Source organism: Streptomyces sp. NPDC055243 (genome assembly GCF_044544025.1).
Lineage (GTDB): Bacteria > Actinomycetota > Actinomycetes > Streptomycetales > Streptomycetaceae > Streptomyces.
The window spans coordinates 1-57,421 of the sequence record NZ_JBITWR010000028.1 but is presented as its reverse complement, the minus strand read 5'-3'; the positions used below and the strand labels follow the sequence as shown (position 1 = coordinate 57,421).

At 71.1% G+C, this 57,421-nt stretch carries 50 protein-coding genes (1 of these 50 cut by a window edge); 12 read left to right on the top strand and 38 right to left on the bottom strand.

Annotation, left to right across the window (positions count from 1 at the left end; all coding sequences use genetic code 11):
- Positions 1-1,304: the 5' portion of a glutamine-hydrolyzing GMP synthase gene (gene guaA, locus ACIGXX_RS42825; protein ID WP_351172136.1), read on the bottom strand. Its footprint begins 283 nt before the window's first position; the window shows 1,304 of its 1,587 coding nt (coding positions 1-1,304); the start codon lies at positions 1,302-1,304; its stop codon lies beyond the left edge, outside the window.
- 255 nt (positions 1,305-1,559) lie between these two features.
- On the opposite strand from guaA, the gene ACIGXX_RS42820 reads away from it, so the two are divergent.
- Positions 1,560-2,054, top strand: coding sequence for a chorismate mutase (locus ACIGXX_RS42820; protein ID WP_361468433.1), 495 nt, complete (start codon positions 1,560-1,562; stop codon positions 2,052-2,054).
- A gap of 751 nt (positions 2,055-2,805) precedes the next feature.
- Here the strand turns inward: ACIGXX_RS42820 and ACIGXX_RS42815 are convergent.
- Both ACIGXX_RS42815 and ACIGXX_RS42810 read right to left on the bottom strand, forming a co-directional pair.
- Complete coding sequence (locus tag ACIGXX_RS42815) at positions 2,806-3,594, bottom strand: hypothetical protein (RefSeq protein WP_399984483.1); 789 nt, start codon at positions 3,592-3,594, stop codon at positions 2,806-2,808.
- A gap of 178 nt (positions 3,595-3,772) precedes the next feature.
- Positions 3,773-4,210, bottom strand: a complete 438-nt coding sequence (locus ACIGXX_RS42810; protein WP_361468427.1) for a hypothetical protein — start codon at positions 4,208-4,210, stop codon at positions 3,773-3,775.
- Between the two features lie 156 nt (positions 4,211-4,366).
- Between ACIGXX_RS42810 and ACIGXX_RS42805 the strand changes: the two genes are divergently transcribed.
- Positions 4,367-5,476 (top strand): LPXTG cell wall anchor domain-containing protein, encoded by a 1,110-nt coding sequence (locus tag ACIGXX_RS42805; protein ID WP_399984479.1) that lies wholly within the window; start codon positions 4,367-4,369, stop codon positions 5,474-5,476.
- A gap of 137 nt (positions 5,477-5,613) precedes the next feature.
- On the opposite strand, the gene ACIGXX_RS42800 is transcribed toward ACIGXX_RS42805, so the two are convergent.
- The 7 genes from ACIGXX_RS42800 to ACIGXX_RS42770 form a co-directional block, all read right to left on the bottom strand.
- Positions 5,614-7,449: a GMC oxidoreductase gene (locus ACIGXX_RS42800; RefSeq protein WP_399984476.1), complete on the bottom strand. Its 1,836-nt coding sequence runs from the start codon at positions 7,447-7,449 to the stop codon at positions 5,614-5,616.
- A gap of 65 nt (positions 7,450-7,514) precedes the next feature.
- The gene (locus ACIGXX_RS42795) at positions 7,515-9,131 is read right to left on the bottom strand and encodes a succinic semialdehyde dehydrogenase (RefSeq protein ID WP_366463638.1); all 1,617 of its coding nucleotides are present in this window, start codon (positions 9,129-9,131) and stop codon (positions 7,515-7,517) included.
- 173 nt (positions 9,132-9,304) lie between these two features.
- Complete coding sequence (locus ACIGXX_RS42790; RefSeq protein ID WP_351172118.1) at positions 9,305-11,098, bottom strand: serine/threonine-protein kinase; 1,794 nt, start codon at positions 11,096-11,098, stop codon at positions 9,305-9,307.
- A gap of 151 nt (positions 11,099-11,249) precedes the next feature.
- The gene (locus ACIGXX_RS42785; protein WP_351172115.1) at positions 11,250-12,890 is read right to left on the bottom strand and encodes a serine/threonine-protein kinase; all 1,641 of its coding nucleotides are present in this window, start codon (positions 12,888-12,890) and stop codon (positions 11,250-11,252) included.
- A 103-nt stretch (positions 12,891-12,993) separates the two neighbouring features.
- Positions 12,994-14,649: a serine/threonine-protein kinase gene (locus tag ACIGXX_RS42780; protein WP_399984537.1), complete on the bottom strand. Its 1,656-nt coding sequence runs from the start codon at positions 14,647-14,649 to the stop codon at positions 12,994-12,996.
- 218 nt (positions 14,650-14,867) lie between these two features.
- Positions 14,868-17,960 carry a protein kinase gene (locus ACIGXX_RS42775; protein WP_399984470.1) on the bottom strand — a complete coding sequence of 1,031 codons (3,093 nt, stop codon included), beginning with the start codon at positions 17,958-17,960 and terminating at the stop codon, positions 14,868-14,870.
- 214 nt (positions 17,961-18,174) lie between these two features.
- Positions 18,175-20,415 carry a serine/threonine-protein kinase gene (locus ACIGXX_RS42770; RefSeq protein ID WP_399984467.1) on the bottom strand — a complete coding sequence of 747 codons (2,241 nt, stop codon included), beginning with the start codon at positions 20,413-20,415 and terminating at the stop codon, positions 18,175-18,177.
- A 135-nt stretch (positions 20,416-20,550) separates the two neighbouring features.
- On the opposite strand from ACIGXX_RS42770, the gene ACIGXX_RS42765 reads away from it, so the two are divergent.
- Positions 20,551-21,831: a serine hydrolase domain-containing protein gene (locus ACIGXX_RS42765; RefSeq protein WP_399984464.1), complete on the top strand. Its 1,281-nt coding sequence runs from the start codon at positions 20,551-20,553 to the stop codon at positions 21,829-21,831.
- On the opposite strand, the gene ACIGXX_RS42760 is transcribed toward ACIGXX_RS42765, so the two are convergent.
- Entirely contained in the window at positions 21,828-23,534 is a 1,707-nt protein-coding gene (locus tag ACIGXX_RS42760; protein WP_351172104.1) for a glycerol-3-phosphate dehydrogenase/oxidase, read from the bottom strand. The two genes, ACIGXX_RS42765 and ACIGXX_RS42760, sit on opposite strands and share 4 nt — an antisense overlap.
- Positions 23,535-23,773: 239 nt before the next feature.
- Here ACIGXX_RS42760 and ACIGXX_RS42755 point away from each other — a divergent pair, with 239 nt between their 5' ends.
- Entirely contained in the window at positions 23,774-25,027 is a 1,254-nt protein-coding gene (locus ACIGXX_RS42755) for a nucleotide sugar dehydrogenase (protein WP_351172101.1), read from the top strand.
- A gap of 86 nt (positions 25,028-25,113) precedes the next feature.
- Here ACIGXX_RS42755 and ACIGXX_RS42750 read toward each other — a convergent pair whose 3' ends face one another.
- From ACIGXX_RS42750 to ACIGXX_RS42735, 4 genes are all read right to left on the bottom strand, one after another.
- Positions 25,114-26,238 carry a GuaB3 family IMP dehydrogenase-related protein gene (locus ACIGXX_RS42750; RefSeq protein ID WP_351172098.1) on the bottom strand — a complete coding sequence of 375 codons (1,125 nt, stop codon included), beginning with the start codon at positions 26,236-26,238 and terminating at the stop codon, positions 25,114-25,116.
- Between the two features lie 160 nt (positions 26,239-26,398).
- Positions 26,399-27,904 carry an IMP dehydrogenase gene (guaB, locus tag ACIGXX_RS42745; RefSeq protein WP_361468404.1) on the bottom strand — a complete coding sequence of 502 codons (1,506 nt, stop codon included), beginning with the start codon at positions 27,902-27,904 and terminating at the stop codon, positions 26,399-26,401.
- A 152-nt stretch (positions 27,905-28,056) separates the two neighbouring features.
- Positions 28,057-28,632: a sigma-70 family RNA polymerase sigma factor gene (locus ACIGXX_RS42740; RefSeq protein WP_055549856.1), complete on the bottom strand. Its 576-nt coding sequence runs from the start codon at positions 28,630-28,632 to the stop codon at positions 28,057-28,059.
- Positions 28,633-28,898: 266 nt separating this feature from the next.
- Positions 28,899-29,510: a response regulator transcription factor gene (locus tag ACIGXX_RS42735; RefSeq protein WP_003948568.1), complete on the bottom strand. Its 612-nt coding sequence runs from the start codon at positions 29,508-29,510 to the stop codon at positions 28,899-28,901.
- Positions 29,511-29,890: 380 nt separating this feature from the next.
- Between ACIGXX_RS42735 and ACIGXX_RS42730 the strand changes: the two genes are divergently transcribed.
- Positions 29,891-30,241, top strand: coding sequence for a WhiB family transcriptional regulator (locus ACIGXX_RS42730; RefSeq protein ID WP_351172091.1), 351 nt, complete (start codon positions 29,891-29,893; stop codon positions 30,239-30,241).
- A gap of 22 nt (positions 30,242-30,263) precedes the next feature.
- On the opposite strand, the gene ACIGXX_RS42725 is transcribed toward ACIGXX_RS42730, so the two are convergent.
- A complete protein-coding gene (locus ACIGXX_RS42725) occupies positions 30,264-31,160 on the bottom strand; it encodes a LysR family transcriptional regulator (RefSeq protein ID WP_351172088.1) in 897 nt (298 codons plus the stop codon).
- Between the two features lie 79 nt (positions 31,161-31,239).
- Here ACIGXX_RS42725 and ACIGXX_RS42720 point away from each other — a divergent pair, with 79 nt between their 5' ends.
- Both ACIGXX_RS42720 and ACIGXX_RS42715 read left to right on the top strand, forming a co-directional pair.
- Positions 31,240-31,950: an MOSC domain-containing protein gene (locus ACIGXX_RS42720; protein ID WP_399984456.1), complete on the top strand. Its 711-nt coding sequence runs from the start codon at positions 31,240-31,242 to the stop codon at positions 31,948-31,950.
- A 9-nt stretch (positions 31,951-31,959) separates the two neighbouring features.
- Positions 31,960-32,733: an SDR family oxidoreductase gene (locus ACIGXX_RS42715; protein ID WP_351172082.1), complete on the top strand. Its 774-nt coding sequence runs from the start codon at positions 31,960-31,962 to the stop codon at positions 32,731-32,733.
- A gap of 169 nt (positions 32,734-32,902) precedes the next feature.
- On the opposite strand, the gene groL is transcribed toward ACIGXX_RS42715, so the two are convergent.
- The 4 genes from groL to ACIGXX_RS42695 all read right to left on the bottom strand — a co-directional run bounded on the left by groL (position 32,903) and on the right by ACIGXX_RS42695 (position 36,422).
- Entirely contained in the window at positions 32,903-34,528 is a 1,626-nt protein-coding gene (groL, locus tag ACIGXX_RS42710) for a chaperonin GroEL (RefSeq protein WP_351172079.1), read from the bottom strand.
- 116 nt (positions 34,529-34,644) lie between these two features.
- Entirely contained in the window at positions 34,645-34,953 is a 309-nt protein-coding gene (groES, locus tag ACIGXX_RS42705) for a co-chaperone GroES (protein WP_006347174.1), read from the bottom strand.
- A 186-nt stretch (positions 34,954-35,139) separates the two neighbouring features.
- A complete protein-coding gene (locus ACIGXX_RS42700) occupies positions 35,140-35,442 on the bottom strand; it encodes a hypothetical protein (protein WP_351172075.1) in 303 nt (100 codons plus the stop codon).
- Positions 35,439-36,422, bottom strand: coding sequence for a polysaccharide deacetylase family protein (locus ACIGXX_RS42695; protein WP_399984449.1), 984 nt, complete (start codon positions 36,420-36,422; stop codon positions 35,439-35,441). The genes ACIGXX_RS42700 and ACIGXX_RS42695 overlap by 4 nt, the downstream gene beginning before the upstream one ends.
- Positions 36,423-36,504: 82 nt before the next feature.
- Between ACIGXX_RS42695 and ACIGXX_RS42690 the strand changes: the two genes are divergently transcribed.
- Entirely contained in the window at positions 36,505-37,737 is a 1,233-nt protein-coding gene (locus ACIGXX_RS42690) for a methyltransferase domain-containing protein (RefSeq protein ID WP_399984446.1), read from the top strand.
- Positions 37,738-37,741: 4 nt separating this feature from the next.
- On the opposite strand, the gene ACIGXX_RS42685 is transcribed toward ACIGXX_RS42690, so the two are convergent.
- The 6 genes from ACIGXX_RS42685 to tsaB all read right to left on the bottom strand — a co-directional run bounded on the left by ACIGXX_RS42685 (position 37,742) and on the right by tsaB (position 42,126).
- Positions 37,742-39,028, bottom strand: coding sequence for a sigma-70 family RNA polymerase sigma factor (locus ACIGXX_RS42685; RefSeq protein WP_366463631.1), 1,287 nt, complete (start codon positions 39,026-39,028; stop codon positions 37,742-37,744).
- 56 nt (positions 39,029-39,084) lie between these two features.
- A complete protein-coding gene (locus ACIGXX_RS42680; RefSeq protein ID WP_351172063.1) occupies positions 39,085-39,441 on the bottom strand; it encodes a YciI family protein in 357 nt (118 codons plus the stop codon).
- A 166-nt stretch (positions 39,442-39,607) separates the two neighbouring features.
- Positions 39,608-39,865, bottom strand: coding sequence for a hypothetical protein (locus ACIGXX_RS42675; protein WP_399984441.1), 258 nt, complete (start codon positions 39,863-39,865; stop codon positions 39,608-39,610).
- Positions 39,862-40,974, bottom strand: coding sequence for a tRNA (adenosine(37)-N6)-threonylcarbamoyltransferase complex transferase subunit TsaD (gene tsaD, locus ACIGXX_RS42670; RefSeq protein WP_351172057.1), 1,113 nt, complete (start codon positions 40,972-40,974; stop codon positions 39,862-39,864). The genes ACIGXX_RS42675 and tsaD overlap by 4 nt, the downstream gene beginning before the upstream one ends.
- Positions 40,967-41,440 (bottom strand): ribosomal protein S18-alanine N-acetyltransferase, encoded by a 474-nt coding sequence (gene rimI, locus ACIGXX_RS42665; protein ID WP_351172213.1) that lies wholly within the window; start codon positions 41,438-41,440, stop codon positions 40,967-40,969. Before rimI ends, tsaD begins: the two co-directional genes overlap by 8 nt.
- A gap of 29 nt (positions 41,441-41,469) precedes the next feature.
- Positions 41,470-42,126, bottom strand: a complete 657-nt coding sequence (gene tsaB / locus ACIGXX_RS42660) for a tRNA (adenosine(37)-N6)-threonylcarbamoyltransferase complex dimerization subunit type 1 TsaB (RefSeq protein ID WP_351172054.1) — start codon at positions 42,124-42,126, stop codon at positions 41,470-41,472.
- A 108-nt stretch (positions 42,127-42,234) separates the two neighbouring features.
- On the opposite strand from tsaB, the gene ACIGXX_RS42655 reads away from it, so the two are divergent.
- Positions 42,235-42,786, top strand: coding sequence for a hypothetical protein (locus tag ACIGXX_RS42655; protein WP_361468383.1), 552 nt, complete (start codon positions 42,235-42,237; stop codon positions 42,784-42,786).
- A 285-nt stretch (positions 42,787-43,071) separates the two neighbouring features.
- Here ACIGXX_RS42655 and tsaE read toward each other — a convergent pair whose 3' ends face one another.
- The 5 genes from tsaE to ACIGXX_RS42630 all read right to left on the bottom strand — a co-directional run bounded on the left by tsaE (position 43,072) and on the right by ACIGXX_RS42630 (position 48,664).
- Positions 43,072-43,584, bottom strand: coding sequence for a tRNA (adenosine(37)-N6)-threonylcarbamoyltransferase complex ATPase subunit type 1 TsaE (tsaE, locus tag ACIGXX_RS42650; protein ID WP_351172048.1), 513 nt, complete (start codon positions 43,582-43,584; stop codon positions 43,072-43,074).
- Positions 43,585-43,595: 11 nt separating this feature from the next.
- Complete coding sequence (locus tag ACIGXX_RS42645; protein ID WP_383820203.1) at positions 43,596-44,816, bottom strand: alpha/beta fold hydrolase; 1,221 nt, start codon at positions 44,814-44,816, stop codon at positions 43,596-43,598.
- Between the two features lie 52 nt (positions 44,817-44,868).
- Positions 44,869-46,008 (bottom strand): alanine racemase, encoded by a 1,140-nt coding sequence (alr, locus tag ACIGXX_RS42640; protein ID WP_399984434.1) that lies wholly within the window; start codon positions 46,006-46,008, stop codon positions 44,869-44,871.
- A 733-nt stretch (positions 46,009-46,741) separates the two neighbouring features.
- Positions 46,742-48,223, bottom strand: a complete 1,482-nt coding sequence (locus ACIGXX_RS42635; RefSeq protein ID WP_399984431.1) for an NAD(P)H-hydrate dehydratase — start codon at positions 48,221-48,223, stop codon at positions 46,742-46,744.
- A 72-nt stretch (positions 48,224-48,295) separates the two neighbouring features.
- Positions 48,296-48,664 (bottom strand): holo-ACP synthase, encoded by a 369-nt coding sequence (locus ACIGXX_RS42630; protein WP_351172039.1) that lies wholly within the window; start codon positions 48,662-48,664, stop codon positions 48,296-48,298.
- A 100-nt stretch (positions 48,665-48,764) separates the two neighbouring features.
- On the opposite strand from ACIGXX_RS42630, the gene coaA reads away from it, so the two are divergent.
- Both coaA and ACIGXX_RS42620 read left to right on the top strand, forming a co-directional pair.
- Positions 48,765-49,763 (top strand): type I pantothenate kinase, encoded by a 999-nt coding sequence (coaA, locus tag ACIGXX_RS42625; protein ID WP_351172036.1) that lies wholly within the window; start codon positions 48,765-48,767, stop codon positions 49,761-49,763.
- A gap of 36 nt (positions 49,764-49,799) precedes the next feature.
- Positions 49,800-50,747 (top strand): DUF389 domain-containing protein, encoded by a 948-nt coding sequence (locus ACIGXX_RS42620; protein ID WP_351172033.1) that lies wholly within the window; start codon positions 49,800-49,802, stop codon positions 50,745-50,747.
- On the opposite strand, the gene glmM is transcribed toward ACIGXX_RS42620, so the two are convergent.
- From glmM to ACIGXX_RS42600, 4 genes are all read right to left on the bottom strand, one after another.
- Positions 50,744-52,102, bottom strand: coding sequence for a phosphoglucosamine mutase (gene glmM / locus ACIGXX_RS42615; protein ID WP_351172030.1), 1,359 nt, complete (start codon positions 52,100-52,102; stop codon positions 50,744-50,746). The two genes, ACIGXX_RS42620 and glmM, sit on opposite strands and share 4 nt — an antisense overlap.
- A 141-nt stretch (positions 52,103-52,243) precedes the next feature.
- Entirely contained in the window at positions 52,244-52,765 is a 522-nt protein-coding gene (gene rpsI / locus ACIGXX_RS42610) for a 30S ribosomal protein S9 (RefSeq protein WP_249588321.1), read from the bottom strand.
- Positions 52,766-52,807: 42 nt separating this feature from the next.
- The gene (gene rplM / locus ACIGXX_RS42605; RefSeq protein ID WP_351172026.1) at positions 52,808-53,251 is read right to left on the bottom strand and encodes a 50S ribosomal protein L13; all 444 of its coding nucleotides are present in this window, start codon (positions 53,249-53,251) and stop codon (positions 52,808-52,810) included.
- A 219-nt stretch (positions 53,252-53,470) separates the two neighbouring features.
- Entirely contained in the window at positions 53,471-54,682 is a 1,212-nt protein-coding gene (locus tag ACIGXX_RS42600) for a glycosyltransferase family 87 protein (RefSeq protein WP_399984424.1), read from the bottom strand.
- A gap of 74 nt (positions 54,683-54,756) precedes the next feature.
- On the opposite strand from ACIGXX_RS42600, the gene ACIGXX_RS42595 reads away from it, so the two are divergent.
- Complete coding sequence (locus tag ACIGXX_RS42595) at positions 54,757-55,605, top strand: hypothetical protein (protein ID WP_351172023.1); 849 nt, start codon at positions 54,757-54,759, stop codon at positions 55,603-55,605.
- Positions 55,606-55,620: 15 nt separating this feature from the next.
- Here the strand turns inward: ACIGXX_RS42595 and truA are convergent, their stop codons facing one another.
- The 3 genes from truA to ACIGXX_RS42580 form a co-directional block, all read right to left on the bottom strand.
- Positions 55,621-56,475 carry a tRNA pseudouridine(38-40) synthase TruA gene (gene truA, locus ACIGXX_RS42590; RefSeq protein WP_399984420.1) on the bottom strand — a complete coding sequence of 285 codons (855 nt, stop codon included), beginning with the start codon at positions 56,473-56,475 and terminating at the stop codon, positions 55,621-55,623.
- Positions 56,476-56,556: 81 nt separating this feature from the next.
- On the bottom strand, positions 56,557-57,054 hold the full coding sequence (gene rplQ, locus ACIGXX_RS42585) for a 50S ribosomal protein L17 (RefSeq protein WP_351172017.1): 498 nt from the start codon (positions 57,052-57,054) through the stop codon (positions 56,557-56,559).
- Between the two features lie 137 nt (positions 57,055-57,191).
- Positions 57,192-57,421 (bottom strand): DNA-directed RNA polymerase subunit alpha C-terminal domain-containing protein (locus ACIGXX_RS42580; RefSeq protein ID WP_351172014.1); only part of this gene is annotated, 230 nt, incomplete at its 5' end.

Below are 57,421 nucleotides of genomic sequence, written 5' to 3'. Positions count from 1 at the left end.
TCGCGGGCGATCGCGTCGGCCTCGCGGAGCAGGTCGAGGCGCTCCTTGGTGACGTCGCCGACGATGCGGATGCCGAGGCCGGGGCCCGGGAAGGGCTGGCGCTGGACGATCTCGTCCGGCAGGCCGAGCTCCTGCCCGACCATCCGCACCTCGTCCTTGAAGAGCTGGCGCAGCGGCTCGATCAACTGGAACTCGAGGTCCTCGGGGAGGCCGCCCACGTTGTGGTGGGACTTGATGTTGGCGGTGCCGGAGCCGCCGCCGGACTCGACGACGTCCGGGTAGAGCGTGCCCTGGACGAGGAACTCGACGGGCTGGTCACCGGGCGCCTCGGCGACGATCTCCGCCTGGGCCTGCTCGAAGACGCGGATGAACTCGCGGCCGATGATCTTCCGCTTCTGCTCGGGGTCGGAGACCCCGGCAAGGGCGCTCAGGAAGCGCTCCTGGGCGTCGACGACCTTGAGCTGTACGCCCGTGGCCGCGACGAAGTCCTTCTCGACCTGCTCGGTCTCGCCCTTGCGCATCAGACCGTGGTCGACATACACACAGGTCAGCTGCGAACCGATGGCCTTCTGCACGAGAGCCGCGGCCACCGCGGAGTCGACGCCGCCCGACAGGCCACAGATCGCGCGCTTGTTGCCGACCTGCTCGCGGATCGCGGCGAGCTGCTCCTCGACGATGTTGCCGGTGGTCCAGTCGGGCTTCAGGCCCGCGCCCCGGTAGAGGAAGTGCTCGAGCACCTGCTGGCCGTGCGTGGAGTGCATGACCTCGGGGTGGTACTGCACGCCGTACAGCTTCTTCTCGTCGTTCTCGAAGGCCGCGACCGGTACGACGTCCGTGGACGCGGTGACGGTGAAGCCCTCGGGCGCCGCGCTGCACGCGTCGCCGTGCGACATCCACACGGGCTGCTCGGCCGGGGTGCCCTCGAAGAGGGTCGATCCGGACTTGGAGACGTGCAGGGGCGTGCGGCCGTACTCACGGGCGCCCGTGTTGTCGACGGTGCCGCCGAGGGTGGTCGCCATCAGCTGGAAGCCGTAGCACATGCCGAAGACGGGGACACCGGCCTCGAACAGCGCGCGGTCCAGGCGCGGGGCGCCCTCCGCGTACACCGACGAGGGGCCGCCGGAGAGGATGATCGCGGCGGGGTTCTTCGCGAGCATCTCGGAGACCGGCATGGTGCTCGGCACGATCTCGCTGTAGACCCGGGCCTCACGGACGCGGCGGGCGATGAGCTGGGCGTACTGCGCTCCGAAGTCGACGACCAGAACGGTGTCGGGAGCGGCGGCAGCGGGGGACGCTGATGGCACGGCGGCGGCCTTCCGGCGTTGAAGCGTGAGCTTGAGCGTGAGCTGGGGCTCGTGCGTGAGCAGGGGTCTGTTTTGTCGATTCTAACGGGCTCGCGGACACCCCCTTCGTCGCATCCGACGGAGCCCGGCACGAGCGGGCGGTCGCGGGAGGGGGCGTCTCAGTATCCGAGCCGCGGCGGAACCCGTGTTGACCAGGCACGCGCGCGTGGGGGCATACTGGCCCCGTGAACAAGCACCTCGGCTTCCTCTTTACCTATGGCACCCGGCCCGCCGGCTGCCATGGTCGAGCTGCTTGATCCACTGACAAGCGACTTCCCAGGCGCCCCGGGCCGACAAGGCCCGGGGCGTTCTGTCATTTCCGGGCCTTGTCGCTCCGGGGCGCTCCCACCGAGATCCGCCGGGATCACCGAGATCCACCGAGATCCGAGATCCCGAGATCCGCATCCGACAGAGGAGCCCCAGATGACCACCGCCACGACCGACAAGACCGGCGCCCGCACCCCCGAGGCCGCCGACGTGATCGAGGGCGCGCGTGACCGCATCGACGCACTCGACGACCGCATCATCGGTCTCGTACAGGAACGGATGGCCGTGTCGGCCGTCATCCAGGAGGCCCGGATCAATTCGGGCGGCCGCCGCGTCAACCTCTCGCGCGAGATGGAGGTCCTCGGCCACTACAGGGACGCGCTCGGCAAGCCCGGTACGTCGCTCGCGATGACGCTCCTGGAGCTGTGCCGGGGCCGGGTCTGAGCCCCCGCGCAGCTTCGCCCCGGGCCCCCGGACCTGAGTTCGGGTCCGCTCTCACCCGTACGGCGCGTGACCGGGTCCGGAGCGGCTTCGTTGGTCCCGATGTCCGTGCCAGCCAGGGGCGGGCACGGAAAAACCACGCGTGGCTCCGCTGGAGCGATGAGGCGCACACATCGTGTGCGCCGTGGGACCTCGCTCCAGAGACGTGACCGGACGGCAGGGGACAGCAGCCCGGTCACCCAGGGAACGGTCGGCTTCGGGGACGCCCGGAGCCGACCGGCCTCACTCCCTCGACATCCCTCGACGTCCCCCGACATCCCTCGACGTCCCCCGAAGTCCCTCGACATCCCCCGGCGTCCACCCGAAGTCCCGAACCGTCCGTCCCCCAATGCGCCCCCCAGCCGCCCCCAGCCTTCTCCCGGTCCCCCTGTCCCCGGTTTTCAGCTCTTCCGTCCCCGTGGAAAAGCCCCCAGCTGTCCCTGTTCGTCTGGATCACGTCGAACCGGTTGCGCGGGTCGCCGCGCATCGAGCACGATGCCTAGCAGGACAGGCCGCACGCCCAGCACTGCACAACTCCATTGCCATTGGTCGAGACCACTAGTGCGCCCCTCGTGCGCCGGGTCGGCCACCGGTGGTCGCAGACTCGCGGCGCACTCCCCCCGGCGCCGCTCCGTGGCACCGACGCTGCCCTGACGTCGGTGCTGAAGCCAAGGGCCCCGCGGATCCGTCCCGCGGGGCCCTTCGGTCTGTGCTCCTACTTCGCCTCGGCCAGCTTCGCGAGCTGCGCGTCGACGATCGCGTCGGCGACCTTCGGGTCGGCCTTCACCCCGTCCTGGAACTTCTCGGGCAGGCCGGCGGCCTCACCCTCCTTGTCGGCCTGGGCCGACTCCGGGTCGAAGACGTTCGAGGCACGGAAGGCGATCAGCGTCGAGCCGCTGCGTACGACGGTGACGCGGTCCCGGTCGAGGAACTCACCGGCACGGCTCGCGAGCTTGTACGAGACGGCCTCGTCGCCGCCGACCGGCGCGGGCTGCGGCCTGACGCCGATGTACCGGCGCCCGCCGTCCCCGAACGTGGCGCACTTCCTCGACTTCGTCGCCGTACGCAGCGTGTCCATGGTCTTCTCGGCGTCGGCCTGACCGTACGCGAGCAGCACGACCTCGGTCGTGGTGGTGTCCGCGACGTCGGTGCTGGTCAGCGTGCGGCTGACGTGCGCCTTCGACTTCGGCGGGGCGGCGGCCGTCAGCATCTCGGCCAGCGGGCGGCACTCCGCCGGGTTCGCACGGGCCGCGGAATCCGCAGGCCCCTTGGAACCCTCGGGCTCCTTCGCGACCTTGTACTTCTTCACGTCGCCCGAGGCGAGAGCCGCCTTCTCCAGCTTCGCCGTGGCGGAGGGGGCGCCCGACTGCGCGGACTTCGACGGCTTCCCGCCCCCGTCACCGTCACCCTTGCCGTCACTGCCGCTGCCGCTGCACGCCGCCGTAAGGCCCAGCACCGCCACGGTCGAAACAGCCACCACGCCACGCGCCACAGCTGACTTCACGTTCCCGCTCCCCCACTCTCGTCTCGCATCGTGCGGAGTCACCCGGTCGTGCAGAGTCACCCGCTCATGCGGAGTCACCCGCACCCCTTCTACGACGGAAGATCGTTACGGACGGTTCCCACCCCCGGAACCGGCCACCACCCGAGAGCCGCCACCCGAGAGCCACCGCCAGAGTGAGCTACCGCCAGATCCAGAACCGGAACGGGCTCAGGACCACGATCGCCAGCGCCATGCAGCCCACCACGATCACCACACTCCACACCCGGCGGCTGCGCTCCGAACGCCCGCCGCGCCGCGGCCCGGTCGGCGTGGACCGCCACTCGTCCGGCCGCCACGCCCCGGCCGCCCCCTCCCCCCGCGCCGCCTTGCGCTTCCTGCGCCTGCGGCCCAATACCCGCGAGTCCGCCGCCTGTTGGCGCGCCGCCTCCTCGTCGAGGCGCCGCAGCCGCTCGGCCACCATGCGCGCCCGCGCGGACGGCTCCTTCGGCGCCGAGGTGCGGATGTCGCGCAGACTGTCGCGCTCGAACCGCTCCCACACGTCGTCCGGCAGCTCCTCCGGCATCCCGCCCGGTATCTCGTCCGGTATCTCGTCCGGTATCTCGTCCGGCTTCGCCACGCCGCCCCCTCCTGCCGCCCCTTGCTCCCGGCGGATCGCCGTAGAGCGGAGGAATTTCTACGGCACCCGGCAACAACGGCACAAGCCGTGTGATCCAAGCCACATAAGAATTCTGTGAGTTCCAGGACAACCATTCACAGGGGACACGGGTCATGCATGCGTAACAACGGCCACACCCGCGTCCCCACCGCGGAGGCCTCCACCTCCGTATCGCTCACCAGGCGGTACGCCGGACTCACTGAGGTCTTCATGAAGCTTCGTCGTGTCATGGCCGCAGCGGCCGCGACCGCTGCCATAGCCCCGCTCGCGCTGCTTTCGGCCCCTGCCGCCTTCGCGACCGACGACCCCACGACTCCGCCTCCGAGCACGTCGGCCCCCGCGTCCGAGACGCCGCCGACCACGCCCGGCGAGACGCCGCCCACCACCCCTGGTGAGACGCCGCCGACCACGCCCGCGGAAACGCCGCCCACCACGCCGGCCGAGACCCCGCCGACCACTCCGGCCGAGACGACCCCGCCGGCCGAGACGGAGGAGCCGACCGACGAGCCCTCCGAAGAGCCCACCGAGTGCCCGGTCGACGAGGACGGCACCGACGCCGACTCGAAGCTGGAGCTCGGCCTCTCGGGTCTGCCCGGCAAGATCGTCGCGGGCAGCGGCTGGCACCAGTTCAAGCTGACCGCCTCGAACCCGAGCGACGAGGACCTCGGCGAGGTCCAGTGGCTCGCCGCCGTGGACAACTTCACGGAGAGCGAGGACGAGAAGGACTGGCTCGCCAACTACGCGCAGATCCAGTACTTCAACCCCGACTCCAAGGCCTGGGAGTCCATCTCGGACGAGGTCTCGGGCGGCCTCTACTTCGGCACCACCGAGCTGGGCGCCAAGGAGAAGGTCGACATCAAGCTGCGCCTCAACGTCAGCGCGAAGGCACCGGCCGGCGACGGATACGCGCTCGGCCTCGGCGGCTACCTGGACTCCGAGGCGAACTGCGTGCACAACGCGTTCTCCTTCTACGAGTTCACGGTCCTGAAGCCCGGCAGCGACAACGAGAACCCGGGCGAGGCCGACGAGAACAAGGGCGGCAAGACGCCCGACACCGGCAAGACGCCCCAGGGCGGCGCCAAGGTCATCCCGACCACCGGCAGCCTCGCCGAGACCGGCTCCAGCTCCGTGCTGCCGACCATCGGCCTCGTCGGCGGTGTCGCCGTCATCGCCGGTGCGGGCGCGGTCTTCGTCGTCCGCCGCAAGAAGGCCGACGCCACCGCGTAAGCACGCCGGTATCGGTCCGCCGGACAACGGCACGCCGCTCAGCGGCACCTGAACACGCGAAAGGACCTGCGCTCGGAGGGGGGCGCAGGTCCTTTCGCGTACGTACGTTCCCTGGGGCGCCCCAGGGAAGGGCGGGGCTACTTCTTGGCCGGCACCGCGGGCATTCCCAGGAAGGGAAGCTTCAGCGCGCCGAACGCGTCCGCCGGTACCGCCGGGGACTTCGGCTCGACGGCGGCGAGGCGTACGTACCGCGCGCCCTGTGCGGGACGGGTGTCCTCGGCGCCCTTGTTGGGCCAGAACGACATCGCGCGCTCGGCCTGCGCGGTGATCGTGAGGGACGGGTTCACGCCCAGGTTCGCGGAGACCGCGGCGCCGTCGACGACCGAGATGCCGGGGTGGCCGTAGAGGCGGTGGTAGGGGTCGATGACCCCGGTGTCCGCGGAGTCGCCGATCGGACAGCCGCCCAGGAAGTGCGCGGTGAGCGGGGTGCCCATCAGCTCACCGATGTTCGACCCCGCGAAGCCGTTGATCTCCTTGGCGAGCAGCGTCGCGGCCTCGGTGGCCTCGGGGATCTGCGTCGGGTTGGGCGCGCCGTGGCCCTGCCGTGCGGTCAGCAGGCCCTTGCCGATGCCCTTCTCCTTGCGGTACGTGGTCAGGGAGTTGTCGAGCGTCTGCATCACCAGGCCGATGATGGTCCGCTCCGACCAGCGCCGGTTGGAGAGCGAACGGGCCATCAGCCAGGGGTGCTTGACCGCGTTGCCGAGCCACCCCGCGACGCGCGCCTTGCCGCCCTTGATGCTGTACGGCACCTGGAGGATCGTCATGCCGCCCATCGCGTTGGACTTCTTGCCGTAGCGGACCGGCTCGATGTGCGTGGTGGCGTTCGGGTGGATCGACGAGGTGATCGCGACGCCCTTGGTGAAGTCCACCTTCTCGGCGCCGTGCAGCTTCCGGTAGCGGCGGTCGGTGGTCTGCGAGCCCACCAGCGCCTCGGAGTTCGTGCGGGTCAGCGCGCCGAGCCGCCCCGAGATGCGCGGCAGCATGCCGGTGTCCTTCATGCGGTGCAGCAGCGTCTGCGTGCCGTAGGTGCCCGCCGCGACGACGACCTCGCGCGCCGTGAACGTACGTCCCTTGCCCTTGCGCTTGTTGTCGGTGGGCAGGGTGGCGACGGCGTACCCGCCCCGCGAGTCCTCGGTGACGGTGACGACGGATGTCATCGGGTGGATGACGGCGCCCGCCTTCTCCGCCAGGTAGAGGTAGTTCTCGTTGAGGGTGTTCTTGGCGCCGTGCCGACAGCCCGTCATGCACTCGCCGCACTCGCTGCAGGCCTTGCGGGACGGGCCCGCGCCGCCGAAGTAGGGGTCGGGAACTTCCTCGCCCGGCTTGGCCGTTGAAGTACCCGAGGCGTCCTGCTCGTCGCCGAAGAAGACGCCGACCGGCGCCATGTGGAAGCTGTCGCCCACTCCCATGGCCTGGGCGGTCGCCTTCAGGTGGACGTCGGACGGAGTCGTGGTCGGGTTGAGCCGCACCCCGAGCATGCGCTTGGCCTGCTCGTAGTAGGGGCCGAGCTCGTCCTGCCAGTCCGTGATGTCCTTCCACTGCGCGTCGTTGAAGAACGGCGCGGGGGGCACGTAGAGCGTGTTCGCGTAGTTCAGCGAACCTCCGCCGACGCCCGCCCCGGCCAGCACCATCACGTTGCCCAGCAGGTGGATGCGCTGGATGCCGTAGAGGCCGAGCGCCGGTGCCCAGAGGTAGTTCTTGAGGTCCCAGGAGTTCTTCGGGAGCGACTCACGGGTGAAGCGGCGCCCCGCTTCGAGCACGCCGACGCGGTAGCCCTTCTCCGTCAGACGCAGGGCGGAGACGGAGCCGCCGAATCCGGACCCGACGACGACGACGTCGTAGTCGTACGACGCGTCGTCGTACCCACCCGCCTCACTGTCCGACTGTTTCTGGACAGAGCTCTCCTGTGACATTGACTCTCCTCGTTGAGAACTAACCCCTAGAGAACGGCTCTTGAGGACCCACGCTCGGCTCCCTGCTAGCGCAGCCGCAGGGACTTCATGACCTTCAGGCTCAGGCTCATGAACGCCGCGTACTTCTCGTCGTCCATGCCGAAGGACGGCGCGAGCGGCATCAGGCGCTGGTGCGCGACGGTCTGCGCCTCGGTGTACTTCAGGATGCCCTCGGAGCCGTGCCGGCGGCCGAGGCCCGAGTCCTTCATTCCGCCCATCGGCGACTGCACGCTGCCGTAGGCGGGCGCGAAGCCCTCGTTCACGTTGACCGTGCCGGTGCGCAGGCGGGCCGCGATCTTGCGACCGCGGCTGCCGTCCTTCGTCCAGACCGAGGAGTTCAGGCCGTACGACGTGGAGTTGGCGAGCTCGACCGCTTCGTTCTCGTCGGTGAAGCGGTAGATGGAGACGACCGGACCGAAGGTCTCCTCGCCGCACACCGCCATCGGGGACTCGACGCCGTCCAGGATCGTCGGCTCGAAGAAGAACGGGCCGATGTCGGGACGTGCGACGCCGCCCGCGAGCAGCGTTGCGCCCTTGGCGACCGCCTCGTCGACGTGACGCCTGGTGGTCTCCAGCTGCCGCTCGCCGACCAGCGAGCCCATCTCCGCGCCGTACGCGAGGGAGCGGCCGAGCCGCATCGCCTTCGTCCGCGCCACGAAGCGCTCCACGAACTCGTCCGCGATCGCCTCGTGGACGTACAGCCGCTCGATGGAGATGCAGAGCTGGCCCGCCGACGAGAAGCAGGCGCGCACCGCGCCCGCCGCCGCCTTGTCGATGTCGGCGTCGTGCAGGACCAGCATGGCGTTCTTGCCGCCGAGTTCGAGCGAGACGCCGACGAGCCGGCCCGCCGCGCCCTGGGCGACCTCGCGGCCGACGCGGGTGGAGCCGGTGAAGGAGACGTAGTCGGCGTGCTTGACGATCTCGGGCCCGACGACGGGTCCCTCGCCGAGGACGACCTGGAAGACCTCGGAGGGCAGACCGGCCTCGATGATCAGGTCGCGCGCCCACAGGGCGGTCAGGCAGGTCTCCGTGTCGGGCTTCATCACCAGCGCGTTGCCCGCGACGAGCGCGGGAAGGGCGTCGCCGATGGACAGTTCCAGGGGGTAGTTCCAGGGCGCGATCTGGCCGACCACACCGCGCGGCTGCCGGTTCTCGGTGACCTTCGTGAGGGTCGGTACGACTCCGGTGTGCCGCTTGGGGTTCAGATACGCGGGGGCCTTGCGGCCGTAGTGCCGGGCGGCGACGGCGACGGCCTGGAGCTCCTCGTGCGCGTGCAGCCGGGCCTTGCCGGTCTCCAGCTGGATGAGGTCGAGGACCTCGGCCTGGCGCTGGAGCACCAGGTCGTGGAAGCGGAGCAGGACCGCGGCGCGGCGGCGGACCGGGGTGCGCTCCCAGGCGACCTGGGCCACGCGGGCGCGCTCGAAGGCGGTCGCCACGTCCTCGGGGGTGGACTCGGGCAGGTCGGCCAGCTTCTCGCCGGTGAACGGCGTGTGGTTGGCGGTCCGGCCCGTACCGACCACGTCCCGGGTGAGCTGCGCGATGAGCTCGGGAGTCACCACGTCGGCGGCGGTGCGCGCGCCTTGGGGGGCGGTGGCTATCGGGTTCGTTCCGAGGGGCGCTGCGGTGGCCTGCGAGTCCGTCATGGAGGTGAGCGTAGGCCCAGGTCAGGGTTTTGGGTACCCGTCGGTAATCAGCTTTCACCGCACAGACACACGATGCCAGCGATCGCTGGCGGCAAAGCCCCTGATCAGGGGCTTAACCGGAGTTGATCAACAACGGGTCGGCAATTTCGACGGCGCGCGCGGAAGGGGCCGGGTCAGAGCTTGTCGATCTCCAGGTTCGCGATGGCGGTCTTGGCGACCTCGCGGCCACGGGCGGTGAAGTCGCCCTTGCCCGGGTAGCCGATCAGCAACTTGTACATGTCACCGGACGTGGTCTTGTAGTAGAAGGCCTTGAGCTCGCGGGGGCGCGGATTCTCGGAGTCCGTGGTGTTGTAGACGACCGTGTTCTGCGCGGCCTCTTTCTCCTTGTACTTGACCTCGTCCTCGGGGCTGCTCTTGGGAGCGGGATCGGAGGCCATGCCGAGTTCGTAGTTGCCGGACTCCTTGAACTCGCCGTTGTCGTCGTACATCTCGGAGCCGGCGGAATCGGAGATCTCGTCCGAGTCGTCCTCGGACTTCTTGTCGAGGCTCAGGGTGACCCACACGCTGCCGCTCGGGTCGGTGTACGTGACCCAGTGGTCCTTCGCGTCCGCGTCGGCCTCCGGCACCGACTTCACGTACCCCGCGGGCACGGCCACCGTCGCGCCGAGCTCCTTCGCCTGCTGCTCCTTCCAACCGTCGGGCAGCGGCCCCGCGAACGGGTCGGCGATCACCAGGTACGCCGCCACGGCCGCGGCCACGACGACCGCGCCGATGCCCAGCAGGGCCTTCCGGCCGAGGGTGACACCCTTGCTGCCGCCGATTCCGCCCCCGCCGACCTGGACGACCCGCGTAGGCGCCACCTCCGGCGGCTTCGACGCTTCCTCCAGGAGGGCGCGGACCTGCGCGGCGCGCGGGCGCTGGCCCGGCTCCTTGCTGAGGAGCCCGTTGATCGCCTGCGCCAGCGGGCCCGAGGCCGAAGCCGGCGCCGCGGGCGTCGCGTTCAGGACGGACTGCAGCGTCGCGGGAGTGTTGTTGCGGCGGAACGGAGAGACGCCCTCCGTCGCGGCGTAGAGCACCACGCCCAGCGACCAGAGGTCCGACGCCGGGCCGGGGCGCTGGCCCAGCACCCGCTCCGGGGCGATGAACTCGGGCGAGCCGACGAAGCCGCCGGTGTCCGTCAGGTTCGTCTCGCCCTCGATCTGGGCGATGCCGAAGTCCGTGAGGATGACGCGGTCGTGCTGGCCCAGCATCACGTTGTCCGGCTTCACGTCACGGTGCAGGATGCCCGCCTGGTGGGCCGCGTCCAGGGCGCCGAGCACCTCCAGGCCGATCCGGGCGGCGTCGCGGGCGCCCAGGGTGCCCTCCTGGAGCGCGGCGCCCAGCGAGCGGCCCTGGACCAGCTCCATGACGATCCACGGCTGGCCGTCCTCCACCGCCACGTCGTGGACGTTGACCACGGCCGGGTGGTCGAGGCGGGCCGCGGCGCGCGCCTCGCGGCGCATCCGCTCGAAGACGTTGGCGCGCTCGCGCTCGGGGAGGTGGTCGGGGATGCGGGGTTCCTTGACGGCGACCTCGCGGTCCACCGTCTCGTCCTTCGCGCGCCAGACCGTGCCCATGCCGCCGTGGCCGAGCTTGGAGAGGAGGCGGTAGCGGCCCGCGATCAGGCGGCCCGCTCCCGGGTCCGTCTCGGACGGCTGGTTCGGCACCACCTGGGTGGGCTGTGCGTACGGCGACGGGGGCGGCGTCGGCGCGGCGGGCTGCTGCGGCCCCGCGGAGTACTGCGCGGTCTGCTGCTGCGACTGCGGGGGCTGCGCCTGCGAGGGCTGCTGCGGGTGCTGCGCCTGCGGCTGGTGCGGCTCCTGCGCGTACGGATTGCCGTCCTGGCCGTACGGCTGCCGCTGGGGCGGCTGAAGGCCGAAACTGGTGGGCTCGTACGGGCCGTGGTTGGGTCCCCCGTCATTACTCATGCCCACATCAGTACCCTGCCGGAGGTGTCCGGTTCCACTCGGGTCACTGACTTGTGACAGGGGTGATGCGCCGGGCGAATCCCCGGCCGCGTACGACGCGAACCGCCGGCCTCGTACGAGGCGAACCCTCAGCCGCGTACGACGCGCATCCTCAGTTCCGTACGAACGAGTCCACCGCCGTGTCGAAGTACCGCCTGCCCTCCTCGGCCATGCCGACCGGCGCCGAGACCCACACGTCGTACATCCGGCCGCCCTCCTCCCAGCACAGGTCGTACGTCTGCCGCTCGCCCTCCGCCTCCGTGAAGCCGTCCCAGCTGAACTCCCAGAGGGCCGCGGGCCGTCCGTTGTGCGAGGTCTCGGTGACCTCGCCGTCCCGGTAACCGGGGTTGTTCTGCGGGCCCTTGGCGGCGGAGCGCCGCTGCACCGCGAGCGGGCCGCCCGGCTCCGGGGCCGACTCCTTGATGCCGATGCGGAACGTTTCACCGGGCGACATGTAGAAGGTGCGGGGCCCGTCCACCCGGCGAGTGAAGCCGTCCGGCACCGCGAGCGTGAAGCCCCTGGGGTCCTCCGCGACGCGGTAGCCCTCGGGGGCCTCGGGCGTGGAGGGCTTCGGCGTGCGGGAGCCGCGCGTGACCGTCACCGTCGGGGTCGGCGACGGCGTCGGGGTCACCGTCTGCGTCTGCGCGGTCTGCGAACTCCGCGAGGGTGTCGTGGGCGTACCGCCCCCGTCGCCGTCCCTGCCCATCAGGAGCGCGACGGCGGACACCGCGGCCCCGGCCACCGCGGCCACCAGCGCGGCGGCGATCAGCACGACCCGGCGCCGGCGCCGGGAGCCGCCCGCCGGGTGCTCGGGCGGACGCGTGGGCAGGTCACGGTAGGTGGGCGTGTAGCCGCCGAGCCGCCCGCCCGGCAGCGCCGACGGCTGACCGCCGGCCCGGCCCGCGGGCGTGGACGGCATCCGCCCCGTCTCGACGTACGTCCGCAGCAGCCGCTCCGCGTCGTCCAGACCGAGCCGTCGGTCCGGGTTGCGTTCGAGGAGGCCGAGGACGACCGGCAGCAGCGGTGCGGCGGCGGGCGGCGGACGGATCTCGTCGAAGACGACGGCATGCAGCACGCCGCTGATCGAGTCACGGCGGAAGGGCGACTCGCCGGTGAGCGCGGCCACGAGGAGCGCGCCGAGCGACCAGAGGTCGGACTCGGGCCCCGTCCGCTCGCCCGACATCCGCTCGGGCGCGGTGTATTCGGGCGAGCCCACGAACGACCCGATCTCCGTGAGCGTCGTCGCCCCGCTGACCTGCGCGATCCCGAAGTCGGTGAGGACGACGCGCCCGGTGGCCTCCTCCATGAGGACGTTCGCGGGCTTGATGTCGCGGTGCAGGACCCCGGCGGCGTGCGCGACGCGCAGCGCGCCGAGCAGGTCGATGCCCATCCGGGCCACCGCACGCGCGTTCATCGGACCCGACCGCGCGATCCGCCCGGCCAGCGAACCGCCCTCGATCAACTCCATGACGATGTACGGATGCTCGCCCTGCACGACGACGTCGTGGACGACGATGATGTGCGGATGCCTGAGCTGCGCGGCCGCCCGCGCCTCGCGCAGGGTGCGCTCGCTCTGCTGCATCGCGTCGGATTCGGAGAGCGTGTCGTCGAGCACGAGTTCCTTTACGGCGACCTTGCGGCCGAGGAACTGATCCGTGGCCTGCCAGACCACGCCCATGCCACCCCTGCCGAGCCGCACATCCAGGCGGTAACGGCCAGCTATGACCCGGGCGTTGTCCCCCACGCTCCCCATGCGGCCATCATGCCCCACACGTGTGCGGACGGACCCTGTGGGCCTGAGCGGCGGGCTGGTTCAGGCCGCCCGTCCCAGCCACCCCGGTTGCGGACGGCCGCATTCAGCCCTCCCGCCAGCCCCGGAGTATCGCGTCGAACTGCTGGCGTGCCTTGTTCCAGTCGTCGGCCGGGGACGACATGTAAATCGCGTACTCGACGCCGTCACGGCTGAGATAGGTCTGTGAGATGGCGCGACGCGGACCCGCGGTCGTGTCGTTCGCCCCCGCCGTCCAGCTGAACTCCCAGAGCGAGCCCGCCCGGTCGCGGTAGGTGTTCTGGTCCAGCTGGAGCCGCTTGTAGCCGGGCAGCTTGGGACTCAGGCCCTTCTCCAGCTCCAGCTGGTGCGTGTAAGGGCTCTCGAACGTCGAGTTGCGGTCGATGCCGATGCGTACGAAGTGCCGCCCATGGTCGGGGGTGTAGTCGATCTGGCTTCCGTCGACCTCACGCTCCCAGCCCTTGGGCAGCATGAGGCTGAAGCCCTCGGCGTCCTTCACCCGCTGCCAGTCGTCGGGGATGCCACCGACGGTCTTGCCCGGCTTTCCGCCACTGGACTGCTCCGTACGGCCGTCGTCGCCGTCCGCGTAGTACAGGTAGCCGGCGGTTCCGCCGCCGAGCAGCACGACCGCCGCGACGGCCGCGACGATCGCGGGCCACTTGCGGCGCTTCGGGGGGCGGCTCGCGGGGTGGTCGGAGGGCTGGTGGGTGTGGCCCGGGACGACGGTGGTGCCGGAGTTGTGGGGCACCGGGGCGTGGGCGCCGCTCCCGTTGACGAGGGTGCCGGACTCCGCGGGGTGGTAGGCCTGCGGCTGTGACTGAGCCTGTTGGTGCTGTGGCTGCTGGTGCTGTGGCTGCTGGGACGTGGCGTGGACCTGCGTCGGCACGTACGCCTGCGCCGCGCTCGGCTGCCGCCCCTCCGCCGCCTCGGCGAGCATCAACTCGGCCACTTCGGCGGTCGGCCGGGTGTTCGGGTCCTTGCGCAGGAGCGCGCTGATGACAGAGGTGAGCGCCCCCGCGTGCTCGGCAGGCGCGGGCTCCTCCGTGACCACGGCCTGCATGGTGCCCAGCGGGGACGTGCGCCGGAACGGGGAGTTCCCCTCGACCGCCGTGTACAGCGTGGCGCCGAGCGCCCACAGGTCGGACGCGGGCCCGGGGTTGGCGCCGCTGACGCGCTCGGGCGCCAGATAGTCGACGGAGCCGACGACCTCGCCGGTCCGCGTGATCGTCGAGTCCCCCTCGATCGCGGCGATCCCGAAGTCGGTGAGCAGGATGCGCCGGTCGTTCGCCAGGAGCACGTTGCCGGGCTTGACGTCACGGTGCAGCACCCCGGCGGCGTGCGCGGCGCGCAGGGCCTTCAGGGTCCACAGGCCGATGCGGGCGGCCTCGACGGGGTCGATGCGGCCCTGCTCCTTGACGGCGTCCGCGAGCGAACAGCCCTCGACCAGCTCCATCACGATCCAGGGCCGGTCGTCGTACTCCAGGACGTCGTGGACGGTGACGACCGCGGGGTGGTTGATCCGGGCCGCGGCCCGCGCCTCCGCGTGCGTACGCGCGAAGAGGACCGCCCGGTCGGCCTCCGCCACGAACTGGGCAGCCGTCAGCTCCTTTACGGCGACGGCCCGGTGCAGCACCTCGTCCCGGGCGCGCCACACCCGTCCCATGCCGCCGCGGCCGATGGACTCTCCGAGCCGGTAGCGGCCCGCGAGGAGCAGGCCCTGCATCTGATTCACGATCCCCCGCATTGGTTCTGACAAGGCCCAGATTAGGTAGCGGGTGGCGCACGGGGAACCTCCGGGGTACTCGGAGACCTCACTGTGATGCGTCACGCAGTGAAACCGATTCGCCCACTGTGGCCGAAGAACGGTCAAATCCCTTACTCAAAGGGACAGATGGTGACTGCCGAGCGGCGCCGGGATGGCATCAAGGCGATCGGACGGCATCAATCGGTGACCTGGTAGGTCGCCGATGCCTGCTCGTAGAACCGGTCCACCTCGTCCCGCTCGGACTCGGGCCCCCGGATCTGCACGACGTGGTACTTCCCGCCGACGATCATCGCCAGATTGCGTACGAAGACCTCGCCGCCGCCCGGCCCCTGCCAGGTGAACTGCCCCTCACCCATGACCCGTCCGCCCACATCGATCCTGCGCATCCCGGAGGACTCCGCCCAGGTCGAGTCGCGGAAGGGCTGAAGTTCACGCTCGTGCTCGCGCTGGTACTTCATCGGGTCGCTGCCGTACTCGTCCGTGCCGTCCCGCCCCGGCACGACGATCAGCTCGAAGTCGCCCTGCGTGTAGACGACCTGCCCCCGCCCGTTCTTGGGCTGCCGGTCCCAGCCGCTCGCGACGGCGACCCGGAAGCCCTCGGCGTCCTTGCGGAGCGTGAAGCCCTTGGGCAGTTCGGGCCCGCTGGTCTGCGGCTGCTGCGAGTCGGGGCTCTTCTCGGGCTTGTCGCTGGGCTTGTCATCGGGCTTGTCGGACGTGCCGTCCTCGCTGGGCCTGGCGCTTGAGCTGCTGCCGGGGTCGGGCGACTGGCTGGTGCCGGGGTCCCCTGCGGAGCCCGCGCGATCGCTGCCCTCGTTCTCCCCCGCCTTGGGCATGAAGGCCACGGCGTACGCGACCGCCGCGACGAGCCCGACCAGGATGAGGATGAGCAGCAGGCGCCCCAGGGAACGCGGCCGCCCCGTCCCGCCGCGCTTGGGCGCGGGTGCGCGCGGGGGTGCGGCCGCGCGTGCGGGTGCGGGTCCGGACGCGAAGGCGGAGGCGGATCCGAACGCGGCGGCGGAGGCGGCCGCGGGAGCCGGGGCGACCGGCCTGGTCTCCCGCCCCCGCTTGTGCTGCTTGTGCTTGCGGCGCCCGTTCTGCCGGGAGTTCGGCTTGGGCGTGGCGGCGGGCGCGGGGGCGCGCCGCTTCTTGCGGCGTACGAGATCACCGCGACGGCGTACGACAGGCAGCCGCCTGGCGTCGAACGGCGGCGCGGGCACGACGTTCACACCGGCTTCCGGCTCGGGCGCGGAGCGGACCAGCGACCGCAGCCAGCCGTTCAGCTCCTCGAAGTCGAGCCGCTCGGTGGGGTCCTGGCGCAGCAACGACTCGACGACGGGCCGGAGCGGACCGCACTCCTCCGCGAAGGCGGGCGGCTCGGCGCACACCAGCTGAACGAGCTCGAAGGTGCTCTCCTCCGGGTAGGGCGCGTGGCCCTGCACGGCCCGGAACAGCAGGGCGCCCAGCGCCCAGAGGTCGGTGGCGGGCCCGATGGGCGGGGCAAGCTGCCAGTTCTCGTGCACGGGCCCGGCCTGCTCGGGCGCCCACCGCTCGGTCACGCCACCGACCACGGTCATGCGCGCATGCCGGGCGCGTTCGGCGGCGAGGGCGGTGGCGGGCCCACGCCGGGCCCCACTCCGCTCGGCGACGAGGGCGTCCCAGTAGCTGTGGCCGGATGTGGAGGGGGTGGCGGAGGTGGCGGGAGCGGGGGTGGGTGTGGCTGGGGGCTGGGTGTGGCTGGGGGTGGATGCCGGGGCGTCGTGCCGGGACGCGGGGCTGAAGCCTTGTCCTCCGTAGCCGGAGCCCTGGCTGTAGTCAGAGCCGGAGCCCTGGCTGTAACCGATGCCGGAGCCGTGGCTGTAGTCAGAGCCGGTGCCGTGGCTGTAGCCGGTGCCGGAGCTGTAGCCGGTGCCGGAGTCGGAGTTGTGGCCGGAGCCGGCGTCGTGGCCGGAGCCGGACCTAGCGCCCCGCCTGTCACGGTCACCGGCGGGGCCCAGCTGACCCGGCTGGGTCAGCTCGTCCCGGCCGCCCCCAAGCCCCTGCCCATCAAATCCACGACCGGCCCGGCGGCCAGGCGCCCCGCCAACCCCTTCAACGCCCCCAGCACCCCCAACGCCCTTGCCCGCACCAGCACCAGCACCAGCACCAGAGTTCGACGCCCCCGCGCCCCGGCTCCTCGGCACGGCCCCGTGCCACTGCTTCGTCTCCCCGACGCCATACGGGTCCAGGATCCGTCCGGCAGCCTCCGCCTCGTCACGGCCCCCGCTGCGGCTGCCGCCCCCGCCCCCGCTCCCGCCCTCCGCGCCGTACCCGCGCGGCCCTTCATCGTCGTACCCCTCGTAGCCCTCGTAGCCCTGATGTCCCTGGTGTCCCTGGTATCCCTCGACCTGCGCCGATTCACCGCCCCTGGGCCCCGGCAACTCCCCACCCGGCGCGGCGGGGCCGCGTCGCCCCTCGTCCTCGCTCACCCGCGCCGCGGCCCGAGCCCCGGCGCGATACGCGGCTATGGCGCTGGGGCGTGCCTCTTCGACCTCATGGGCCTGGTCGGGCTGCCCGGCATCGGGCTCATCCGTATCGGACCCGCCACCGGAACCAGCACTGGCACCGGCACCAGCCCCGTCCTCGAACCCCGCGAGGAACTCCTCGGGGCGAGGGTCGTACCCGCACAGCGCCTCTTCCGCCGCGCCCGCCGCCAGGCCCGTGAGGACCACCCGGCCGTCGTCGCAGACCAGGACCGTGCGGGCGGTGATGTTCCGGTGGACCCAGCCGTGCGCGTGCAGCACCCGCAGCGCCGTCACCACGTCCGACGCGATCTCCGCCGCCCGGTACGGGCTCAGCGGCCGGTCCGCGAGCAGCGCTGCCAGCGGCCTCGCCGCCACCAACTCGCTGACTATCCACAGCGAACCGCCCTCGGCGAACACGTCGAAGACCTGGTCGAGCCGCGGATGGTCGGGAATCTGCGCGGCGGCCTGCGCCGCCTCTATCGCGCGCCGCACGGCCGGGTCCGACGGCCTCCGCGTCGTACGCGCCGACGGCCGCCGCACCGCCCCCGCGCTCACGAACCCCGCCGGAAGCTCTCCCTCCGGGAGGTCGCGCTCGTCGAGCTCGAGCACTTCCGCGTCGACGACCTCAGGCAAGGGGACCTGCCTGACCAGGACTTCCTGCCCGCTGTAGGTGTCGAAGGCCCGCGTCTCGGCGAGTTCGTACTCGTCCGCGGGAGGCAGCGGCAGGCGGTAGCGGTCGGCGAGTACCCGCCCCGCGTATTCGTCCACGACGCCTCCCCCGTCCGCCCGGTGGTCAATTCCGTTCGTCTTACGCCCTGTTGCGGCTGCGTACGGTCCGCAGGCACTCACGATACGTGCCGGAGGCAAACCACATTGAGGGGATTCGAGATCTCGCCGGGACCTGTTCCGCGGACTCCCCGTCAGGGCTGTTCCGCGGACTCCCCGTCAGGCCCCGTTCCGCGGACTCCCCGCCACGCCGCCGCTACTTCTTCGGCTCGAACGACTTCGTGAAGGTCTTCCACGTGTCCTTGCGCTCGGCGCTGTCCCACTTGTCAGCCTTGGCCGTGTACATCATTCCGTAGCCCAGACTGCCGTTGACGACGAAGCCGCGGTCTATCGAGCGGTACTTCGTGCCGCCGTCGACGTACGTGAACTCCCAGTCCGCCGTGTTCCAGCCGCGGTAGTCGACCTTCTCTATCCGGATCCGCTTGTACTGCGACCGGACCATGTACGACTCCTGCTTCTTCCAGTCGCCCACGGGGTCGGACTTGGGGGTGGGGGTCCAGCCGATCAGCAGCTTCTGCCCGTCAGGACCGGTGAAACGCGCGCCCGCGGCAGCCGTGGTCTGGTACTTCCAGCCCTTGGGCAGGCCCACCGAGAAACCTTGGGAGTGCTTGTACGTCGAGTCGGCGCCGGCGCCCGGCTCCTTGCCGGGGTCCTTGCCGCTGTCGTCGTCGCCCTCGCCCGGGTCCTTGCTCTCGTCCGTACCGGGGCTCGCACCCGAACCGGCGCTGGCTTCCGTCTTGTCCCGGTCCTTCTCGGCGTCGTCCTGCCCGGTGTTCTTGTCCTCCTCCTTGTCCTGCTTGCCGCTGCCCGCGGTCGCCCCGCTGGACGCGGCCTTGTCCCCGCCGCCCTTGCTGTCCTGCCCACCGCTCTCGTCCCCGCTGTTCAGGGCGAAGGCCAGCACAGTCCCGAGGACCGCGAGCACGAGGGCCACCGAGATGATCACCAGCGTGCGCCGGGGCACCACGTCGGTGAGCGAGGCCTTGGGCGGCGTCGCACGCGGCGGCGTGGCGGGAACCGGCGGAGCGGAAGCGGAGGAAGCAGGTACAGACCCAGAACCTGAACCAGAACCAGATGCGGGTGCAGACGCAGCCGCCCCTGCGGCTGCTCCGGCCGCCCCGGAACGCGACGGCTTCTCCGCCACCGCGCCAGAACCGGTACCGGCTCCTGAGCCGGCGCCGGAAGGCGAAGCAGAACCGGAAGCAGCCGCCCCGGCTCCAGCGCCCGCCCCCGCACCCCGCGTGGTGGCCGCGGCCGCAGCCTTCCGCACCGACCGGAGCGCGCCCTTGAGCCGCTCAGCGGCCTCCTCGCCCTTACGGCCACCGGAGTCCACGGAGGACTCAGTGGTCCCGGAGGCCCCGGCGGACTCGGGCGTGGCCGCCGCACCAGAAGCACCCGCGGCACCCGCAGCGCCAGCAGAACCCGCGGCACCAGCAGCTGCGCCACCGGCCGCCGCTCCCGCCCCGGCCGCACGGCCGACGCCGCTCTTGCTCCTGCCCTTGCCGAACCGCTTCCCCAAGGTCGGCGGCACCGGAGGCAACGGCACGACCTTCGTCGCGTCGACCGGCTCCGGCTCGTCCTTGACCTCGGGCGCGTGAATCACGTCGACCAGGAGCGCACGCGCCCCCGCGTCGTCGAGCCGCTGCTCGGGGTCCTTGGCGAGCAGGCCGTAGATGACCTTCTCCAAGGGGCCCGCGTTCGTCGGCTGTTCGACGTCCTCGGTCATCACCGCGGTGAGGGTCGCGATCGCCGACCCCTTGTCGTACGGAGGAACGCCTTCCACCGCCGCGTACAGCAGACCGCCCAGCGACCACATGTCGGCCGCCGGGCCCGGCTTGTGCCCACGCGCCCGCTCCGGCGAGATGTACGAAGGCGCTCCGACGAGCATGCCGGTGGACGTGATCGACGGGTCGCCCTCCACCTGCGCGATGCCGAAGTCCGTGAGGACGACCCGGCCGTCCTCGGCGATCAGCACGTTGGACGGCTTCACGTCACGGTGCAGAATCCCCTCGCGGTGCGCGGACCGCAGGACGTCGAGCACCGCGAGGCCGACCTCGGCCGCGCGCCTCGGCGTGAGCAGCCCGTCCTCGCGAATGGCCTCGGCGAGCGACTTGCCCTCGACGAGCTCCATCACGATCCACGGCCGGTCGTCCTCGTCGACCACGTCGTACACGGTGACCGCACTGGTGTTGCGGATCCGCGCGATGGCCTTGGCCTCACGCAACGTACGCGTGATGAGCCGGCGCTTCTCCTCCTCGTCGATGCTCGAGGGAAAGCGCAGTTCCTTCACCGCGACGGTCCGGCCGAGTGTCTCGTCCTTGGCGCGCCAGACGGTTCCCATTCCGCCGCGGCCGAGCACTTCTCCCAGCCGGTAGCGCCCGGAGAGGAGACGTTCGCTCTTGTCCTGGCGGGACTGACCCGCCTGCTCCGCGTCCGACATGCGTCCCCTCTGCTGCTACCGCTGCTACCCGCGCAACCCGCCCTGACAGAGCCTCCATTGTCCCTCACTTCGGGACCGGTCTACGCCCAGGGTCCAACGTCCCTCATGATGGGCTCCGCACAGGGAGGGACCGCCATGCCCAATCAACGGACACTGCTGGCCATACCCCTTGTGGTGGCCCTCATCGGCCTGGCTTCCGCCAGTGCGCCGCCGGCCTCGAAACCGGCCACGGACGCCACTCTTCCGTTGCTCGTCACCCGAGGCAAGGCCCCCGCCGCGGCTCTGTTGGCCCGCGAAGCCTCCTGGTCAACGCCCGTGCCGGGCGCCCCGGACCCACAAACGGGACAGCAGAGGGCCCAACGGCCCCGCTGGCACTTCGCGCACGCCGACCAGCTCACCGCCGCCGACACCACCACAGGCACGGACAAAACCCCGACACCCAACACCGGTACGAGCAACGGCAAGGGCGGCAGCGACGTCAGTAGCGGCAGCGGGGCCGACACCGAGAGCGCCCGCCGACTCCCCGGCGCGCGCGGCACCGGTGACGCCGACCGCATCCGCATCCGCCGCACCGACCACTTCCGCGCCGGCAGCATCACCAAGACGTTCATCGCGACGGTCGCGCTCCAACTCGCCGCCGAACGGCGTCTGTCCCTGTCCGACCCCGTGGACCGCCATCTGCCCGGCCTCATCCGCGGCAGAGGGCTCGACGGCCGCACCCTCACGCTGCGTTCCCTGCTCACCCACACCAGCGGCCTCGCGGACTACACCACCGGCACCAAAGGCCTCGTCCCCCTCACTCCGACGGAGGCGGTCCGCACCGCCCTCGCCCTCCCCGCGACCACACCCGGCCGCTGGTCGTACTCCAACACCAACTACGTCGTCATCGGCATGGTGATCAGGCAGGTCACCGGCCGCTCGTACGCCACCGAGACCGAACGCCGCATCATCACCCCCCTCCGTCTGTCCGGCACTTCCTTCCCCGGCACCCGCACCACGCTGCCGTCCCCGCACGGCCGCGCGTACACGAGCGAGGGCCAGGACGTCACCGCCCTCGACCCGAGCGTCGCGGGCGCCGCGGGCGAGCTGATCTCCACGCTCACCGACCTGGACCGCTTCTACGCCGCCCTGCTCGCCGGCCGGCTGCTCCCCGCGCCCCAGCTCCGCCAGATGCTCAACACCCGCGCGGCGGAAGGCCGCTACGGCATGGGCCTCTACCCGCAGAAGCTGCCCTGCGGCACCACGGTCTGGGGCCACAACGGACGCATCCCCGGAAGCTACGTGCGCACCGCGGCCACCCGCGACGGCGACCGCGTCCTCACGTTCCGGGTCAACACGGACGCGATAGCCGACCCGGGCCTCGAACGGACACTCCTGACGGCTGAGTTCTGTCCCCGGCGCTCAACCCGGGGTTAGAGCGGCACGATGTCCGGTGCGCCCAGCCGCGCCGCGTCCGCCGTCAGGTCGTCCGGCTGCCGCTGCGACTCCCGCTCCGCCTCCACCCGCTTCTCGTAGTGCTGCACCTCCCGCTCCACCTGGTCCTTGTCCCAGCCGAGGACCGGCGCCATCAGCTCCGCGCACACCCGCGCGCTGCGCGTGCCCCGGTCGAACGTCTCGATCGAGATGCGCGTGCGCCGGGTCAGCACGTCGTCCAGGTGCCGTGCCCCCTCGTGCGAGGCGGCATAGACGATCTCGGCGCGCAGATAGTCGTCCGCGGCCTGGAGCGGCTCGCCCAGCGTGGGGTCGGCCGTGACGAGCTCGAGGACTTCCTCGGCCAGCGAGCCGTACCGGTTCAACAGGTGTTCCACGCGCACCACATGGAGCCCGGTGCGGGCGGCGATCCTGGCGCGCGCGTTCCACAGCGCCTTGTATCCCTCGGCGCCGACCAGCGGAATGTCCTCGGTGACGCAGTCGGCGACCCGCTGGTCGAGCGCGTGCACCGCCTCGTCCACGGCATCCTTCGCCATTACTCGGTACGTCGTGTACTTGCCGCCCGCGATGACCACGAGGCCGGGCGCCGGATGTGCCACCGTGTGCTCGCGCGACAGCTTGCTCGTGGCGTCCGACTCGCCCGCGAGCAGCGGTCGCAGGCCGGCGTACACCCCTTGGACGTCGTCGCGTGAAAGGGGCACCGCGAGCACCGAGTTCACATGCTCGAGCAGATAGTCGATGTCGGCGCTGGACGCCGCCGGATGCGCCTTGTCCAGGTCCCAGTCGGTGTCGGTGGTCCCCACGATCCAGTGCCGTCCCCACGGGATGACGAAGAGGACGCTCTTCTCCGTCCGCAGGATCAGCCCGGTCGTCGAGTTGATCCGGTCCTTGGGCACGACCAGGTGGATGCCCTTGGAGGCCCTGACGTGGAACTGTCCGCGCTCGCCGACCATCGCCTGGGTGTCGTCCGTCCACACGCCGGTGGCGTTCACCACCTGCTTGGCCCGGACCTCGTACTCCCCGCCGCCCTCGACGTCCTGCACCCGGGCGCCGACGACGCGCTCGCCCTCGCGCAGGAAGCCCGTGACCCGCGCGCGGTTGGCGACCTTCGCGCCGTACGCCGCCGCTGTGCGCACCAGGGTGGCCACATAGCGCGCGTCGTCCATCTGCGCGTCGTAGTACTGCATGGCCCCCGTCAGCGCGTCCTTCTTCAGGCACGGGGCGACGCGCAGGGCGTGACGCCGGGTCAGGTGGCGGTGCATGGGCAGGCCTCGGCCGTGCCCTCGCGACATCGACATGGCGTCGTACAACGCGACGCCCGATCCGGCGTAGATCCGCTCCCAGCCCTTGTGCTGCAAGGGGTACAGGAACGGCACCGGCTTCACGAGGTGCGGGGCGAGCCGCTCCAGGAGCAGGCCGCGCTCCTTCAGCGCCTCGCGCACCAGCGCGAAGTCGAGCATCTCCAGATAGCGCAGGCCGCCGTGGATCAGCTTGCTGGATCGGCTCGACGTGCCCGACGCCCAGTCCCGCGCCTCGACGAGGCCGGTGGACAGGCCGCGGGTCACGGCGTCCAGTGCGGTGCCCGCACCGACCACTCCCGCGCCCACGACCAGGACATCCAGCTCCCGCTCGGCCATTCCCGCAAGTGACTCGGCACGCTCCGCCGGCCCCAAGGTCGCTGTCCTCACCGCTGCCTCCCGTTAGCTGTCGGGTGTGGTCGCGCTCACATCATGCCCAGATTCTGGTCGGGTCCGCTTTGTTCGACCGCCGCCTGTGGACAACCCGGGGCCAACACTCCGACGCCCGGCGCAGCGCAATGCCGCATAACGGTCATATTTACTCCTAGTCTGACATTGCGCTGGTCCACCTTGTCCACAGGGCTTGCGCGCTCGTCCCGCTCCGGCTATTGGGAGGACGGCCCACCGCCATGCCCGCAGATCTCGCCGTCATCGGACTCGGCCACCTCGGCCTGCCCCTCGCCCAGGCCGCCGTCTCCGGCGGCATCGCCACCATCGGCTACGACCCCGTACGCGCCGTCGACCTGGCAAGCGGCCGCCTGCCCTGCGACGGCGCCGAGGGAACCCTCACCGCCGCCGATGTCCGCCGGATGCTCTCGGGGGGCTTCCGGCCCACCACCGACCCGGTCCAGCTCGGCCGGGTCCGCACCGCGGTCATCTGCGCTCCCACCCCTCCGGCGGCGGACCGCTCCCTCGACCTGAGCCAGGTGGCCGAAGCCGCCCGCGCACTCGCCGCACGGCTGCGCCCGCACACCACGGTCATCCTCGAGTCACCCGCGTACCCCGGAACCACGGAGGAATTCCTGCGCCCCATCCTCGAAGAGGGCTCAGGCCTGCGCGCCGGCCGCGACTTCCACCTCGCGCACTCGCCCGGCCGCCTCGACCCGGGCAACCGCACCCACGGCTACGCGGGCACCCCCAAGGTCATCGGCGGTCTCACCCCGGCCTGCACCGAATCGGCCGCCGCCTTCTACGGCCGCCTCACCGACAAGGTCGTACGCGCGCGTGGCCCGCGCGAGGCCGAGACCGTGCACCTCCTGGAGACCAACTACCGGCACGTGAACATGGCCCTGGTCAACGAGATGGCCGTGCTCTGCCACGACCTGAGCATCGACCTGTGGGACGTCATCCGCTGCGCCGAGACCAAGCCCTTCGGCTTCCAGGCCTTCCGCCCGGGACCCGGCGTCGGCGGGCACGGAGTCCCCCTGGACATCCCGGGCCCCGGCCGCGGCGCCCGCCCCCTGCGCATGGTCGAACTGGCCCAGCAGGTCAACGACCGCATGCCCCGGTACGTGATCCAGCGCTCGGCGACCCTGCTCAACGAACACGGCAAGTCCGCCCGCGGCGCCCGCGTCCTGCTCCTCGGCGTCACCTACAAGCCCGACCTCGCCGACCAGCAGGGCTCCCCCGCCCAGGAGGTCGCGACCCGCCTGATGGAGATGGGCGCCGCCGTCAGCTACCACGACCCCTACGTGCCCAGCTGGAGCGTCCTGGGCCACCCCGTCCCCCGCGCGGACTCCCTCTACGAAGCGGCGGCCGACGCCGACCTCACGATCCTGCTCCAGCACCACCGCACGTACGACCTGCAGGGTCTGGCCGTGAAGGCCCAGCTGCTCCTCGACACGAGGGGCGCGACCCCGGCCGGCGCCGCCCACCGGCTCTGACCCACGAAGCTCCGACACACGAAGCTCTGACACACGGAGAAGGGCCCCGGTACGAGTACCGGGGCCCTTCTTAAAGAAGAAGTCGATCAGCGCTTGTGCTGCGCGTCCGCGACCGTCACCTCGACGCGCTGGAACTCCTTGAGCTCGCTGTAGCCCGTCGTCGCCATCGCACGGCGCAGCGCCCCGAAGAAGTTCATCGAGCCGTCCGGGATGTGCGAGGGACCGCTGAGGATCTCCTCGGTCGTGCCGACCACACCGAGGTCGACGCGCTTGCCGCGCGGCACGTCCTCGTGCACGGCCTCCATGCCCCAGTGGTGGCCCTTGCCGGGCGCGTCCGTGGCGCGCGCCAGCGGGGAGCCGATCATCACCGAGTCGGCGCCGCAGGCGATGGCCTTGGGCAGGTCGCCGGACCAGCCCACGCCGCCGTCGGCGATGACGTGCACGTACCGGCCGCCGGACTCGTCCATGTAGTCGCGGCGGGCGGCCGCGACGTCCGCGACGGCCGTGGCCATCGGCACCTGGATGCCCAGGACGTTGCGCGTGGTGTGCGCGGCGCCGCCGCCGAAGCCGACGAGGACACCGGCCGCGCCCGTGCGCATCAGGTGCAGCGCCGCGGTGTACGTGGCGCAGCCGCCGACGATCACCGGGACGTCGAGCTCGTAGATGAACTGCTTGAGGTTGAGCGGCTCGGCGGCACCGGAGACGTGCTCGGCGGAGACGGTGGTCCCGCGGATGACGAAGATGTCCACGCCGGCGTCCACGACGGCCTTGGAGAACTCGGCGGTGCGCTGCGGGGAGAGCGCGGCGGCGGTGACCACGCCCGAGTCGCGCACCTCCTTGATGCGCTGCCCGATCAGGTCGGCCTTGATCGGCGCGGAGTAGATCTCCTGGAGGCGACGGGTCGCGTTGTCGGTGTCCAGCTCCGCGATCTCGTCGAGCAGCGGCTGCGGGTCCTCGTACCGCGTCCACAGGCCCTCGAGGTTCAGGACGCCCAGACCACCCAGCTCACCGATGCGGATCGCGGTCTGCGGCGAGACGACCGAGTCCATCGGCGCCGCCAGGAAGGGCAGCTCGAAGCGGTAGGCGTCGATCTGCCAGGCGATCGAGACCTCCTTCGGGTCGCGGGTACGACGGCTAGGCACGACGGCGATGTCGTCGAAGGCGTACGCCCGGCGGCCGCGCTTGCCGCGCCCGATCTCGATCTCAGTCACGTGGGTGGCCCTTCAGCTTTCTTCGGTACTTCGCACTTCTTCGGCACTTCGGCACTCGGTCTGCCGCTCCAGTATCCCCGACGCACGCAAAGGGGGCGGACCCGGGAATCCGGACCGCCCCCACGCGCGCGTGGAGCGCTGTCAGCGCTCCACGGAAGGGTCAGCGCTTGTTCGTGTAGTTCGGCGCCTCGACCGTCATCTGGATGTCGTGCGGGTGGCTCTCCTTGAGGCCCGCCGACGTGATGCGCACGAAGCGGCCCTTGGACTCCATCTCGTCGATGGAGGCGGCGCCCACGTAGCCCATCGTCTGGCGCAGGCCGCCGACGAGCTGGTGCAGCACGTTGGCCAGCGGGCCGCGGTAGGCCACCTGGCCCTCGATGCCCTCGGGGACGAGCTTGTCGTCCGAGGAGACCTCCGCCTGGAAGTAGCGGTCCTTCGAGTACGAACGACCCTGGCCACGGGACTGCATGGCACCGAGCGAACCCATGCCGCGGTAGGACTTGAACTGCTTGCCGTTGATGAACATCAGCTCACCCGGCGACTCCTCGCAGCCCGCGAGCAGCGAACCGAGCATCACGGTGTCGGCGCCGGCGGCCAGCGCCTTGCCGATGTCACCGGAGTACTGGAGGCCGCCGTCGCCGATGACCGGGACGCCGGCCGCACGCGCCGCGACCGCCGCCTCGTAGATGGCGGTGACCTGCGGGACGCCGATTCCGGCGACCACGCGCGTGGTGCAGATGGAACCCGGGCCGACACCGACCTTGACGCCGTCGACACCGGCGTCGATCAGTGCCTGCGCGCCGTCACGCGTCGCGACGTTGCCGCCGATGACGTCGACGCCCACGCCCGACTTGATCTTCGACATCCAGCTCAGGGCGTTGCTGTTGTGCCCGTGCGAGGTGTCGACGATGAGGAAGTCCACGCCCGCGCCGGCCAGGGCCTGCGCGCGCTCCAGCGCCTCGGGGCTCGCGCCGACGGCGGCACCGACGAGGAGACGGCCCTCGGCGTCCTTGGCCGCGTTCGGGTACTGCTCGGCCTTCTTGAAGTCCTTGACCGTGATGAGGCCCTTGAGGATGCCCGCGTCGTCGACGAGCGGCAGCTTCTCGATCTTGTGGCGGCGCAGCAGCTCCATGGCGTCGACGCCGGAGATGCCGACCTTGCCGGTCACGAGCGGCATGGGCGTCATGACCTCGCGCACCTGGCGGCTGCGGTCGTTCTCGAAGGCCATGTCGCGGTTGGTGACGATGCCGAGCAGCTTGCCCGCCGGGTCGGTCACCGGGACGCCGCTGATGCGGAACTTGGCGCACAGCGCGTCGGCCTCGCCCAGCGTGGCGTCCGGGTTCACGGTGATCGGGTCGGTGACCATGCCGGACTCGGAGCGCTTCACCAGGTCGACCTGGTTGACCTGGTCCTCGATCGACAGGTTGCGGTGCAGCACGCCGACACCACCCTGGCGCGCCATGGCGATCGCCATGCGGGCCTCGGTGACCTTGTCCATCGCCGCGGACAGCAGCGGAATGTTCACGCGCACGTTGCGGGAGATACGGGACGAGGTGTCGACCGCGTTCGGGAGGACTTCCGACGCGCCGGGCAGCAGCAGCACGTCGTCGTAGGTCAGCCCGAGCGTCGCGAACTTCTCGGGCACTCCGTCGACGTTTGCAGTCATGACACCTTCCCCAAATGGCCTTGATCGGTGCGGATGTCCATGCTAACGGGAACGGAGGGTGTCTCATTCCACGATCAAGATCATCGACCATGTTTGTACGTTCATACGTCATGAACGGACAGGGAAGGCGACGATCGGGCGACCGGTGATCGTTACTGCTCGGCCAGTGCCCGCAGCCGGCTCAGCGCGCGATGCTGCGCGACCCGCACGGCCCCCGGCGACATGCCCAGCATCTGCCCGGTCTCCTCGGCGGTGAGCCCGACGGCGATCCTCAGGAGCAGCAGCTCGCGCTGGTTCTCCGGAAGGTTGGCCATGAGCTTCTTGGCCCATTCGGCGTCGCTGCTGAGCAGCGCGCGCTCCTCGGGACCGAGGGAGTCGTCGGGCCGCTCCGGCATCTCGTCCGACGGCACCGCCGTGGAACCGGGATGGCGCATCGCCGCGCGCTGCAGGTCGGCGACCTTGTGCGCGGCGATCGCGAAGACGAAGGCCTCGAAGGGGCGCCCCGTGTCCTTGTAACGCGGCAGGGCGAGGAGGACCGCGACGCACACTTCCTGCGCCAGGTCCTCCACGAAGTGCCGTGCGTCACCCGGCAGTCGGGAGAGCCGCGTGCGGCAGTACCGCAGCGCCAGGGGGTGCACATGAGCCAGCAGATCGTGCGTGGCCTGCTCATCACCCTCGACCGCGCGAAGGACGAGGGCACCGATCACCGTCGTCTTGTCATCGCGCATCGGTCCATGGTGCCTTGGCGCCGATTGATCCGTGGCACCACGTCCGTAGTTGTGCACCGAAGCGTTATGAGCAGGTGCGCCGGAACTCATCTCGTGCGCCCTCCCCTCCCGCTCGACCGACCTGTCCCCGAGGAACTCCACACCTCAAGGATGCGGCATCGGCGGCGAAGCAACGGCAACCGCTCCCGCGAGAGGGAGCGACGGGCGTCCGTCACCCCGCCCACCACACGGCGGGCGGGGGTCGCCGTGCCCGCACGGCGGCACACCTATCGGACCAGGCCCCAGCGGAAACCGAGCGCCACGGCGTGCGCGCGGTCCGAGGCGCCGAGCTTCTTGAACAACCGCCGGGCGTGGGTCTTGACCGTGTCCTCGGAGAGAAAAAGCTCACGTCCGATCTCGGCGTTCGACCGGCCGTGGCTCATGCCCTCGAGCACTTGGATCTCACGCGCGGTGAGTGTGGGCGCCGCGCCCATCTCGGCCGAGCGCAGTCTGCGCGGAGCGAGCCGCCACGTCGGGTCGGCGAGCGCCTGGGTCACGGTCGCCCGTAGTTCGGCGCGCGAGGCGTCCTTGTGCAGATAGCCGCGGGCACCGGCGGCGACCGCGAGCGCGACACCGTCCAGATCCTCGGCCACGGTGAGCATGATGATGCGCGCACCGGGGTCGGCGGACAGCAGCCGCCGGACCGTCTCGACGCCGCCCAGTCCGGGCATGCGTACGTCCATCAGAATCAGGTCCGAGCGGTCGGCGCCCCAGCGGCGGAGGACTTCCTCGCCGTTGGCCGCTGTCGTCACGCGCTCGACGCCGGGCACGGTCGCGACCGCGCGGCGGAGCGCCTCTCGGGCAAGCGGGGAGTCGTCGCAGACGAGGACGGATGTCATGGCCGCCCTCCGCAGCTGATGCGCGTCACCTTGAGCCTCCAGGCTGGTACATATTCGTCACCTGTGCGGTTGACGCTCTCGGACATCTGCCCGAGCGCTTGTTCTTTCAACCGCCTCGCACTCTCAACGACGGTCACCCGAAAGAGTTACGGGGCGGTGGGCCACGTTCGGCACTCTACGTGAGGGCGCGGACACAGAGCAGGCAGCGCAAGAGACCCTCAACCTTTCATCACAACCCATGCCCCATTTAGCCGCCTTCCTTCCCTTTTGCTGGTGTCTGTGGCTAGATTTTCCAATGAGTCATATTTTCATCTCCTTAGACAGTAGATGTACGGTCATGGGCACCGTATCCGCGCAGAACGGCTACCAGGAGACAAGCAATGGCAGATTTCTCCCGCCTTCCCGGACCGAACGCAGATCTCTGGGACTGGCAGCTCCTCGCCGCCTGCCGGGGGGTCGACAGCTCGCTCTTCTTCCACCCCGAGGGCGAGCGGGGCGCGGCACGCAGCGCACGTGAGAACTCCGCCAAGGAGGTCTGCATGAGGTGCCCCGTACGCGCGGAGTGCGCCGCTCACGCCCTCGCGGTACGGGAGCCGTACGGCGTCTGGGGCGGTCTTACCGAGGACGAGCGCGAGGAGCTCATGGGCCGCGCCCGCAACCGCCTCGTCACGACGTCCGCGCCGTCGGCGTCGGCTTCCTCGTCGAGCGGCGGCATGGTCACGCGCACTTGAAGGAACGTTTCTTCGCGGGCGCTCAGCGCTCCGCGGCCCGCGCCAGGTGGTCCAGGGTGGCCGCCACGGCGGGCACCTGCGCCAGATCCGGCAGGGTGAGCGCGACGATCTCGCGCTGGACGGCAGGCTCCACCGTCACTGTGCGTGCACCTTTGGGGCGTACGGACTCGATGGCGAGCTCGGGGAGCACCGCCACTCCCAGGCCGGCGCCGACCAGGCCGATCACCGCCGGATAGTCGTCCGTCGCGAAGTCGATGCGGGGCACGAATCCCGCCCCCTCGCAGACCTCGACCAGCTGCCTGCGGCAGCGCGGACAGCCCGCGATCCACGGCTCGTCGGCCAGCTCCCCGATGGCGACCGAATCCGCCCTGGCGAGCCGATGCCCCTCGGGCACGAGGCCGACGAGCCGGTCGGCGAGCAGCGGGCGCACGACCAGGTCGTCCCACTCCTCGGCGGCGGACGCGCCGTCGTACCGGAAGGCGAGCGCCACGTCGCAGTCGCCCTCGCGCAGCATCTCCACCGAGCGCGGCGGTTCGGCCTCCACCAGCGAGACCCGGGTGCCGGGGTGCGCGGCACGCAGGGCGGCGAGCGCGCTCGGCACCAGCGTCGAGCTGCCGCTGGGGAAGGAGACCAGGCGGACCCGGCCCGCCCGCAGGCCCGCGATCGCGGCGACCTCCTCCTCGGCGGCGGTCAGCCCCGCCAGAATCCCGGCGGCGTGCCGCACCAGGGCCTCGCCCGCCTGGGTCAGGCGCATCTCGCGCCCGGTGCGGATCAGCAGCGTCGTACCCGCGGAGGCTTCGAGCGCCTTCATCTGCTGGCTGACGGCGGGCTGGGTGCAGCCGAGCTCGCGCGCGGCGGCCGAGAAGGAGCCGGTGGCGGCGACGGCACGCAGGACGCGGAGATGACGGGCCTCGATCATGAATGAAGCATAAGTGACGCTTGGGGCAAACGCCCAATAATGCGTCGCCACTTTGAGCGAGCTCGCCTAGCCTTCCGCCATGAAGCTTCTCTCCGTGAATCTGGGCCGGTTCAAAGCCGTGGAGTACACCGACGCTCCCTCGGGCGGCACCGGCATCGACAAGCAGCCCGCCGATGGGGCCGTTCGGGTGGCGGCTCCCGGCGCGAAGGGGACCGCCGGGAGCGGGGTGGCCGGGGACGAGGTCTGCGACCGGCGGCACCACGGCGGCGACGACCAGGCGGTGTACGCCTACGCGCGCGAGGACCTCGACGAGTGGGAGCGCCTGCTCGGCCGTCCGCTGGCCAACGGCTCCTTCGGCGAGAACCTCACGACGTCCGGGCTCGACGTGAACGGCGCGAAGATCGGCGAGCGTTGGCGCGTCGGCCCCGATCTGCTCCTCGAGGTGACGTCGGGCCGCATTCCCTGCCAGACGTTCCAGGGCCATCTCGGCGAGACGAAATGGGTCAAGCGCTTCACCCGACAGGGCGCTCCCGGCGCCTATCTGCGGGTGATCGAACCGGGTGAGATCCGGGGCGGGGACACGATCGAGGTCGTGCACCGGCCGGCGCACGACATCACCGTCGCCCTCCAGTTCAGGGCCGTGATGACGGAGAAGCACCTGCTGCCGAGCCTGCTCGCCGCCGGGGACGCGCTGCATCCCGAGCTGATCGAGACGGCTCGGAAGTACGCGCAGAAGCACGGCGGTCCCGACGGCCATCCGGGTAACACGGCGGTCACCGGATCTCACTAGCCTTGGGCCATGACTACGGCTCTGATTACGGGATCGACCGCCGGTATCGGCGCGGCCTTCGCCCGGCGGCTCGCCGGTGACGGCCACAACCTGGTCCTGGTGGCACGGAACACCGAGCGACTGCGGGAACAGGCGACCGAACTGCACGACCGGCACGGCATCGAGGCCGAGGTCCTCACCGCGGACCTCGCGACGGACGACGGCATCGCCGCCGTCGAGAAGCGGCTCGCGGACCGCAGGAGCCCCGTCGACCTGCTGGTGAACAACGCCGGGTTCGGCAACAAGGGCCGGTACCTGGAGGTGTCCATCGAGGACGAGTTGACGATGCTGAAGGTGCACTGCGAGGCGGTGCTGCGCCTGACGTCGGCGGCGACGGAGTCGATGCGCGAGCGCGGCCGCGGCGGCGTCGTCAACGTCGCGTCGGTGGCGGCGTTCGTGCCGCGCGGGACGTACGGCGCGTCGAAGGCGTGGGTCGTGCAGTTCACGCAGGGCGCGGCGAAGGACCTGGCCGGCTCCGGGGTGCGGCTGATGGCCCTGTGCCCCGGGTTCGTACGGACCGAGTTCCACGAGCGGGCCGGGATGGGGACGTCCAACATCCCCAAGTGGATGTGGCTCGACGCGGACAAGCTGGTCGCGGCGGCGCTTTCCGACTTGGCGCGGGGCAAGACCCTGTCCATCCCGGACCCCCGCTACAAGGCGCTGATGGGCGTGGTGAAGGTGACGCCGAGGGCGCTGCTGGGCGGAGTGACCTCCCGTACCGGCCGCAAGTACGGCCCGCAGTAGGAGCTCCCAAAGGAGCGCCCCGTCAGGGGCGCGGGGAACTGCGCGAGGACGGACCGCGACTCGCGGTCGGCACCGGCGCGGAACCCGGCAGACGAGAATCCGAAAAACACCGAGGCCCGGCGCCCCCGAGGGGGCACCGGGCCTCGGCTCAGCTCAGCGGAGCGACGGGTCAGTGAGAGTGACCGTGCCCGTGGCCCGCGGCGTCGCCCTCGTCCTCGGCCGGCTTCTCGACGACCAGGGTCTCGGTCGTGAGGAGCAGCGACGCGATGGACGCGGCGTTCTCCAGGGCGGAGCGGGTGACCTTGACCGGGTCGATGACGCCGGCCTTGACCAGGTCGCCGTACTCACCGGTCGCGGCGTTGAAGCCGAAGCCCTTGTCGAGCTCGGCGACCTTCGAGGTGATGACGTAGCCCTCGAGGCCGGCGTTCTCGGCGATCCAGCGCAGCGGCTCGACGGCGGCGCGGCGGACGACCGCGACACCCGTGGCCTCGTCGCCGGTCTTGCCGAGGTTGCCCTCGAGGACCTTGACGGCGTGCACCAGAGCGGAGCCACCACCGGAGACGATGCCCTCCTCGACCGCGGCGCGGGTCGCGGAGATGGCGTCCTCCAGACGGTGCTTCTTCTCCTTGAGCTCGACCTCGGTCGCGGCGCCGACCTTGATCACGCAGACGCCACCAGCGAGCTTCGCCAGGCGCTCCTGCAGCTTCTCGCGGTCCCAGTCCGAGTCCGTGGACTCGATCTCGGCCTTGATCTGGTTGACGCGGCCCGCGACCTCGGAGGCGTCGCCGCCGCCGTCGACGACGGTGGTGTCGTCCTTGGTGATGGTCACGCGGCGGGCGGTGCCGAGCACGTCCAGGCCGACCTGGTCGAGCTTGAGGCCGACCTCTTCGGCGATGACGGTGCCGCCGGTGAGGGTGGCGAGGTCACCGAGCATGGCCTTGCGGCGGTCGCCGAAGCCCGGGGCCTTCACCGCGACGGCGTTGAAGGTGCCGCGGATCTTGTTCACGACCAGGGTCGACAGGGCCTCGCCCTCGACGTCCTCGGCGATGATCAGCAGCGGCTTCGAGGCGTTGGTCTGGATGACCTTCTCGAGCAGCGGGAGCAGGTCCTGGATGGACGAGATCTTGCCCTGGTGGATCAGGATGTACGGGTCGTCGAGGACGGCCTCCATACGCTCCTGGTCGGACACCATGTACGGGGACAGGTAGCCCTTGTCGAAGGCCATGCCCTCGGTGAAGTCCAGCTCCAGGCCGAAGGTGTTGGACTCCTCGACGGTGATGACACCGTCCTTGCCGACCTTGTCCATCGCCTCGGCGATGAGCTCGCCGACCTGCGGGTCCTGGGCGGACAGACCGGCGACGGCCGCGATGTCGGCCTTGTCGTCGATCGGGCGCGCGGTCGCGAGAAGCTCCTCGGACACAGCCTTGACGGCGGCGTCGATGCCCTTCTTCAGGGCGGCCGGGGAGGCGCCGGCGGCTACGTTGCGCAGGCCTTCCTTGACCAGGGCCTGGGCGAGCACGGTCGCGGTGGTGGTGCCGTCACCCGCGATGTCGTTGGTCTTGGTCGCCACCTCCTTGACGAGCTGCGCGCCGAGGTTCTCGTACGGGTCCTCGACCTCGACCTCACGGGCGATCGTGACGCCGTCGTTGGTGATCGTGGGGGCGCCGAACTTCTTGTCGATGACGACGTTGCGGCCACGGGGGCCGATCGTCACCTTGACCGTGTCGGCAAGCTTGTTGACGCCGCGCTCGAGGGCGCGACGGGCGTCCTCGTCGAACTTCAGGATCTTCGCCATGGGAGCGGTTCAGCCCTCTCGAAACTCGGGTTTAACGAACTGCGCCCCTCGCCGCCCGGCAATCAGCGGGGTGACCAGGGGCGCAGCTCAAAATCAAAACTGGTGAAGCAGGTGAATTACTTCTCGACGATCGCGAGCACGTCGCGGGCCGAGAGGACGAGGTACTCGTCGCCGTTGTACTTCACCTCGGTGCCGCCGTACTTGCTGTACAGAACGACGTCGCCGACCTTGACGTCGAGCGGCAGGCGCTCGCCGTTCTCGAAGCGGCCCGGGCCCACAGCGAGGACAGCACCCTCCTGGGGCTTCTCCTTCGCGGTGTCCGGAATGACCAGGCCGGAGGCCGTGGTCTGCTCGGCGTCGAGCGGCTGGACCACAATGCGGTCCTCGAGCGGCTTAATGGCAACCTTGGAGCTGGCGGTCGTCACGATCCGGTCTCCCCCTTCGGAGATCTACGGGGTTAACAGTCTGGGGTGGCGACCAGGTGGATCCGTCGTCGCGGGTGCCGGACCTGCCCGTCGCTGTTGGCACTCTCCAGTGGTGAGTGCCAACGCCGAGACTAGGACGCCGATTAGCACTCGGTCAAGCGGACTGCTAATTCGCTGACGCGGGTCTTATCCGGACGGGGTGCGTTTCAGGGGTACGGGGGTGGCCCCACGCCCCTCGGGGCAACGCTCCGGGGCAGCGGGCGGTTCCGTCTCCGTGGCCAGGCGCCGCCCGGATTTCTGCGGTCCCGCGGGCGGCGCACAGGCGGACGGTGACGCCTGCTTCGGCCTGGGAACCTTCTCCGCCGCCTTCCTGCCGAGCCGCTCGATCGGGTCCACCGACTGCGCGCACCCCGTGAGCAGCGCGGGCGCGAGCACGGCCGCCGCGAGGGCCGCGGCGACGTGGTGGTGCGCCCGCGCCCGCCCGGTCACAGGTAGTCCTCCAGCCTGGCCACCGCGTACCCCTTGTCGGTGACCGTCTTCATGACCTTGCGGACCATGTCGGGCATCGTGCCCTTCCAGTCCTCGCGCCCCCGGAAGTGCGTGAGGATGATGTCGCCGGGGTGCAGGTCCCGGTCCCACTCGCGCCAGTCCATGCGGTTGGGGAAGGCCTCGGACGCCCACAGCGGGACCGCCTTGATGCCGCAGGACTTGGCGGCGCGCAGCGTGTCGACGTTGTAGTTGCCGTACGGCGGGCGGAAGAGCTCGGGCCGCTTGCCGTAGCGCTTCTGGATGGTGTCCTGCATGCCGCAGATCTCGCGGCGCTGGCCCGCGTACGAAAGCCCCGGCATGTAGCGGTGGTTGAGGGTGTGGTTGTTCAGCGAGACACCGCGGGACTGCATCTTCTTGAAGTAGCCGTAGTCCTCCTTGACCAGGTAGTCGCTGAGGAACGCGGTGTACGGGATCTGCAGTTCGCTCATCATCTTCAGCAGCGCCGGGTCCTTCTCGGCGCCGTCGTCGATAGTCAGGAAGACGATCTTCTTCTTGGTCGGGATGGTCGTGAAGACGGGCGGCAGGCCCGCCTGCCCCTTGACCTCGAACCCCTTGCGGGTGGTGATCAACGGCTTCTTCGCCGGGGCGGCCGGTGCGGCCAGCGGGGTCTTCGCCAGGCCCCAGCGCTTCGCGGCGGCGGCGCGGGCGACCTGGGCGACGCGGAGCTTCTGGGCGTAGGAGTCGAGGGCGCGGGCGGGCGGCGCGTCCAGGCGCTGCTGGCCGGGGGCGGGGTTGGCGCCGCCGTCGGCGCCCGACGCACAGCCGGAGGCGATCGCGGCGGCGGTCAGCACGGCGGCCCCGACCCGCACCCGGCCCCGTACACGACCCGGCACGCGGCTCCTCGCCCGGACCCGCTCCGGACCCCACCCCCGACCCTTCCGTCTTGCACTGAATTTGTCGTTTTGTCGTACTAGTTGCATGGCGCCGGATCTTTGCAGCTCACAGGCGTGCCACAGGGGCGACACCGCCGCCGGGCGCGCACCATCCACCGACTGGCCCACAATGGGCCGGGTGAACGACCTCGACGCCGCCCTGACCTCCTTCTCCGCGCTGCTCACCGCCGAGGGCCGGTCCCTGCTCGATCTCGACGAGGTGCGGGAGGCCGATCCGGCCCGGGAGCTGGCCGTCGCCACCCGCCTGCGCCGCGAGCACCCGGCGGAGCTGGTCACGGCCGTGCTCGCACAGGCGCGGCTGCGCCGGCGGGCGGTGGCGAAGTTCGGGGCCGAGGACGCGGGGCGGATGTTCTTCACGCCCAACGGCGTCGAGCAGGCGACGCGTACGAGCGTGGCCGTGCACCGCGCCGAGAGCTTCAAGGCCCTCGGCGTCCGGAGCGTGGCCGATCTCTGCTGCGGCATCGGCGGCGACGCGATCGCCCTCGCGCGGGCCGGGATCGCCGTCCTCGCCGTCGACCGCGACCCGCTGACCTGCGCGGTGGCGCGCGCGAACGCGGACGCGCTGGGACTCGCCGAGTTGATCGAAGTCCGCGAGGCCGATGTCACCGAGGTCGACACGACCTCGTACGACGCGGTCTTCGTGGACCCGGCGCGGCGCGGCGGACGGGGCCGCATCTTCGACCCCGAGGCCTACTCCCCGCCCCTCTCCTGGGCCGTCCAGGCCGCCCGCAAGGCCCCGCACGCGGCCCTGAAGATCGCTCCCGGCATTCCGCACGAGGCGGTGCCCGCCGAGGCCGCCGCGGAGTGGATCTCGGACGGCGGGGACGTGAAGGAGGCCGTGCTGTGGTTCGGCACGGACGCCCCCTCATCGCACCGCGCGACGCTGCTGCCCTCGGGCGCCTCCCTGTGGTCACCGCTCGACGCGATGCTGCCGGACCCGCAGGTGCGGGCGGTGGGGCGCTATCTGTACGAGCCGGACGGCGCCGTCATCCGTGCGCATCTGGTGGCGGAGGTGGCCGCGCGGGTGGAGGGCGGCCTGATCGACGAGACCATCGCGTACGTCACCTCCGACTCGCTACACGCGACGCCGTACGCGGTGGCGTACGAGATCACCGATCAACTGCCCTTCGGCGTAAAGAAGTTGAAGGCACTCCTCCGGGAGCGCGAGGTCGGAATCCTGACGGTGAAGAAGCGGGGCTCCGCGGTGGAACCGGAGGAGCTGCGCCGGAAGGTGAAGCCGCAGGGCAAGAACTCGGCGACGGTCTTTCTGACGCGGGTGGCGGGGGCGCCGACCATGCTGATCGGGCACCCGGTCACGGAGAGCGGCCCCTCCGGCGCTTGAGGAACTACCCGCACTCTCCGGCCCGCCCCAGCAGAAGCTCCCGCTCCCGCTCGTTGCGCGTGAGCCCCGCCGCACGCTCGAACTCCTCCCGCGCCTCCGCCGCCCGCCCCAGCCTCACCAGCAGGTCGCCCCGCACGCTCGGCAGCAAGTGGTAGTCCTTCAGGGCGGGTTCGTCCGCGAGCGCGTCCACCAGGCGCAGCGCATCCGCCGGGCCCGATGCCATCGACACCGCCACCGCGCGGTTCAGTTCGATCACGGGTGAGGGAGTGCGGGCCGCGAGGAGTTCGTACAGCACGGCGATCTGGGACCAGTCCGTGTCCTCGTACGAGGAGGCGTTCGCGTGGCAGGCGGCGATCGCGGCCTGCAGGGCGTACGGGCCCGCCGCGCCCGGCGCCGCCGAGTGCGCGCGGGCGAGCGCCGCGAAGCCACGCCGGATCAGCGGCAGGTTCCAGTGGCGGCGGTCCTGGTCCGCCAGGAGCACCGGCTCGCCCTTCGGTCCGGTGCGCGCCGCCGCGCGGGACGCCTGGAGCTCCAACAGCGCCGCCAGGCCGTGCACTTCGGGCTCGCGCGGCATCAGACCGGCAAGGACACGGGCGAGGCGGAGCGCGTCCTCGCACAGCGAAGGCCGCAGCCAGTCGTCGCCCGCCGTGGCCGCGTACCCCTCGTTGAAGATGAGGTAGATGACGTCGAGCACCGACCCGAGCCGGCCCTCGCGCTCGGCTCCGTACGGCACTTCGAAGGCCACGCCCTTGGCGGCGAGGGTGCGCTTCGCGCGCACGATGCGCTGGGCCACCGTCGTCTCGGGGACCAGCATCGCGCGGGCGATCTCCGGCGTCGTCAGGCCGCCGAGCAGCCGCAGCGTGAGCGCGATGCGGGCCTCGGCGGAGAGCACCGGGTGACAGGCGGTGAAGACCAGGCGCAGGAGATCGTCGTCGATGTCGTCGGGGTCGGCGGGTTCGGCGGGTTCGTCGACGTGCGGCGGGGCCGCCGCCAGGTCTCGGCCCATCTCCTGGAGCTTGCGCGCGTAGCGCTCCCTGCGGCGTACGAGGTCGATGGCGCGGCGCTTGGCGGTGGTCATCAGCCAGGCGCCCGGATTGTCGGGGACACCGGCCTGCGGCCACTGCTCAAGCGCGGCGACCAGCGCGTCCTGGGCCAGCTCCTCCGCTATGCCCACGTCGCGCACGATCCGCGCGACACCGGCGACGAGGCGCGGGGACTCGATCCGGAAGACGGTCTCGATGGCGCTGCGCGGAGCGTCCTGGCGGGGGTGCTCTGAAGAGTGGGCCGTCACGGCCACCCATCAGAGCACCCTGCGCGGGGCACCGCCAAGGTCCGGTACCGGCCGCGTCAGCCCTCGATGATCTCCCGGACCTCCGCCGTCACGGTCCAGTGCTCGTCGTGGGTCTTCAGGAAGCGGCTCGCCCACTCGACGGCCTCGGCCTTGTCCTTGCACTGCGTGATCGAGTAGCCGCCGACGACCTCCTTGGCCTCGGTGAACGGACCGTCCGTGACGGACACCTGCCCGCCCTTCCAGTGCACCTGGGTGGTCTGGGCGCTCGGCGTGAGGCCCGCGGTGTCGAGCATCACCCCGGCCTTGGTGATCTCTTCGAGCAGCGCGCCCATGCGCTCGCCCATCTCGGGGCTGGGTCCGCCCTCGGGAGAGTTCTTCTCGTCGACCCGGATCATCGTCAGGAAGCGCGGCATGATCATGTCTCCGTTCGGCTGTCGCGCGCCCTGCGGGTCACGCGACGGGCGGGGCTTTTCCCCGCCTCTCACCTCTGCGTCGAACGGCAGGCGTCCCGATCGACACCGTCTTGGAAATTTCCGGGACTTTCTTCCGGGGGCGGATTCGCGGGCGTGCGTCGCCGCGTCAGTCCAGGCCCGCCGACTCGAAGCGCCACCGGTGCACCGCCCGCGTCACCAGCTCCGGCGCGGGCTCAGGCAGCTCGGGCAGGTCGGCGTCGTACGCGGCGTCCCACCAGGTCAGGACGAGGACGCGGTCCTGAGGGGCGCGGAAGCTCTCGCGGCGGACCGGGGTGCCCTCCAGGGGCTGGGCACGGGCCCACGCGAGCAGTTCCTCGCCCCGGCCCTCGACGGCGCGGGCCTCCCACATCAGCGCGACGGTCACGAGTACAGGTTCTCCTTGCTGACCTCGTGCACGTGGTCGTGGTCATGGCCGTGGGAGTGGCCCGGCACGTGCGGCTCCGTCACCGGCAGCGAGGAGTCGGCCGACAGGTCCCAGTCGGACGCCGAGCGATTGCGTGCCACCATCTCCGCGCCGAGCGCGGCCACCATCGCGCCGTTGTCCGTGCACAGCTTCGGCCGCGGCACCCGCAGCCGGATGCCGGCCGCCTCGCACCGCTCCTGCGCCAGCGCGCGCAGCCGCGTGTTGGCGGCCACGCCGCCGCCGATCATCAGATGGTCCACGCCCTCGTCCTTGCAGGCCCGCACGGCCTTGCGGGTCAGCACGTCGACGACCGCCTCCTGGAAGGACGCCGCCACGTCACGGACGGGAACCTCCTCGCCCGCGGCCCGCTTGGCCTCGATCCAGCGCGCGACGGAGGTCTTCAGGCCGGAGAAGGAGAAGTCGTACGCGGCGTCGCGCGGCCCGGTGAGACCGCGCGGGAAGGCGATCGCCTTCGGGTCGCCCTCCTTCGCGTACCGGTCGATGACGGGACCGCCGGGGAAGCCCAGGTCGAGCACCCGCGCGATCTTGTCGAAGGCCTCGCCCGCCGCGTCGTCGATGGTCGCGCCCAGCGGGCGTACGTCCGAGGTGATGTCGGTCGAGAGGAGCAGCGAGGAGTGGCCTCCGGAGACGAGCAGCGCCATCGTCGGCTCGGGCAGCGTGCCGTGCTCCAGCTGGTCGACGCAGATGTGCGAGGCCAGGTGGTTCACGCCGTAGAGCGGCTTGCCGAGCGCGTACGCGTACGCCTTGGCCGCCGAGACGCCCACGAGCAGCGCGCCCGCGAGACCGGGCCCCGCGGTCACCGCGATGCCGTCCAGGTCCTTCGCCGACACGCCCGCTTCCTTCAGGGCGCGGTCGATGGTCGGCACCATCGCCTCCAGGTGCGCCCGCGACGCGACCTCGGGCACGACACCGCCGAAGCGGGCGTGCTCGTCGACGCTGGAGGCGATGGCATCGGCGAGCAGCGTGGTGCCGCGGACGATGCCGACGCCGGTCTCGTCACAGGAGGTCTCGATGCCGAGAACGAGAGGTTGGTCGCGCGAGTCAGCCATGGGTGTCGGTTCCTTGTACGGATGTCGATGGATCGGTCAGACGCATCACCAGGGCGTCCACGTTGCCCGGCTGGTAGTAGCCGCGCCTGAAGCCGATGGGCTCGAAGCCGAAGCGCTCGTACAGCTTCTGCGCCCGGGTGTTGTCGACCCGCACCTCGAGCATGACCTCGCCGCACTCGAAGGCGGTGGCCGCGCACAGCAGATCGGTCAGGAGCCGGGAGCCGAGCCCCGTGCCCCAGTGGCTCGGGGCCACCGCGATGGTCTGCACGTCGGCCTGGTCACCGGCCGACGCGAGCCCCGCGTACCCCACGAGCCGGTCCCCGTCCGTCGCCACCACATAGCGGCGGGTGGCCAGCGGCCCGCGCGCGTGGGCGAGCTCGGACCAGAACATGCCGCGCGACCAGGCGTCGTCCGGGAAGAGCTCCTTCTCCAGGACGAAGACGGGTTCGATGTCCCACCAGCGCATCTCGCGCAGGACGACTGTCGTCACGGATGTCACTTGGGGGTGACCACCTTGTAGTTCTTGGGGACCTGCGCGTCGGGGCGGCGCAGGTACAGCGGCCTGGGGGCCAGCAGCTCCTCGCCGGCGGCGAGCCTCTCCGCCGCGAGGGACGCGAGCGAGGCCGCCGACACGTGCTCGGGGGCGCGGGCGTCCGGGAAGGTCTCGGGGTAGAGCACCGCGCCCGCGCCGACGGCGGGCAGGCCCGCCACCTCGTCCGCGATGTCGGCGGGGCGGTCCACGGCGGCCTCGGTGAGGCGGGTGCGCGGGTCCGCGTACCGGGCCCAGTAGACCTCCTTGCGGCGAGCGTCCGTGGCGACGACGAAGGGGCCGGTCTCGATGCCGGACTCGTACGCGAGGCCGTCGAGCGTGCACACCCCGTGCACCGGCACGCCGAGCGCGAGGCCGAAGGTGTCGGCGGTCATCAGGCCGACACGCAGACCGGTGTAGGGGCCGGGGCCCACGCCGACGACGATGCCGGTCACGGCGTCGAGTCTGAGCCCCGCGTCGGCGAGCACGCGGTCGACGGCGGGGAGCAGCAGCTCGCCGTGGCGGCGGGCGTCCACCTGGCTGGAGGCTGCGACGACGGACGAGCCGTCGTGCAGCGCGACGGTGACGGCGGGAGTGGCGGTATCCAGAGCGAGCAAGAGCACGCGAATAGCCTACGGCTCCGGCGCCCGGAGCACGGCCGACCGAGGATGCCGCACACCTGCTGCTAACGTCACCCCGTAGCCGTACGGAGTACGAAGAGGGTGGCGCAGTTGTCCAGGAGCAGCTCGGGATTCGTGGCCGGGCTCACCGCCGCCGCGCTCGCCGCGGTCGGCTTCCTCGCCTACCAGGCCTCGGCCAGCGCGCCGGACTCCCTGGGCAAGAAGCCGGACAAGTCCCCCACCGCCGCCGCCTCGCGCTCCCCCAAGGACAAGGCGAACCCGACGGCGGTCCCTGCGCAGTCCGGTGCGGGCGAGCGGGTCGTCTACTCGGTGGGCGACGACCGCGTGTGGCTGGTCGCGGGATCCGGCAAGGCACAGCGCACGTTCAAGGTCACGCCGAGCACGGTGGACCCGGTCCCCGGCACGTACGCCGTCACCTCGCGCTCGGGCACCGTCACCGGAACGGACGGCGTGGCGATCGAGCACGTCGTGCGCTTCGCGAACGTGGACGGCATCGCGATCGGCTTCAGCGCGGCGGTGGACGGCTCGACGCCGAAGCCGGACCCGTCGAAGAAGACCGGCGGCATCCGCGAGTCGCGCAAGGACGGCAACGCGATGTGGGAGTTCGCGACGATCAGCAAGAAGGTCGTCGTCGTTCCCTAGGGACGTCCCCCGCGGGCGCGGGATCGCGCGGCGGTGTCGAGACCGCGCTGGCGGCCGCGCAGGACGCCAGCAGATCGCGCATGGAAATCCCCGATGGCCCCGACAGCCCGTGCGGCCGGGGCTGTGCGTCACGTTCTGAAGCCGACATGGATGCCTCCTGGGCTCCGGGGGCAGACGTGGTTAGGTAGACCTAACCAGTACCGGTATCCATGTGACCACGCCCGGAGCGCGCCGCGCAACATCTTGCCGACGGCTTGTCGGATAGTTCGGGCGAAAAGACGAGGCTCAGGCCGACAGCAGCGTGAGGTCGGCCTCGGCCCACCGCGTTCCGACGCCGGTCAGCGCCACTTCGCGCACCTCGTCCGTGGTGTCGCCGACGGCACGGTCGATGACGACGTGCAGCCGGTCGTCGGAGAGCTCCTCGACCTTGCCGTCGCCCCACTCCACGACGATCACCGATTCGGGCAGCGAGACGTCGAGGTCGAGGTCCTCCATCTCGTCGAGCCCGCCGCCCAGGCGGTACGCGTCCACGTGCACCAGGGGCGGGCCGTCGGAGAGGGACGGATGGACGCGGGCGATGACGAAGGTGGGGGACGTGACGGCGCCCCGGACGCCGAGGCCCTCGCCCAGGCCGCGGGTCAGTGTCGTCTTGCCCGCGCCGAGCTCGCCGGTCAGCATCACGAGGTCACCGGGGCGCAGCAGCTTGGCCAGGCGGCGGCCCAGGTCGCCCATCTGCTCGGGGGAGGTGACGGTGATGCCCAGCGTGTTCACGGGGGCCGGGTTGTGCGGTGCTTCCATGCCCACCCACGTTAGCCGCTGGAGGTGCGTGCATCGGCCGCCGTGGGAACGGCGCCCACGCGGCCGAGGAGGTCCGCGAGGCGGTCCGTGACCACTTCGGGGTGCTCCAGCATGACCAGGTGCCCGGCGTCCGGGACGAGCACGAGCTCGGCGTCCGGGAGCAGATCGGCGATGGCCTCGCTGTGCTCGCTGGGCGTGACCAGGTCCTTGTCACCGGCCAGGACCAGCACCGGAAGCTCGGCGAAGTGCTTCAGCGCCTCCGTCTTGTCGTGCTCGGCGAACGCCGGGTAGAACTCCGCGACCACGTCGATGGGCGTCGACTCGATCATCCGCTCGGCGAACCGCGAGATCGCCGGGTCCACGTCCCTGGACGAGAACGAATAGCGTTTGATGATGCCGGCGAAGAGGTCCGCGGTGGCCCGCCGCCCCTTCTCCACCAGCTCGGCCTGCGAGCCGAGCGCCTTCAGGACACCCGGCAGCACGCGCCGCACGGCGTTCATCCCGGCGACCGGCAGACCGAAGTTGACGCTGCCGAGCCGCCCGGACGACGTACCGATCAGAGCGACGCCGACGACGCGCTCGCGGATCAGCTCGGGGAAGTGGTCGGCGAGGGCCATCGTCGTCATGCCGCCCATGGAGTGCCCGACCAGGACCAGCGGCCCCTCGGGCGCCGCCGCGTCGATGACGGCCTTCAGGTCACGCCCCAGCTGGTCGATGGAGACCGGCGTCCCGTCCGTGAGCTGCGCCGCGCCGCGCCCCGACCGGCCGTGGCTGCGCTGGTCCCAGTACACACAGCGCACGACGCCGCGCAGGGCCGCCCGCTGGAAGTGCCAGGAGTCCTGGCTCAGGCAGTAGCCGTGGCTGAAGACGACGGTGACGGGAGCGGGGGCCTTGCGCCCGAAGAGCCTGCGCCGACGCGGTGCCTGCGCGCTGTCGGCCGAGGCCTTGTCGACCTCGTCGACCTCGTACGACAGCTCGGTGCCGTCGTCCGCGTACGCCTGGCCCGGCATGCCGCGCAGCGAGCCGTAGGGCCCGGACGCGTCGAGTGCGAGCCGCGCCTTCTTGCGCATGCCCCGGCCGACGGTCAGCCGCTCGATGGCGACACCGGCCGCGGCGCCCGCGGCGACGACACCAATCGCGGCACCGGCGAAGCCGGCCCTGCGCCAGTTCCCGGCCGCCTCGGCGACTTCCGTCACCGCTTGTGCGGCCGCCCCCGTGCTGGTCTCGCTCACGTGCCGCTCCTCCTCAGTCGCCTGGCCGCTCTCTCCGGTCGCCCGCTGCCGGTCACTCGTTCACATAGACGCGCGGAACGCGCGATCCGATGCGGGTGACGATCTCGTACGCGATGGTGCCCGCCGCCTGTGCCCAGTCCTCGGCGGTCGGCTCACCCCGGTCGCCGGGGCCGAACAGGACGGCTTCGGAGCCCACGGCGGGCTCGTCACCACCGAGGTCGACCACGAACTGGTCCATCGCGATGCGCCCCGCGACCGTCCGCAACTTGCCGCCGACGAGCACGGGTCCGGTGCCGGACGCGTGCCGCGGGACCCCGTCCCCGTACCCCACCGGGACGAGCCCCAACGTCGTCTCACCGGGTGTGACGTAGTGATGCCCGTAACTCACGCCATGACCCCCCGGAGCGTGCTTCACGAGGGCGAGCGAGGCGCTGAGCCTCATGACGGGCCGCAGGCCGAACTCCTCCGGGGTGCCCACCTCGGGGCTGGGCGAGATGCCGTACATCGCGATCCCGGGACGTACGAGATCGAAGTGGGTCTCCGGGAGCGTGAGCGTGCCGGGCGAGTTGGCGATGTGCCGCACCTCGGGCCGGATGCCGCGCTCCTCGGCGGCGGCGACCATCTCGCGGAACAGCGCGAGTTGGGCGGCGATGGACGGATGCCCCGGCTCGTCAGCACACGCGAAGTGCGACCAGAGGCCGGTGACGCGCACCAGGCCCTCGGCCTCGGCCTGCATCGCCTGCGAGACGAGCTCGGGCCAGTCGGCGGGCATGCAGCCGTTGCGCCCCAGCCCGGTGTCGGCCTTCAGCTGGATGCGCGCGGTGCGGCCCGCGGCCCGCGCGGCGGCGGACACTTCGCGCAGCGCCCAGAGCCCGCTCACCGACATGTCGAGATCGGCCTCGACGCCCTCGCGCCAGGGCCCGCCCGGGGTCCACAGCCAGCACATCAGACGCCCCCGGATACCGGCGGCCCGCAGCGCGAGCGCCTCCTCGGGGGTCGCGGCGCCCACCCAGGTGGCGCCCGCCTCGACGGCGGCCCGGGCACAGGGCACCATCCCATGGCCGTACGCGTCGGCCTTCACTACGGCCATGAAGGCGGCGCCTGGTGCGTGGGCGCGCAGAGTCCGCACGTTGGCCCGGAGGGCGGCCAGGTCGATCTCGGCGCGGGCACGCAAGGGTGCGGTCTCAGTCATAACGCCGACCAGTGTCTCAGAGCCCGCTGACACCCCGGCAGCCGCGCGCCTCAGGCCCCGGGCCTGCGCCCCCACGCATAGACCCGGTCGCCCTTGTGCGGCGTCTTCCACAGGGCACGCGCGTCATCGACCCACATGTTCACGCAGCCGCGTGAACCAGGGGGCTCAGCCTCACCCGCAACGAACAAGCCTTTCCCACCCACCCGATTACCCCGGAGCAACGAGCGAATCGCCGCAGGCGGCAACGCGACGCGAGGGGACGCGCCGGTATGTCCGCCCGGAGCACGGCTCCCGACACTCCGGTGCCGAAGCACCCAAGCGGCCACCCGACGATAGCGAGGACGGACATACCGGCACGGCCCCGCACCCACCAGCCGGACCGGGACCGCAGCACGCCCCCACGACCCGCAGGCGGCAGCGCGACGCGAGGGGACGGGCCGGTATGTCCGCCCGGAGCACGGCTCCCGACACTCCGGTGCCGAAGCACCCTCGCGGCCACCGGACGATAGCGAGGACGGACATACCGGCGCGGCACCGCACCCACCCACGGACCGACCCCGCAGCACGCCCCCACGCCCCGCAGTCGGCAGCGCGACGCGAGGGGACGGGCCGGTATGTCCGCCCGGAGCACGGCTCCCGGCACTCCCCCGCCGAAGCACCCACGCGGCCACCGGACGATAGCGAGGACGGACATACCGGCACGGCCCCGCATCCCCAGCCGGACCAGCCCCGCCTAGCGCCGTACATCCCGCCAAGCCGCAGGAATCGCCTCCGCCACGTCCTGTGCCCCCACCGGCGCCCCATCCGCCGCATGCCGCCCGGCAAGGCCGTGCAGATACGCCCCCACCGCCCCCGCGTCCTCCGCACCGAGCCCCGCCGCCAGCAGCGCACCCGCCAGCCCCGAAAGGACGTCCCCGCTGCCCGCCGTGGCGAGCCAGGGCGTCCCGGTCGGGTTCACCCGCACCGCCGCACCACCAGAAGGCCCAGGCGCCGCGACCAGCGTCGTGGACCCCTTCAGAAGCACCGTCGCCCCATACCGCCCCGCCAACTCCCGCACAGCGTCCAGGCGTCCCCGCTCGACCTCCTCCCGCGCCACCCCCAACAGCGCGGCCGCCTCCCCCGCATGCGGCGTCAGCAACGTAGGCGCGCTCCGACCCCGCACCGCCCCCGCATCGGCCAGCCGCAACCCGTCAGCGTCGATCAGCACCGGCACATCCGCCCCGACCACGTCCGCCAGCCGCTCGGCATCGTCCCCGAGCCCGGGACCGGCCACCCAGGCCTGCACCCGCCCCGCCTTGGACGGCGGCCCCGCGGAGACGAGGGTCTCCGGGAAGCGGGCGATCACCGCATCCGCCGCATGCCCCACGTACCGCACCGCCCCGGCCCCGCCCCGCAACGCACCGGCGACGGCAAGCACCGCCGCCCCCGGGTAGCGGGCCGACCCGGCGACGATCCCCACGACACCCCGCCGGTATTTGTCGCTCTCCCCGGTGGGCATGGGCAGGAGCGAGGCCACATCGGCGTACTGAAGGGCCTCCACCTCACCACCAGCACCCCCACCAGCACCCCCACCGGCGCCCCCGCCAGCACCCCCACCCAGCTCAAGCCCGATGTCCACCAGCCGCACCACCCCCGCGTACTCCCGCCCGGGATCGATCAACAGCCCCGGCTTGTACGCCCCGAAGGTCACCGTCACATCGGCCCGCACCGCCTCGCCGACGACCACCCCGCTGTCCGCGTCGACCCCGCTCGGCAGATCGACGGCGACCACGGGCACACCCAACTCCCGTACAGAACCGACGAGTTGGGAAGCCGCGGCCCGCAGCCCGCCCTTGCCCCCGATGCCCACGATCCCGTCGACGACAAGACCGGCCCCGCGGAGAACCCCCTCGGCCCCGTCGGGCGCGACCACCCGCCCCCCGGCCCTGCGCAACGCGCGGAGCCCACCCTCATGCACCCGTTCGGGCGAAAGCAGCACCGCGGAAACCCCCGCCCCGCGCCGCGCGAGCCGCGCCCCGGCGTACAGCGCGTCGCCCCCGTTGTCCCCGCTCCCCACGAGCAGCACGACCCGGGAGCCGTACACCTTGCCGAGCACCTCGGCACAGACCACCGCGAGCCCCGCCGCGGCCCGCTGCATCAGGGCACCTTCCGGCACCCGCGCCATCAACTCCCGCTCCGCGGCCCTGACCGTCTCCACCGAGTACGCAGTACGCATACCCCGAGTGTCACCCAGCACCGCACACAGCGCCTACCCCCAGCGATCAGCCGCGAGCACCGCACACAGCGCCTACCCCTCAGCGATCACCACAGCCGAAGCCACCCCCGCGTCATGGCTGAGCGAGACGTGCCACGACCGCACCCCCAGCTCGGCGGCCCGCGCGGCCACCGTCCCCTTCACCCGCAGCCGCGGCTGCCCGCTCCCCTCGACGAACACCTCCGCGTCCGTCCACCGCAGGCCCCCCGGCGCCCCCAGCGCCTTGGCCAGCGCCTCCTTGGCCGCGAACCGCGCCGCCAGCGAGGCGATCCCCCGCCGCTCCCCGCTCGGCAGCAGCAACTCCCGCTCCACGAAGAGCCGCCCTGCCATCCCCGCCGTACGCGCCAGCGCCGCCTCGAACCGCTCGATCTCGGCCACGTCGATTCCGACCCCAATAATCACGAGCAGCAGCCTACGAGGCCGGGCACCCTAACGGTTCAAGCCCCGCGGGGGGTGACGCACCCCACCCCCCGGCCCGTTCAAACAGCCGTAACAATGGACTGTGATCTCTTCGGTCTCCGAACCCCCGCCGACCGCGCGGAGCGCCCACCGGCACCGGCCGGAGGCGACTCCCTACGTCGACCTCACCCGCACCGAGTGGAGCGCACTGCGTGACAAGACGCCGCTTCCCCTGACCGCCGCGGAGCTGGAGAAGCTGCGCGGCCTCGGCGACGTCATCGACCTGGACGAGGTGCGGGACATCTACCTCCCGCTCTCCCGCCTCCTGAACCTCTACGTGGGCGCCACGGACGGCCTGCGCGGCGCGCTCAACACCTTCCTCGGCGAGAAGGGCTCCCAGTCGGGCACGCCCTTCGTCATAGGAGTCGCGGGCTCCGTGGCCGTCGGCAAGTCGACCGTCGCGCGCCTCCTGCAGGCCCTCCTCTCCCGCTGGCCCGAGCACCCCCGCGTCGAGCGCGTGACGACGGACGGCTTCCTCCTGCCCACCAAGGAGCTTCAGGCCCGCGGCCTGATGTCCCGCAAGGGCTTCCCGGAGTCGTACGACAGAAGGGCCCTGACCCGCTTCGTCGCGGACATCAAGGCGGGCAAGGACGAGGTGACGGCGCCCGTCTACTCCCACCTGATCTACGACATCGTGCCGGACCAGCGCCTGACGGTCCGCCGCCCCGACATCCTCATCGTCGAGGGCCTGAACGTCCTTCAGCCGGCCCTGCCCGGCAAGGACGGCCGCACCCGCGTGGGCCTCGCCGACTACTTCGACTTCAGCGTGTACGTGGACGCGCGCGCCGAGGACATCGAGCGCTGGTACCTGAACCGCTTCAAGAAGCTGCGCGACACGGCGTTCCAGGACCCGTCCTCGTACTTCCGCAAGTACACCCAGGTCTCGGAGGAAGAGGCCCTGGACTACGCCCGTACGACCTGGCGCACGATCAACAAGCCCAACCTCCTGGAGAACGTGGCCCCCACCCGCGGCCGGGCCGCCCTGGTCATCCGCAAGGGCGCCGACCACAAGGTGCGCAAGCTGAGCCTGCGCAAGCTCTGACCTCCAGGGTCCCCAAGGCCCGGCTACCCTGCGCCCATGCTGCATCTACGCCTGATCACCCCGGCGGACAAGACGGACGACGTGGTGCGCCTGATCGAGAAGACGATCGGCGCCACGCACCTCGCCGTCATGCCGGGAGCGGCCCGCGACCCCGAGGGTGACGTCGTGATGTGCGACGTCGCCCGGGAGGCGGGCGACACGCTGATCGGCGGCCTGCGCGCCCTGGGCATCGACAAGTCGGGCTCGATCGCGCTGGAGAACATCGACCTCTCGCTCTCCCGGCGCGCGGACGAGGCGGAGGACGACGCACCGGGCGAGGGCGCCGACGCGGTCCTGTGGGAACAGCTCTCCGACGTGACGCACGAGGAATCGACGCTGTCGATCACGTACGTGGCCTTCATCACGCTGGCCACGATGATCGCGGCCTGCGGCGTGGTGCTCGACAACGCGATCCTGATCGTCGGAGCGATGGCGGTGGGCCCGGAGTTCGGCCCCCTGGCGGGCTTCTGCACGGCCATCGTGCAGCGTGCGCCGCGCCTCGCGCTGCGCTCGCTGATCGCGGTCCTGGCGGGCTTCGCCATCGCCATGGCGGTGACGGTCGGCTTCAGCTTCTTCATGGACGCCGTCGGCCTGTTCACCGAGAAGCAGCTGGACCAGGAGCGCCCCAACACCGGCTTCGTGTACGCGCCCGACTGGTTCTCGTTCGTCGTGGCCGTCCTCGCGGGCGCGGCGGGCACGCTCTCGCTGACCTCGGCGAAGTCGGGTGCCCTGGTCGGCGTCGCGATCTCGGTGACCACGGTCCCCGCGGCCGCCAACGCGGCGGTGGCGCTCAGCTACGGGGACGCGCGCCAGACCCAGGGCTCCACCGAACAGCTCTTGCTCAACCTGCTGGGCATCGTCCTGGCGGGCACCCTCACGCTGCTGGCCCAGAAGTTCTTCTGGGCCAGGCAGCACGAGCGCACCGCCAAGTCACAACTGACCTAGCCCAGCGCGGACTTCACCACATCGGCGAGCCGCCCGGCCACGGACCGGGCCTGGTCGATGTCGGCGGCCTCGACCATGACGCGCACCAACGGCTCCGTGCCGGACGAACGCAGCAGCACCCGTCCCGTGGCGCCCAGTTCGCGCTCGGCCTCGGTGACGGCGGCCGACAGCTCGGCGGAGGTGGTGACCCGCGACTTGTCGACGTCGGGCACGTTGATCAGGACCTGCGGAAGCCGCTCCATGACCCCGGCGAGGTCGGCGAGGCTGCGCCCGGTCTCGGCGACGCGCGCCGCGAGCAGCAGACCCGTCAGCGTGCCGTCACCCGTGGTCGCGTGGTCGAGGATGATCACGTGCCCGGACTGCTCGCCGCCCAGCGCGTAGCCGTGCTGCTTCATCGACTCGAGCACATAGCGGTCGCCGACGGCGGTCTGCACCAGGGAGAGACCCTCGCGCTCCATGGCGATCTTGAAGCCGAGGTTCGACATGACCGTCGCGACGACGGTGCCCTCGCGCAGCGTGCCGTGCTCGCGCATGGCGAGCGCCAGGACGGCGAGGATCTGGTCCCCGTCGATCTCGGCACCCGTGTGGTCCACGGCGAGGCAGCGGTCCGCGTCGCCGTCGTGCGCGACACCGAAGTCGGCGCCGTGCTCGACGACGGCGGCCTTCAGGAGGCCCAGGTGCGTGGATCCGCAGCCGTCGTTGATGTTCAGGCCGTCCGGCTTGGCGCCGATCGTGATGATCTCGGCACCGGCGCGCGCGAACGCCTCGGGCGAGACGCGGGCGGCGGCTCCGTGCGCCTCGTCGAGGACGATCTTCAGTCCGTCGAGGCGGTTGGGCAGCACGCCGAGGAGATGCGCCACGTACTGGTCGAGGCCCTGGTCGTACGTCTGAACACGGCCGACGCCCGCGCCCGTGGGGCGCTGCCAGGGATTACCGGTGCGGTGCTCCTCGTACACGGACTCGATGCGGTCCTCCAGCTCGTCGGCCAGCTTGTGGCCGCCGCGCGCGAAGAACTTGATGCCGTTGTCCGGCATGGCGTTGTGGCTCGCGGAGAGCATCACGCCGAGGTCGGCGCCCAGCGCACCGGTGAGATGCGCCACCGCGGGGGTGGGCAGCACACCGACGAGCTGGACGTCCACGCCCGCGCTCGCGAGACCGGCGACCACCGCGGCCTCCAGGAACTCGCCCGACGCGCGGGGGTCCCTGCCGACCACCGCGACCGGCCGATGGCCCTCGAACGTGCCCACTTCGCCGAGCACATGAGCCGCTGCCACGGAGAGCCCGAGCGCGAGCTCGGCCGTCAGATCCGCGTTGGCGACACCGCGCACGCCGTCCGTGCCGAAGAGTCGTCCCACTGCTGTCCTCCTCCGGACTTCTACCCCGGGATCACCGGGGTCCCGACCCGGGATCACCAGGATCACCAGGTTTCCGATAAACGAACGCCCCGGCAGCACACAACGTGCCGCCGGGGCGAACGAAAAGTACAAGCAGGCAGATTAGCGCTTGCTGTACTGCGGAGCCTTGCGGGCCTTCTTGAGACCGGCCTTCTTGCGCTCGACCGCACGGTCGTCACGCTTGAGGTAACCGGCCTTCTTGAGGGCGGCGCGGTTGTTGTCGACGTCGGCCTCGTTCAGCGCACGGGCGACACCGAGTCGGAGCGCACCGGCCTGACCGGAGACGCCGCCACCCGAGATGCGGGCGATGACGTCGTAGCGGTTGTCGAGCTCGAGCACCTTGAAGGGCTCGTTGACTTCCTGCTGGTGGACCTTGTTCGGGAAGTAGTCCTCGAGCGTGCGCCCGTTGACCTTCCACTTGCCGGTGCCCGGGACGATCCGGACGCGGGCGATGGCGTTCTTGCGACGGCCCAGGCCGGCGGCCGGCTGCGGGTCGCCGAAGCGCGCGGCGTTCGACTCCGAGGTGTACTCGCCCTCGACGGGCGCCTCGGACTCGGTGGTGTACTGCTCTACGTCAACAACCTCGGTCTCTTCGACCGGCTGCTCAACGGTGGTCTCGGCCACGATTCTCCTCAGAATTCTTTACGTCTTTGGGGGTGGCCGGAACTACTGCGCGACCTGGGTGATCTCGAACGGGACCGGCTGCTGAGCGCCGTGCGGGTGCTGGTCACCCGCGTAGATCTTCAGCTTCGAGAGCATCTGACGGCCCAGGGTGTTCTTGGGGATCATGCCCTTGATGGCCTTCTCGACGGCCTTCTCGGGGTTCTTCGCAAGAAGCTCGTCGTAGCGGACGGAACGCAGACCGCCCGGGTACCCGGAGTGGCGGTACGCCATCTTCTGGGTCTTCTTGTTGCCGGACAGGTGAACCTTGTCGGCGTTGATGATGATGACGAAGTCGCCCATGTCCATGTGGGGGGCGTAGATCGCCTTGTGCTTGCCCCGCAGGAGGTTGGCGGCAGTGGTCGCCAGACGGCCCAGGACGATGTCCTGAGCGTCGATGACGTGCCACTGGCGGGTCACATCGCCGGGCTTGGGGCTGTACGTACGCACTTCGTAGCCTTCGCTTCTTCAGTGGATGGGGTCCAGACACACGGCACCCCAGAAGCGATCTTGGCGATCATGCAGCTGGGGCTCACAATGCCGGGGACGCTGCCCGTATGCGAGCCACTGGTAACTGCTCCAGGGAACCTACGTAAGGCCCTTCGCGTGAGAACGACGAAGCCAATACGTATAACAATCCCCGAGAGTACCCGCAGCGCCCCGCACGGGTCAAAACGCGGACCTGGAGACCGGCACCGCCGACTCCACCGCCTCGGGCGGTTCTGCGCCATCCAGGGTAACCGCCCCGTGCCGCAGACAGGAGCGGGCGACCGTGAAGGCCAGCACACACAGGGTGACGCAGTCCCTGAAGGCCCGCCGGGTGCCGGGTTCCAGCCAAGGCCAGGTGAACCCGGGAATCTGCGGGACGAGCGCCAGCCAGAACCACTTCCCCCGGGCCACGGCCCCCGGCACGAGCGCCCCCGCGAGCAGCAGCGGCACGACAACGAGCAGATAGTGGTCGTACGACGGCCTGGAGACCAGGAACGCCGCCAGCATCAGCATCACGGCCGTCTCGACCACCCGCGGCTCCCTGGGCCCCCCGCCGTCCCGCCAGCGCCGCCACGCGCACCACACCCCCGCTGCCGCCGCCGCGAGGGCGAGCAGCGTCGCCGCCCCCTGCGGCACGCCGAGCCGCGGCAGGATCGCGGCGGGCGACGCCTCGTAGAGCCGTACGAAGCTGTCGTCGCCCCGCAGCAGGAACGGCAGCGTCCGCGTGAAGAACCCCGCCGGGTCCGGCATCACGAGCGCCGCCCCCACCGACACCACCGTCGGCACGAGCACCGCGCCCCCGAGCGCACGCCACCGCCGCGCGAAGACGAAGAGCAGCACCACGGGCGCGAGCAGCGGCTTCACGGCCACGGCGGCCCCGATCACGAGACCCGCGACGAGCCACCTCCCCCGGCACACCAGGAGCAGCGCGAGCGGCAACGCGGCCGCCGACGCCACGGTCCAGTTGCCGAGCTTGATCAGGTGCCCGAACGGCGCGAACCCCAGGGCGAGCGCGAGCAGCCCAAGCACCGCGAACCGGCTGCGCCACGCCACCGCGTGGATCCGCAGCGCACACCCCCAGCCGAAGACCAGGCAGGCCGTGACCCCCGCCGGGACGAGGAACCGCACCACGGCCTGCGGCAGCAGCGCCTGCGGCACCGCGGCGAGCACCGCGCCCGGCAGATAGAGGAAGTGCCGGTCGGCATAGGGCGAACGCCCATCGAGCCAGGCCTCCGCCGCCCGCACCACGATGGCGTTGTCCATCCCGCCGTCCGAGCTCTTCAGCCCCACCCGGACGACCGCGGCGAGCAGCACGGCTCCCAGCGCCGCCCAGGCGTGCCAGGTCACCGGCCGCGACAACCACCCACTAACAGCTGCTTTGCCCGTATTCATAGGGATCAGGCTAGGCCGGGCCCCTCCCCCGGCCCCCGCTCAACATCCCCAACTCCCCGTCTAAGATGCGGCGCATGAGCTTTGGGCAAGGGGGACCTCAGTGGGGTCCAGGGGATTCACAGACCCCTGACTGGGCGGCGCTCGCCGAGGCGTCCGAATCGCGCACCCGGCGCCGCAAATGGCTGATGATCGGCGGCGGCGCGCTCGCCACCGTCGTGGTCGCGGCCGCCGTCGCCGTCGCGGTCGTCTCCGCGAACAGCGACAACACCTCCGCGTCGAACAAACCGGCCAGCGAGCTGCCCTCGACCGCGGACATCCCCGGCGCGAGCACGAACCCGGGCCCGTCCTTCGAGGAGACGACGCCGCCGCCCCCGCCGGACCCCAAGGAGTTCATCTCCAGCGCCAAGAAGGACAAGGCGCCGCTCAGCGCCGACACGCTCTTCCCCGGCAAGTCGCTGACCTCGGGCGACCGCGTCTACAAGAAGGGCGCCACGAACGGCACGAAGAAGTGCGCGAGCGTCACGCAGGCCAAGCTCGGCGCGATCCTCACCAAGAACGACTGCACGCAGCTCTTCCGCGCCAGCTACGTGAAGGACAACATCGCCGTCACGGTCGGCGTCGCCGTCTTCGACACGGCGGCCCAGGCCGCCAAGGTCAACGAAGAGGCGAAGGAAGGCCTGGTCCTCTCGCTGTCCGGCAAGGGCGTGCCCGCCTTCTGCCGCACGGCGGTCTGCCGCGGCACCTACAACGCCTACGGCCGGTACGCCTACTTCACGACGTCCGGCTTCACCAGCGACAAGGACGTCACGACCAAGGAGCGCAAGGTCTACACGACCGGCGACGACCTCGCCCGCTTCGCCTTCGGCCAGATCAACCGGCGGGGCGAGGCCCAGGCCTCCGCCGCGGCCAACGCCCCCGAGTAGCCCGGCGGTCGGGGCTCAGCAGCACCCGGCGCCGGGCAACGTCCGCTTGTTGCGCGCCTCCTTGGCACGTGCGGCGAGCAACTCGTCGGCCGGGTAACCGACTTCCTCAAGGGTCAGTCCGTGCGGCCGTACGACATGCACGGCGGAGTCCCGCACCCCGGCGGCGAGCACCTTGGCCGGCCACTCCACGGGCCGGTGCCCGTCGCCCACGAACAGCATGGCCCCGACCAGGGACCGCACCATGTTGTGGCAGAAGGCGTCGGCCCGCACGGTCGCCTCGAGAATCCCGTCGTCCCGCCGCTCCCAGCGCAGTTCCTGGAGCGTACGGATGGTCGTGGCGCCCTCGCGCTTCTTGCAGTAGGCCGCGAAGTCGTGCTCACCGACGAGCTTCTCGGCGGCGGCGTTCATCGCGTCGAGGTCCAACTCCCAGTCGTGCCACAGCACATGACCGCGAAACAACGGGTCGACGCCGCCCGGGTGGTCGGTCACGCGATAGGCGTAACGCCGCCACACGGCCGCGAACCGCGCGTTGAACCCCGCCGGGGCCTCGGCCACCTTCCAGACCCGCACGTCGTGCGGCAGCCGCCCGGCGAGCCTGCGCAGCAGCTTGTCGCTGTGCTCGGCCCACACGCTCTCCGGCAGATCGACGTGGGCGACCTGCCCCCGCGCGTGCACTCCGCTGTCGGTCCGCCCCGCGACGGTCAGCTCGTACGTCTCCTGCGACCGCGTCACGGTCCGCAGCGCGTCCTCGATCTCACCCTGGACGGTCCGCTGCCCCTGCCGCTGCTTGGCCCAGCCGGAGAAGTCCTTGCCGTCGTACGAAAGGTCGAGACGCACCCGCACGAACCCGGGCTCTACTTCATCACTCACAGAACAGATCCTCTCAGGAAGCCGACCACGCGAAAGCGGGCCCGCCCCGAAGGGCGGACCCGCTCACAGCAAGGCAGAGCCTCAGGCGTCCTTGGACTCCTCGGCAGCGTCCTCAGCCGGCTTCGCGTCCTCGACGGGCGCGTCGTCCTTCTTGAGGGCGTCTTCCTTGACGGCGCGCTTCGTGGCGGCCTCGGCCTCACCGGTGGCGGCCTGCGCCACGGTCAGGGCCTCGACAAGCTCGATGATCGCCATGGGCGCGTTGTCGCCACGACGGTTACCGATCTTGGTGATACGGGTGTAACCGCCGGGGCGGTTCTCGTAGCGCGGGCCGATCTCCGTGAAGAGCGTGTGCACGATGCTCTTGTCGGTGATCACCTGAAGCACCTGACGGCGGTTGTGAAGGTCACCCTTCTTCGCCTTGGTGACCAGACGCTCCGCGTAGGGACGCAGACGACGGGCCTTCGCCTCGGTGGTGGTGATGCGGCCGTACTCGAAGAGCTGCTTGGCGAGGTTCGCCAGAAGAAGCTTCTCGTGCGCGGCGCTGCCGCCCATACGGGCACCCTTGGTGGGCTTCGGCATGGTGTTTCTCCTTGTTGTCTGCCCCGGCCGTATCAGGTACCGGAGTCAGTGGCACGCGCCCCGACAAGGGGCGCGAGGAACTGCGCGAGCAACCGAACCGCACGCGCAGCCAAAATCAAACCGTCGGGCCCGAGCTCTTAGTACTGCTCGGTCTCGACGAACCCGGCGTCCGCGTCGTCGTCGGCGCCGAAGGCGTCGGCGGCGGCGGTCGGGTCGAAGCCGGGAGGCGAGTCCTTCAGCGCGAGACCCATGCCGTTCAGCTTCATCTTGACCTCGTCGATCGACTTCGCACCGAAGTTGCGGATGTCGAGCAGGTCCGCCTCGGAGCGGGCCACGAGCTCGCCCACGGAGTGGATGCCCTCGCGCT

Bases quoted from the DNA above. Each gene is read 5' to 3' on its own strand.
- ACIGXX_RS42730 (WP_351172091.1), top strand. From the start codon at position 29,891: ATGGCAGATTTCTCCCGCCTTCCCGGACCGAACGCAGATCTCTGGGAC.
- ACIGXX_RS42740 (WP_055549856.1), bottom strand. From the start codon at position 28,632: ATGCGCGATGACAAGACGACGGTGATCGGTGCCCTCGTCCTTCGCGCG.
- ACIGXX_RS42800 (WP_399984476.1), bottom strand. From the start codon at position 7,449: ATGTCACAGGAGAGCTCTGTCCAGAAACAGTCGGACAGTGAGGCGGGT.
- tsaE (WP_351172048.1), bottom strand. From the start codon at position 43,584: ATGGAAGCACCGCACAACCCGGCCCCCGTGAACACGCTGGGCATCACC.
- ACIGXX_RS42795 (WP_366463638.1), bottom strand. From the start codon at position 9,131: ATGACGGACTCGCAGGCCACCGCAGCGCCCCTCGGAACGAACCCGATA.
- ACIGXX_RS42755 (WP_351172101.1), top strand. From the start codon at position 23,774: ATGCCCGCAGATCTCGCCGTCATCGGACTCGGCCACCTCGGCCTGCCC.
- guaB (WP_361468404.1), bottom strand. From the start codon at position 27,904: ATGACTGCAAACGTCGACGGAGTGCCCGAGAAGTTCGCGACGCTCGGG.
- ACIGXX_RS42720 (WP_399984456.1), top strand. From the start codon at position 31,240: ATGAAGCTTCTCTCCGTGAATCTGGGCCGGTTCAAAGCCGTGGAGTAC.
- alr (WP_399984434.1), bottom strand. From the start codon at position 46,008: ATGACTGAGACCGCACCCTTGCGTGCCCGCGCCGAGATCGACCTGGCC.
- ACIGXX_RS42680 (WP_351172063.1), bottom strand. From the start codon at position 39,441: ATGCCGCGCTTCCTGACGATGATCCGGGTCGACGAGAAGAACTCTCCC.
- rplQ (WP_351172017.1), bottom strand. From the start codon at position 57,054: ATGCCGAAGCCCACCAAGGGTGCCCGTATGGGCGGCAGCGCCGCGCAC.
- ACIGXX_RS42635 (WP_399984431.1), bottom strand. From the start codon at position 48,223: ATGCGTACTGCGTACTCGGTGGAGACGGTCAGGGCCGCGGAGCGGGAG.
- ACIGXX_RS42690 (WP_399984446.1), top strand. From the start codon at position 36,505: ATGGGCCGGGTGAACGACCTCGACGCCGCCCTGACCTCCTTCTCCGCG.
- ACIGXX_RS42595 (WP_351172023.1), top strand. From the start codon at position 54,757: ATGAGCTTTGGGCAAGGGGGACCTCAGTGGGGTCCAGGGGATTCACAG.
- tsaD (WP_351172057.1), bottom strand. From the start codon at position 40,974: ATGGCTGACTCGCGCGACCAACCTCTCGTTCTCGGCATCGAGACCTCC.
- ACIGXX_RS42735 (WP_003948568.1), bottom strand. From the start codon at position 29,510: ATGACATCCGTCCTCGTCTGCGACGACTCCCCGCTTGCCCGAGAGGCG.
- ACIGXX_RS42780 (WP_399984537.1), bottom strand. From the start codon at position 14,649: ATGCAGGGCCTGCTCCTCGCGGGCCGCTACCGGCTCGGAGAGTCCATC.
- ACIGXX_RS42785 (WP_351172115.1), bottom strand. From the start codon at position 12,890: ATGGGGAGCGTGGGGGACAACGCCCGGGTCATAGCTGGCCGTTACCGC.
- ACIGXX_RS42765 (WP_399984464.1), top strand. From the start codon at position 20,551: ATGCCCAATCAACGGACACTGCTGGCCATACCCCTTGTGGTGGCCCTC.
- ACIGXX_RS42820 (WP_361468433.1), top strand. From the start codon at position 1,560: ATGGCACCCGGCCCGCCGGCTGCCATGGTCGAGCTGCTTGATCCACTG.
- ACIGXX_RS42770 (WP_399984467.1), bottom strand. From the start codon at position 20,415: ATGTCGGACGCGGAGCAGGCGGGTCAGTCCCGCCAGGACAAGAGCGAA.
- ACIGXX_RS42620 (WP_351172033.1), top strand. From the start codon at position 49,800: ATGCTGCATCTACGCCTGATCACCCCGGCGGACAAGACGGACGACGTG.
- ACIGXX_RS42725 (WP_351172088.1), bottom strand. From the start codon at position 31,160: ATGATCGAGGCCCGTCATCTCCGCGTCCTGCGTGCCGTCGCCGCCACC.
- ACIGXX_RS42695 (WP_399984449.1), bottom strand. From the start codon at position 36,422: ATGCAACTAGTACGACAAAACGACAAATTCAGTGCAAGACGGAAGGGT.
- rimI (WP_351172213.1), bottom strand. From the start codon at position 41,440: ATGCGCTGGTGGGACATCGAACCCGTCTTCGTCCTGGAGAAGGAGCTC.
- ACIGXX_RS42805 (WP_399984479.1), top strand. From the start codon at position 4,367: ATGCGTAACAACGGCCACACCCGCGTCCCCACCGCGGAGGCCTCCACC.
- ACIGXX_RS42600 (WP_399984424.1), bottom strand. From the start codon at position 54,682: ATGAATACGGGCAAAGCAGCTGTTAGTGGGTGGTTGTCGCGGCCGGTG.
- groL (WP_351172079.1), bottom strand. From the start codon at position 34,528: ATGGCGAAGATCCTGAAGTTCGACGAGGACGCCCGTCGCGCCCTCGAG.
- ACIGXX_RS42715 (WP_351172082.1), top strand. From the start codon at position 31,960: ATGACTACGGCTCTGATTACGGGATCGACCGCCGGTATCGGCGCGGCC.
- ACIGXX_RS42790 (WP_351172118.1), bottom strand. From the start codon at position 11,098: ATGAGTAATGACGGGGGACCCAACCACGGCCCGTACGAGCCCACCAGT.